The sequence below is a fragment of the Paraclostridium bifermentans genome (assembly GCF_964259345.1).
GTDB classification, from domain to species: domain Bacteria; phylum Bacillota; class Clostridia; order Peptostreptococcales; family Peptostreptococcaceae; genus Paraclostridium; species Paraclostridium bifermentans_B.
In genome coordinates, this window is sequence record NZ_CAXVJR010000001.1 from 500,513 (window position 1) to 558,183 (window position 57,671).

Genomic DNA, 57,671 nt, shown 5'->3' on the forward strand with positions numbered 1-57,671 from the left:
TGCTCTGACTTGCCTGTTATAGGCATACAATACCATACATATATAGAATCTATTCCTGACATATCATCAGTTGCTTTTATGCTTATATTTACTGTATCTCCTGGTTTTACTTCTTTTTTATCTATTTTTAAACTACTTATCTCTACCTCTGGTGGAGTTACATCTGTGTCAGTTCCACTAACATTAAAATTCCCACTGCTTAGATCTTCTCTTATATCCCCATAATTATTTGTATTGGAGTTTTTTATATATACCTCATTATCTAACTTATCACTAGCATAAATATAATTTATTTCCCATAGCCCTGCTTCTTTATTTTCATCTATATACATACTTCCTTCATATCTATCAGTTATACTATTATAGCTTAACTTTATATGCTCTGACTTGCCTGTTATAGGCATACAATACCATACATATATAGAATCTATTCCTGACATATCATCAGTTGCTTTTATGCTTATATTTACTGTATCTCCTGGTTTTACTTCTTTTTTATCTATTTTCAAACTACTTATTTCTACTGCCGGTGGAGTTATATCTGTAATTTTTTCAGATTTATCCTCTCTAGTTTCTTCTCTATTACTCTGCTCTTGATTTTCTTGTAATTCAACTTTTGTGTTTTCTTCTTTTACTTCTAACTTATTTTTAGTAACTTCTTCATTTGCATATGCTACTAAGCCTTGTGCATTAGAAATTATCATTACTGCCAATAACATTGTAACTGTTGGTTTTTTTAATTTTTTCATTTTTTCCCCCATTTATTTTTAATATCAAAGCTATATTACCATAAATAACCAGTAATATTTAGTCGAATTTTCTGAATAATTATTTATTTTTATAAATTTAAAACAAAAATAGGCCACTCAAAACTCGTTAAGCGAAGGGTGAAGATGCTTTTGGAGCAAAACTTACATTTTCACCCAGAGCGCCCCAACGAATTAAGGCAACCTATTATTATTTATAATATAGGACTCAAAACCTCAAAATTATTAACATCAACTAATCCCTTATCAGTAATCTTCCACTTAGGACTAGTCGAAAGAGCCAAGAAAGACAAATGCATAAACGGAGCATGAATCTTTCCACCAAGATCATTACTAACTATAGCTTCCAACCTATCAATTTTCTCACTAACCTCACTACCACTTAACTCATCACTAATAAGTCCACCAACATTTAACCTAATCTCATCAACAACTCTACCATTATTAACAACAGCAATCCCGCCATTCATATCAATAACCATATTAACAGCAACAACCATATCACTTAAATTAGTACCAACAACAATAATATTATGAGTATCATGAGCAATACTCTCAGCAAAAGCACCTCTCTTTAACCCAAAACCATTAACAAAAGCCTTACCAATATTACCATTTCTACCATATCTCTCTAAGCAAGCAATATATAAAACATCCTTATCAACATCAGCCTCAACAACTCCATTTCTAGTTCTCAGCCTAGCCTCTAAACACTCCGTCAAATTCTGATCAGGAATTGCCTTTATACATCTAACACTAACCTCTCTATCACTACAACTTATCTTCAAATCACTTTCACTAATTTTATCAACCCTAACGGAATTTTTCACACTATCAGGGTACTTATACTTAGGTAAATCTATCAGCAGCTCTCTATCAGAAGCCACAAGATTACCTTCTATAAATACAGCTTCAACCTCCATATTATCAAAGTCATTAATAATAGCTATATCAGCAACCTTTGCTGGAGCTAAAACTCCCCTATCTTCTAAATTAAAGTACGTTGCAGGATTTATTGTAGCCATCTGTATGGCTTCAACAGGATCAATACCTTCTTTTATAGTTCTTCTTATAATTTCATTCATATGACCTAATTCTTTCAAATCCTTAGCCACCATATCATCAGTAGCCAATATACATCTTCTAGAATCTAAACCTTCCTCAGTAACTGCCCTTATACACTCAGCCATATTTTTTTGAGTAGATCCTTCTCTCATAAAAACATAAACCCCTTGTCTTAACTTCTCTACACACTCTTCTTTAGTAGTAGTTTCATGACAAGAACACTTACCACCAGTACATATTATATGTGCTGCAAGTTCATTAGAAAATAATTCTGGGGCATTACCATCAACTATCTTTCCTATGCTTTTAGCATATGTAGTAGATGCTAATAAATCCGTTATTATTTCAGGAGTATTGTTATATACATGTTTTGCATTACTAAATCCTTGTAACTCGCCTATTCCTATTATATTTTTATAATTAAGTAAATCCTCCATATCCTTAGAATTCACATCTATACCAGCAGTTTCTAAGCTAGGACAATCTGGAGTTAATGCAGGAACTACAAATCTTACATAATTAGGTACATGACTTGCTTCATCTGCCATAGCCTTCATACCAACACTACCTAATGCATTTCCTATTTCATGTGGATCTGCAATTAGTGTTGTAGTTCCTGATGGTATTGATAGCCTTGAAAACTCTGTAACTGTTAGCATACTACTTTCAAAGTGCATATGTGAATCTATAAATCCAGGAGATAAATATTTACCACGAACATCTACAACTATTGTATTTTCACCTATTAACGTTTCACAATCCCCAACCATTAATATGTGCTTTCCTTTTATAGCTATATCTCCTTTATATATTTCTCTAGTTAATACATTTATTATATTTCCACCATACAAAACAAGATCTGCATGATGTTTATCACTCATAAGAGTGTCAATCAATTCTTTGTACTCCATTGCTTGTTTTATATATTTCAAAATTAATCCTCCCACACATCTATATTATCAACTATACCTATTATTGCAGCATTTATTGACGAATCACACTTTTTTGCTGCATTCCTAGCCGCTGTTCCTTCTGTATATATTACTATTTCTCCTATTCCTGCCCCTACTGTGTCTACTGCAATAATAGGTTTTCCATCTGCTTTCTTTCTAAAATCTAGTGGTTGAGTTATCATCAACTTACTTCCAACCAAACTATCATCTTTTTTAGTAGCAACTACAGTTCCTACAACTTTTCCGATTTGCATTAAAATCCCCCCATTTTAATCTTTCGTATATATTATTTTTATCTTATATTTTTTTATATGATCTTTTGCCATTGGAGTTATTATAGAATTTTCTGGTATGTTAATTACATTTGTATTTTTAGATATGATATCATTTAAAGTTATTATTTCTCTTTTTATCTCAATTTCCTTATCTTCGTTTACTATTTTTTTATCATCTTCAAAGTCATTTAAAAGTTTCATTATAGCTTCTATATTTGGATGATTTATAGGTACCATTATAAAAGAATTAGTATCATTTTCTTTGTTGATATTTTTAATACTTTCATCCTTTGTACTATTTATAAAAATTTTATTTAATATATTTTTAGTAAACTCTTTTTTATTTTCCATTTAATTAGTCTCTACTTAATATTACTCTTTCAACTTCAGAGTGTGGTCTTGGTATTACATGAACTGAGTGAAGTTCTCCTACATTTCTTGCAGCTTCTGCCCCTGCATCTACTGCCGCTTTTACAGCTCCTACATCTCCACTTACCATAACTGTTACTAATCCAAAACCTATTTTTTCATATCCCATTAAAGTTACATTAGCAGATTTCACCATAGCATCTGCTGCTTCTACAGCTCCTACTAATCCTTTAGTTTCTATCATTCCTAGCGCTTGACCCATATTATATACCTCCCAATATTTTTATTTTTCAATCTCCTCAAAATCTTCTTCTTTTATATCTTCATTTTTTCTTTTCAAATTTTTCTCAAATTCTTTTATAAGTACATCTATTTCTTCATGTGGTCTTGCTATTGTTTTGTATGATACAATATCTCCAACTCTTCTTCCAGCTTCAACTCCTGCATCTATTGCTGCATTTACTGCTGCTACTTCACCTGCTATATGTATATTTACACTTACAGCTTTGCCTACACCTATTACTTTATCGTATCCTACTAATGTAACATCTGCTGCTTTACAAGCTGCATCAAGTGCTGCAAGTGCCGTTGTAAGTCCTATAGCTTCTATCATTCCTAGGGCTTTTCTCATGTTTCATCCCCCCTTATTTAGATAATTCTTTTAAGCTAATCATTTTATTATTGCTTTTATCTTGAACTGTATTATTTATATTAGCTTTAGTAATTTTCGGTTTAAATTTATTTGAAGGTTTGCCATCTATATTATTTATTAAGTTATTAATTTTAGCATTTGCAATTTCATCATTTTCTGATTCATTGTGTAAATTATTTTTCAATTGATTTAAATTAACCTTTTTATTTTTTAGAAGTATATTTTTTAATATAGTTTCTTCGCTTTTACCTATATTCATAGAAATTTCTTTAATTTCTTTTTCTTTCTCTTTTTTCTTATATTTTTTCTTATCAGTTGCTAAGTCTGATATATTTTTCATAACACTTAGTGATAACTTATCTGCCATTTAAATCCCTCCTAAAGTATTTTGCTTACTTCGTCATGAGGTCTTGCTATTACATTTGTAGATATTATTTGTGCTATTTTACTTGCAGCTTCTTTTCCATTTTCAACTGCTGCATTAACTGCTGCAACATCACCTCTAACTATTGCACAAACTATCCCAGACCCTACTATATCTATGTCTACTAGTTCTACATCAGCAGATTTTAACATAGCATCTGCTGCCTCTATTGCTCCTATCAAACTCTTAACTTCTACTGTTCCAAGTGCTTTCAAAACTTTCACCCCTTTTAATATCTAAGAAGTTAGAAATAATCATTTATATTAATATCATCATATCCAGGTACTACACCTCTATCGAATAGTTCATTATTTAATGGCTTAGTAGCATCTATTCCCATTTTATCGCTACTTCCTTTATTAACATGAGATGCTTCTAGTGGACTGCCTAGCGCATTTTTAATAATTACTACATCTTCACTAGCTTGAACCCTTGAAGCTAGCGCAAACTCCACATCACTGTAGTCATATATATCTACATCGCTATCTACTATGACTACATGTTTTAAATCCTTACTACTTCCAAGTGATGTTAATATTGCACTCTTTCCATCACCTTCATTTTTCTTATTTATCTTAACAACTGCATGTAATCTACAACCCCCACCTACAGTTACATTTACATCTAAAACATCAACAACATTTTTAAGTGCAGTATATATCTCAACCTCTCTTATTAATCCATTTGCTAAATGCTCTTCTCTTGAAGGAAAAGCATGCTGAAATATTGGATTGCTTCTATGAGTTATAGTTTTTATATCTATAGTTGGATGTTTTGCTACTTCTCCGTAATAACCCATAAGCTCTCCAAAAGGACCTTCTGTAATCTTTTTATTAGGATTTAGCTTTCCTTCTATAACAATCTCTGCATAAGCTGGAACTAATATATCTACACTTTCACATTTAACAACTTTTAATGGTTCATTTTTCAAAGCACTATATACCTTATACTTATCAAGTCCATACTTAGAAGAACTTATTTGAGATGCCATCAAAAGCTCTGCATCATAACCTAAAACTACTGCACAATCTAAAGTTTTATTAGCTTCTTCATACTCTTTTATCAATTTATTAAGATGAGGAGAAGCCCCTGAAACCAATGCACTTATATTATCTCTTGAATTAACTTGAAACCTTCTAACAGCCATATGTATATCATCAGTTTTAGGATCTTTTATAATCAACATCCCAGAAGTTATAAAATTTGAGGAATCCTTCTCATGTGAAGTTGGAATAGGAAACATCTTATTTATATCTATAAATCTACTTACAATATTTTCTTTAACAGGACCAGTGCTAACCTCCTCATAATCCATAGGGTTTGCAATAGCCTCCATAAATTTATATATTCTATTATCTCTATTTAAATTCATCAAATCATAAAAAATCTCTCTCTTACCATAAACACCACCAGCCAAAGAAATTTTATGATTCTTAACATTATTAAATAATATAGGAACTTCATTTTTAAAATACTTTAAAACCCCACCTATCTCAAACATAGGGTCAACACACTTATTACAAACCTTCAAATGCCCATATTTATCTAGCTTGTCCATAGTATATCTAAACATTTGACTCTCCACTTACTCACCCCATCTCTTTAAAATGTCATGTTCTATATTAAACTGATCTAAACATCTTCCAACAATAGAAGTAACAATATCTCCTATATCCTGTGGATGATTATAAAAACCAGGAGACAAGGGCATAATAGTAACCCCTAAATTAGAAAGCTTTAACATATTCTCAAGGTGAATAGAACTAAGAGGAGTCTCTCTAGTAAGAAGAACTAACCTTCTTCTATCCTTAATACAAACATCAGCAGCACGAGTTAATAAACTATCACTATAACCATGACAAACAGCCGACAAAGTCTTCATAGAGCAAGGAACAACAACCATACCATCAACCTTAAAAGAACCACTAGCAACAGGTGCAGCCAAATCATAATTTTCATAATAAAAATCAGCCATAGACTTTAACTCATCCAAACTAACACCACACTCATGATTAACAACATACTCCCCCATATTACTAACCACCAAATGACTCTCAATACGTAGCTCCCTTAAAGCCTTCAAAACTCCAAGTGCATAAATAGCACCACTACCTCCAGAAATCCCAACAACAATTCTCAATTCACAAACACCTATCCTTCTCTTTCTTCTCCAATTGTATAGTTTTTATTGTTTGGTATGCTTCACTGGCGAGGGTCGAAGGTGGTGGGTGCAGCGACATTTACAAGCACTCCCTATCTCTCCTCTCTCCAATTGCATAGTTTTCATATCGTTTGGTATGCTTCACTGGCGAGGGGCAATGTGGGTGGTGCAGCGACATTTACAAGCATCTTTCCCGCTTGTATGGAGCAAGCCACCCACATTGCCCCGAGCCCCAAGAAGCACACCAAACAAAAAACTACTCTACCTTATTTTCTGTATCTCCGCCGCCTTCCCACGGATCAAGGCCTTTCTCCCAAGCATCAATATACTCATCAATAGTCATAACCTTAGTAAAAATACTCAAATCTCTTAACCCAGCCTCATGCATCTCATCATTCTTTGAATGAACACCATCACTAAGAGTAATAACCTTATAAGCATTATAAAGTGCATCACTAGCAGTACTTCTAACACAAACATTAGTCCAAACCCCAGTAACAACAACCGTATCAATACTTTCCTCTCTCAAATACAAATCTAAATCAGTATGAGCAAACCCACTATGTCTTCTCTTAGGAACAATATACTCCTCACCCTCAGGATAAAGCTCCTTTATAAAATCAGAACCCCAAGTCCCCTTAACAGCATGAACAGGTCTAACTCTAAAATCAGCATCATTCTTTCTATGAGCCTCTTGAATATGAATCAACTGAACATCATCAAGACCTCTAGCATTTCTCTCCCTAACCCAAGCAAAAAGCTTTTGCAAATCAGGAATAATCTTCTCTCCACCAGGACATCTAAGTGGAGCACTCTCTCCAACAAAATCATTTAACATATCTATAACTAAAATACCGTGTCTTTTCATAATAACTCTCCCCTCTTTTCTCCAAATAAAATATTAAATTTTAATTGGCTTACGGAGCCCCCGTCAAGCCACTAAAACTTAATATTCTTATCTAACTTACTTATTGTTTGGCGTTTTATGAATTTACCAAATCCTGGTTTAACCTTTATTCCCTTAATATTTTTCACATGCTCAACTATAAGCTCAGGATGATCTTTTCTATAACTTACCTTGTACTCACCACTAGTAAGTTCATCTGGATTATTAAATAAAACATCATAGCTATCTAAATTACCTAAAACTCCATCACAATCATCTTCATAAACTAAATGACCTCTAACAACAGTCTTATCTATCTTACCTTTTAACTTCATACCTTCAAGTGGAGTATACCCACACATAGTAACTAACTTATCTTTTTCTATAACCCACTCTTTATCTAAATCAATTATAGTAAAGTCAGCATCAGAACCTATATTTAAAGCACCTTTTTTAGGATATAACCCATAGTGCTTAGCAGCATTAGTACTTAATATATCTACTAACTTACTTAAACTTATTCTTCCTTTATTGTATCCTTCACTAACTACAACAGGTACCATAGTCTCAACCCCTGGTATACCTGGGAATGAAGTCCATATATTCATACCTTCTTTTAACTTTTCACTCTCTATTTCATAAGGAGCATGATCTGTAGCTATAAAATCTATACTTCCATCATTTATACCTTTCCAATGCTCTTCATTATCTTTTTTAGTTCTAAGTGGAGGTGCTATCTTTGCAAGTGGTCCATATTCAGTCATTGCATCTTGATAATTTAATGTTAAATAATGAGGACAAGATTCACTAGTTACATCTAAACCTCTCATCTTAGCATCCTTAACTAACTTAGCCCCAACACCTGTACTCATATGAACTATATGAAGTCTAGCATTGCTAGCTTCTGCAAAACTTATTCCAAGTTCTATAGCTACCTTTTCTGCTAACTCCATTCTAGCTTCAGCCCAAGCAGGACCATCAAGTCTTCCTTCTTCTCTAAATTTATTTACATAAAAATCACACATTGCAAAGTTTTCAGCATGTATTCCTATTGGAAGCCCAGTTTTAGATACTGCCTTGAAACATTCAAACATTTCAGGATCAGTAACTCTAGGATAAGTAGGTACTGATGGAGTCATATATACTTTAAAAGCAACTACTCCATAATCTGCTTGCTCCTGTACGTTATGCATCCAATTTTCTCTAACATCTTCGCCAGTTACTCCACCCCACATAGCATAATCTACTACTGCTTGAGGTCCACATATACCCAGCTTAGTTTCAAGTTGTTCTATACTTCTAACTGATGGAACTGAACAACAAGGCATATCTATTATAGTTGTAACTCCTCCAGTTGCAGCAGCTGCTGTTCCTGTTAAAAAGTTTTCTCTATGTGGAAATCCTTGATACATAAAGTGAGTATGAGAATCTATACATCCTGGCATAACTAAATTGTTATTAGCATCTATAACTTCTTTAGCATCTATCATATTTATGTCATTAACAAAACCTACAATTTTCTCTTCATTTACTAATATATTAGTAAGTACCATTTCATCCCCTTGAGGTATGTTGGCATTTTTTATAATTAAATCTATCATATATTCCTAAAATCCTCCCCATTTGTAATTTTAAAATTCTACTCCATATCCATTAAATGAGTTTCTAATACTTGCTCATTTCTAAAGTCTTCTAATTGAAGGTAATAATTAAATGTATCAAATACATAATCTAATTTTAATGGCCCTACTAACTGGCTTCCTGTAACTATTACACCGTATCTCTGAGCTTCTCTTTTTACAAATTCAAAAGCTCTGTGTATTGGAGTTTGATAGCAATCTAGTAAGTTCATTGAAACTACTACCCCTTCTTTTTCAGGGAATTTTATACCTACTGCTCTAACTGTACTAAATCCACCACTTGGCCCTCTTAATGCTTTAGCTATTTTTTTAGCTACATCTACATTTTCAGTTCCAAGGAATATATTATAAGCTGTAAGCCCATTAACTTCTGCACTAGATAATGTAGCTCCAGATTTTTCACTTAATAATCCATCAACACTTAAGTCTGGTTTTCTGTTATTGTATTCTTCTTGTCTAGCTTCATCATCTTTTATTTCTTTTAAAAGTTCACTAACTCCCTCGTATTGACCTTTCCTTATATATGCAAATGCCTTTCTTTCTTCAGTGCTAGCACTTTCACCAGCAAAGTATATAGGCACACCAGTTTCCTTATGTAATCTTTCACCTATTTCTTTAGATAAAGTTACACACTCTTCTATTGTTATATTTTTAAGTGGGAATATTGGAAGGGTATCTTGAGCCCCTATTCTTGGATGAGTTCCTTTATGTTCTCTCATATCGATAAGTTCTATAGACTTTTTAGCCATATTAACTAATGCATCTTTTACATTTTCTGGCTCTCCTATAAATGTTACAACTGTTCTATTGAAATCTTCTTCTGGTTCATAACTTATTAATTTTACATCTGAATTTCTAACTACATCTACAACTGCTTCTATTACATCTTTATCTTTTCCATTGCTAAAATTAGGTACTGCTAGTACATATTTTTTTCTTTCCATTTTATTATCTCCTTATCTTTTTTATAGTTCTTAATAAGTAGACAAACTATTAAAACAAGCAAATCTTCATTTATCCAAACTTATGATTCTGTTATAGAATTCGCAAAATAAACAATTTTTAACATACTTGTATTTTTAAATTTTGCGCTTGTTTAATAAAGGTTATTAAAAATTTAGTATAATTATTACTATTTTTTTGTAATTTTATAGTTTTTTTAAATTTGACTTGTACTATAGAATATTAGCCTTTTAATCAGAATATATGAATATATCAAAGGAGATTTTTAAATAAAATTATGAGGAGATGTTTTTATGAGTAAAAAGAATTCTTCTCAAAAGATAAACACTGAAGAAAACTTAGGATTACTTTATAAGATAGAAGATAGACCTAATCTTCAACTATCTATATTACTTGGATTTCAGCATATAGTTGCTGCCTTTGGAGGTATTGTTGCTGTTCCTTTAGTAGTAGGCCCTGCTATTGGACTTGATATTCAAACTACTGCTATGATGGTTAGTGCAGCAATATTTATAGCCGGAGTTGCTACTATAATCCAAGCTCGAGGTGTATCTAAGGTCGGTTCTAGACTACCTTGTATAATGGGAACTGACTTTACATTTGTTGGACCTTCTATAGCTGTGGGTAGTTCCATGGGCCTTGCAGGTATATTTGGTGCTACAATACTTGGATCGTTTATAGAAATGATTTTAAGTAAATTTATAAAACCTTTGATGAAATTTTTCCCTCCAGTTGTTACTGGGACTGTAGTTACCTTAATAGGTCTTACATTAGTTCCAGTTGCTATGGATTGGTGTGCAGGAGGAGTTGGATCTCCTTCTTATGGAAGTGTAACTAATATTTGTGTAGCCTTAGTTGTTATGTGTATAGTTATAGGCTTTAATATTTATGGTAAAGGTATATTTAGTAGCGCTTCTATATTAATAGGTATGTTTATAGGGTATATAATTTGTATTCCACTTGGACTTGTTGATTTTACACCTATAAAAGAAGCTAGTTTAATAGGTCTTCCTGGTATACCAATAGTTTTAGAACACGGTATTAAATTTAGCTTAGTCGGAGTTATCCCATTTATTATAGCTTATTTGGTAACTACTATAGAAACTGTAGGATGCTTAATAGCTATAGGAGAAGCTTCTGAAAAAGAAACTACTAGTGAAGAAATAAGTAGTGGTGTTTTAGCAGATGGTGTAGGAAGTTTTATAGCTGGTTTCTTTGGCGCTGGACCTAATACTTCATTTAGTCAAAATGTAGGTCTTATACCTATAACTAAGGTTGCTAGCCGTCATGTTGTTATAGTTTCTGGTATTTTGATGATGTTACTTGGAATTTTCCCTAAACTTGGAGCTTTAGTAGCATCTATTCCTAGTCCTGTTCTTGGTGGTGCTGGAGTAGTTATGTTTGGAGTTGTTGCTGCTAGTGGTATTAAGACTTTAAGTAGAGTTAAAATAAATAATAGAAATTTAATAATCATATCTGTTTCTATTGCTTTAGGACTTGGTATAACTACTCGTCCTGATTTGTTGGCAAATTTACCTGAAGGATTAAAGATGTTGTTTGGTTCTGGCATAAGTACCGGTACTATTGCTGCTTTAGTTTTAAACTTAATTTTAAAAGATAAATAAATTTAAAAGGCTGTCTTTATGACAGCCTTTTTATATTTATTTATCTTTATTTTCTTTAGATTCTTTTTTGTCTATTATTCTTTTTGATTGCAATTTTTTCTAATATTATCTTTTCTACACCCCATAATATTAGTGAAACTGCTCCTACTAAAATTCCTTGTTTTATGTTGTATGCAGAGATTAATACCCCTACTACTATACAAACAAAGCCATTTATAACACCGTTTATTTGGTCTATATATTTCATGTCATGGAATTTTTCATAGGCACAAAAGCCTAATCCATATATGATGAAAAATATTCCTATAACTGTTCTTATTAATTCAATTTGAGTCATATTAAATCTCCTCCATCCCTTTTACTATATTATATTCCTCATTTTGATTAAATTGATTACAAAAAGGTTAATTTTCCCAAACTTAATGATTTATTATAAATTATATTTTCAAAGTTAAATGAATATAACTTATTAAACAAGCTTTTATGGAGGTGTTTTTATGAGTTTTACTGTAATAGATTTATCTCAAGAAATATTTCAAGGTATGTCAGTTTTTCCAATGCATCAACCCACTTTTATAATGACTAATATGACACATGAAGAAAATATGAAAAAAACAGGAAGCAAAACTTTAGGGTTTTCTGCTAGAAATTTACTTATAAGTGAACATGGAGGTACACACTGTGACGCAGTATGGGAATATAAACCAAGTGGTGCTACTATAGAAAATATGCCACTTGAATATTTTTTTGGAAGTGCTATATGTATAGATTTAACAAATGTCCCATACACTCGATACATAGAAATATCAGACATAGAATCTGCACTTATAAAGCATAACCTAGAAATAAAAAAAGGTGATATTCTTTTAATGTACACTGGTCACTATGATAGAAATTTTGGTACTGATAAATGGCAAACTGAGTACTCTGGCCTAAGCTATGATGCTGCTACTTATCTTGCTGAATCTGGTGTTATAAACATAGGTGTAGATGCTCCTGCTATTGATCATCCTCATGATTTGGATTTTTCTGGTCATTTAGTTTGTGGTAAATTTGATATAACTAATACTGAAAATTTATGTAATTTAGATAAAGTTGTTGGAAGAAGATTTCTATACTTTGGTCTTCCTCTAAAAATAAGAGCGGGTTCTGGTTCTCCCATTAGAGCTATAGCTTTGCTTGAAAATTAAAAAACAAATAAGATATCATATATAAAACTTATGGTATCTTTTTTGTTTTTTGTTAATTTCTTAAATATCAAAATTTTCGACATTTAAATATTTTTTAAATTATTTTAAATTAATACTTAATTTTTTCAAGTTTAACTATAGTTTTACTTAATAATATTTACTTTTATCCAATTTAATGTTATAATAATTAAATATTCAATTTAACAAACCATAAATTAAAGGAGTGATTCGATGGAATTAAATTACATCAATGGAATCTATACTCTTAATCTAAACATCGTTGCTACTATAGCACTTGCTTGTTTTTTAATAATATTTGGTAAATTTATTAGAAAACACATCTCAGTATTAGATAGATTATGTATACCGGGACCTGTTATAGGTGGTATACTATTTGCACTTTTAGTATTTATACTTAAACATTACGAAATATTAAATATAGTATTAGACACTAGCTTACAATCTACATTTATGGTAGCATTTTTCTCTACTGTAGGTATAGATGCAAGTTTTTCTCTTATTAAAAAAGGAGGAAAATCAGTACTTATTTACTGGATATTCTGTATAATACTTATATTCGCACAAAATATAATAGGTATATTAGGTGCAATGTTAACAGGACTTGAGCCTTTACTTGGGCTTATGTGTGGTGCCATTTCGATGGGTGGTGGTCACGGTACAAGTGCAACTTTTGGTCCAACTTTAGAAGCAATGGGAGTTGTTGGTGCTAATACAATAGGACTTGCCGCTGCTACTTTAGGACTTATATCTGGTGGATTAGTTGGAGCTCCAACTTCAAGATATCTAATAGAAAAATATAAATTAAAGCCTAAAAATGAACCTGTAGTTGATTTCCATGAAGGAATTTCCGACAAAGAAGGTATACATAGTGAGGTTATAGATGTAGATGCATCATTACCAACAGCATCTTCAATAGATACCTCTCAATTTATAAAGCATTTATTTATAATAAGTACTTGTATGACTATAGGTTATATGGTCAGTGATTTTATAACACAAGTTACAGGATATGTTTTACCAGAATATGTTGGTGGAATATTAGTTGCCATGTTATTTAGAAATACTAATGATAAATTTAAGTTAGTTGATGTTGACTATTCATACTTTGAACTTTTAGGTAATGTTAGTTTAAAACTATTTTTAACAATGGCTCTTATGAGTATAAAACTTTGGGAACTTAAAACTTTAGGTCTTCCAATGTTAATTATTGTTTTAATGCAAGTTATATTTATAGTATTATTTACTATATTTGTTATGTTTAGATTATTAGGTAAAGATTATGATGCAGCTGTAATGGTTGGAGGATTTATAGGCCATGAACTTGGTGCTACTCCAAATGCGCTTGCAAATTTAAATTCAATATGTGGTAGATATGGGTATTCGCAAAGAGCATTTTTCACAATACCTATAGTATGTGCATTCTTAATTGACTTAGTTGCACTACCTACTATAATTATGTTTATAAATATGTTATCGTAATTTTAAAATATTATCTAGTATAGTTAAGCTTAGGACAAGCTATAAGTTTTGTTCTACTCTTTCTATATTAGATAATTTTTTTGTGCTTTTAAAAATTATATTTTTTATTTTAAATCATATAATATAAATATTATTTATAATACGATTTAAACTTATATGTTATAATTATACATATTTTAATCAACTTAGGAGGATTTTATGACAAAGAAAATATATTTAGCTAGCCCATTTTTTAATGATGCGGAAATAACTAGAATGAAAAGTGTTTTAAAAGTATTAAGAGATAGAGGATTTGATGTTTTTGCTCCTTTCGAACTTAAAAATGAAGAGTTTGAATTTGGTTCTATGAAGTGGAGAGATGTTACTTTTAAAGCTGATGTTGATCATATAGATTCTTGTGATGTAGTAGTTGCTATAAACTCTCAAGGTAACTATGATGATGCTGGTACTATGTGGGAAATAGGTTATTCTTATGCTACTAAAAAACCAATTGTTGTTTTTAATGATTCTGATAAAATACTTAATTTAATGGTAGCTAATAGTTTAACTGCTGTTATAAACAACTTAGATGAATTAAAAGCTTATGATTTTGATAAGTTAGAAAAAATAGAATATACAGGAAGTGTTATATAAATAATAAAAAAATACTACTTTAAAAGTAGTATTTTTTTATTATAATGCACTTGATTTTGCAGTTATTTCATATTTATCAAAGTTATCTGTTGTACAGAATATTTCTACCTTTCTCTTCTCTCCTGGCATTACATCTGTTTCATTTGTAAATGAGTTTTCTACAACAGTTCCATCTTTATCTATTAATTTGTAATCAAATTGAATATAATCTATTTTTTTATCACTTGTATTTTCAAATATACCTTCTATAGTAGTTGTGAACTCGCCTTTATTAACTTCCCAAGATATATTTTTAGCTAAATCTTGCATTTGGCTATCTTTTTTTACCGTTTCTTTTTGCACTTCGTCTATTGCGTTATCTACACTTGATACTCCTGCACTAAACATTGCTGCACAACCACCTATTACTACAACTATTCCTATTACAATTCCTAATATAACTTTTTTCATAACAAAACCTCCAATGAATAATTACTTGTTGATTTTATTATAAAATTTATAAGTTTATTATTGGTATGCTACTAGCATACACTTTTTTTACATAAATATATCTAATAATAATCCATATATCATAAATATAATAAAACTATATAAAAAGTATCCAAATAACTTTAAAGTTTTATCTTTACTCCTTACCAATGGTAATTTATATTTTATATCTAGAAAGTTTGTATAAAATAAATACATAGTTAGTAGTAACCCTACAACAATAATATTTTGAAGTAACTCTATAGGACTTTTAGCAACTATTAATCCTATTACCAAGAACAAATACCATATAATTGATAATATAATATTCATTTTTTTTCCTTGTCTAAACCCTGGAATATAATCATATAAATGTCTTCTTTTTTTATTTAAATTCTCTTCTACTTTTTCTACTTTTTTTATTAATTTATTTTCTTCAATCTTTGATTCTTCATCATAGTTTTCTATTATTAATTTTTCTAAATCATGCTTTAATTCTTTTACAGTTTGATATCTGTCTTTTGCAGATATTTTAGTACATTTTATTATTATATCCTTTAATACCCCTTGATTTTTTGCCTCTTTCATATGTTTTCCTGTACTTAGTACATTCATCATAACACCCATAGCATATATATCACTTCTACAATCTGTTTGATCAAACCCAAATTGTTCTGGAGATGCATATCCTTTAGTTCCTAAAAGGGTTGTATCCATCTTTTCTCCATCTTTATATATTCTTGAAATATCGAAGTCTATAAGTTTTAGTACATTATCATTACTTATAATTATATTTGCCGGCTTTATATCTCTGTGAATTATAGAAGGATTTAGATTGTGAACTTTTTCTAATATATCACATAAGTCTATCATATACTTTATTACTATTTCTTCATTTAAGTACTCATTTCTTTTTAATATTTCTTGCAAAGTATAACCATTTATAAACTCTTCAATAATTATTAATTTATCTTCATATTCAAATACTTCATATATTGTAGGCATATACTTACTTTTTACATTTATTAAACTTTTATAAACTTCTATTGTGTATTCTTTTAAGACACGCTTTATATAAAATTTTTCATCTATATTATTTTGTACTAAAAATATTTCACTTTTTCTACTTTTATGTATAGATTTTAGCTCTTCATACAAAGATAAAGTGTATTCCACATCCAAATTCAATTTTATTCCACCTCTTTTATTGATTTTACGACCATAGCATTATATCATATTAATATGTGAGGTGGAATGATTTATATGAATAAGGATAAAACTATTGAACTTATGAGTATTTTAAATGATATAGAAGATGAAAATTACTTGGATGAGTTTATAAAATCTGCTATTAATAATTTTTCTGATTTAGGACTGCCTAAATTTTTTGAAGATATATGCGGTACTAAAAATATAAAAAAGAGTGTTCTTATAAAAAATGCAGATATTGATAGAACTTACGGTTATCAAATCTTAAGTGGAGCTAAAAAGCCAAGTAGAGATAATATTCTCAAATTATGTATTTCTGCTAATTTAAATTTAGATGAAAGTAATAAAGCCTTAAAGCTTGGTAATGTTGGTGAGTTATACCCTAAAAATCCTAGAGATAGTATCATTATTTTTGGAATTAATAAAAACCTAGATTTGTTAAAAATTGATGATTTACTTTATAACCGAGGGTTTGATATACTTGGAGAGAGTAAGTGATAACTATATACATATAAGTTTTAACTTATTAAAACTTATATGTATATTCTTAACTTGCTTACTTTAATTAAACTTACATCTTTAAATTGAAATTTTTATAATACTTATACCATTCAATAACTACTTTTATTTATTTAAAAAGCAATAACCTTCGCCTATTCCTACATTTGTATATTCATTCTCTAAAAAATTATCTTTTATTTTAATTTTTATCAAACTATCATCTATACTAGATTTAGGTACCGCTAATATATATCCATTTCTATATCTATTCTTACCCTCAATATTTCCAAGGAAATCTTTTACCTCTGTGAAAGATACTATCTCTAATTTCTTATTATTGCAATATACTTCTACATCTTCTACTCTAAGTTTTGGAGAAAAATCTTCATCTATTGCTATTTCAACTTCACTTTTAAGCCCTTTATTTTCAACATAATTTACTCTATCAATAGACATAGGTATAAAATTCATATAATAACTACAATATTGTTTAAAGCTTCTAATACCATATACTTCGCATTTATCAATATGAATATCTAACTTAACATCTTTATCTAAATCCACATTATAAATCCAAGTTTCTAACATATCTTTTGAGTATCTATGATCAAATATGCCTATACTTTCTTCTTTATCACTTAACAGTATTTCAAAGTTACCATCTTCATCCCCGATTGAAATAATATTGCTATTAGTACAACTAATTATAGGATTTTTAACAGGTTTTTCATTTATATATCTAACAGTTCCATATATCTTTCTTAACTTAATATCAAATATATATTCCTCTTCGTCTAATATAACTTTTATAGCATCTGTTTTATCTAGCGGACTTTCTAAATCAAATTTAATGGAAAACTTACTATCCTCAACTAAAACTTCTCCACTAAATAATTTTATATTTTCATTTATAACCTTTATGTACTTATATTTCTTTTTTAAATCCATTCCTTCAATTTTTATAAAAGGAGTATTTTTCATATTCCATACTACTTGTTTCACAGTACTTTCTAACGTTGTTTCACATTGTGAATTATTATTTAAAATTAATTTAATCATATATACACTCCTAAAACATAATATAAATTTATAATATTTAAATACTATATAAATATATGTATACCTTTTAATTTTATAAACTTAATATATTTACAAAGGTTTTAATCTAATGAATATTTAATATAAATATTTATAATATTTATTAGTATATAAAATAAGTTATAAGAATGAAAATTTCATACCAGGGAGGAACTTTATGTGTGATTTAGTTATAAAAAATATCGAAGCAGACATGATTGATATAGCATTAAAACTTGTTGAAAAAGTATTTATGGAATTTAATGCTCCTGATTATGCCCAAGAAGGAATTGATGAATTTAAAAGTCAAATTATTGAAAGCAAGGATTTTAAGAGTAAATTTGATACAGGTGAGCAAATAATGATAGGAGCATTTAATAATGATAAAATTATTGGTATATTATCAATAAGTGTTAGAAATCATATTTCACTTCTTTTTGTAGATAAAAACTACCATAAAAATAAAGTTGCTACAAAACTACTTAATGAAATTATCATACAGTCAAGATTAAAAGGCATCTCTAAAATCAAGCTAAACTCATCGCCCTATGCATTACCTTTTTATTTGAAATTTGGATTTGTTAAAACCGATTCAGAAAAAATTAGAAACGGTATACAATACACTCCTATGGAGCTTAATTTATAAAATTTTTATGAGGTGATATTCTTGAATAAAATTATAGATGCAAAGTCTAAACTAAAAAATCCTGATATACTATCAATTCTAAGCGAAAGTATTTATATGCCTAATGATGAAAAACTAAACCATATAACAAATAAGTATATAATCAATAGTAGAGTTTTAGCCTATGCTTACAAAAACAATTCTCAATTTAACGGAATAATTATACTTGAACATCTAAAGAATAATGAATTTGAAATACTAAATATTGCAGTAAGCAAAGAACTTCAAAACAATGGAATTGGAAAGAACTTGATTGATTATATTATTAATAATTTAAATCCACACTCTTTAAGCGCAGAAACAGATGATGATGCAATAAATTTTTATCTCAAATGTGGTTTCAAAATTATAGATAGGCAAGAAAAATATCCAGGTATTATAAGGTATACTTGTACACATTTTTCAAACTTTTTAAAATAGGGTATACAGTAGTGCGAAGGGTTAATATATAAGTTTTAGCGACATTTAAAGCATCTTTGAGCGACTACGTCGGCGACATGAGCGCAGCGATTTTTTCAGCTTTTGGAGCAAAACTTATATATTAACCCGAAGCCCACAGTATACCCTATTTTTTAAATACTATTACAACTTTAAACAAATCTCCATCAATACAAACATCAAAGTTACCACCTTGAAGTTCAACAAAACTCTTTGCAATAGCAAGACCTAGTCCACTACCTTCAGTATTTCTAGACTTATCTCCTCTTACAAACCTTTCTACCAACTCATCAACATTAAAGTCAATTTCCTCCGCTGTCATATTTTTAAAACTTATTTTAACATTATCACTACCATCTTCTATATCAATATAAACTCTTGAAGAAGACATTGCGTACTTACTTATATTAATAAGTAAATTTTCAAATACTCTAAAAGTTCTTTGACTATCTAATTTTAATATAACCTTATCTTCTGGTAAATTTTTTCTAATAATTAAGTTTGACGACTTTAGCTTATCATCAACTTCAAGTAAAGTTTGTTTCATAAGAGAAACTACATCTACATCTATTATATTTAAACTAACATTTCCACTATTAGCCTTACTAACCTCAAATAAATCTTCTATTAAAACTCTTAATCTCTCAGACTTTCTATCTAGTGTATCTATATACATATGTCTTTTCTCTTCACTTAAGTTTTCATCTTTTAAAAGATCTACATAAGTTATTATAGAAGTTAATGGAGTTTTTAAATCGTGACTTACATTAGATATTAACTCAGTTTTCATCTTCTGGCTTTTTACTTCTTCGTCTACAGCTTTTTTGAATCCTGTTTGTATATTTACAATATCATCTTTTAATAAATTAAATACACCTAAATCTTTATCTGTATCTGTATTTAAATCTCCAGTTGAAATACTTTTAGTTATTTTAAGTAGCTCTTTATAGTCGTTATCTACTTTTGCATATTTTTTGTTAATAATTATATACAGTACTATTGTGTATATAGGTACAATAAATACTCCAAACATCCATATAGAACATAGAAGCCCTACTACAACCATATTTATTAATAATATAGTTATAACTTTTTTATTATTTTTTGTTCCTAATTTTATATCAGATGCCCAAATAAATAAATACTTTACTTTTTTGTATATATACCTAAATCCTCTACATATTAAAGATCTTTGTTTTATATAATCTATAGGATTCACTTTTATAATATGCTTTAATAAAACTACACATAAAAATTCAATACTAAATAAAACTGTCCAATATATAGTACTTATTAAATAGATTAATATATCTTTAACTATTTGGTTATTTTCTAATGTTTTTATATCTAATATTCTTTCTCTAATTATTTGCTCATTACCAAAGTAAAGTAACATAAATGCTGTACAAACAATAATTATTAATATTTCAAAAGGAATTTTAAATACTTTATTAATTATTTTTATTTCTTTTAATTCTTTATATGGAAGTATCATACTTCCTATTAAAACAAATCCTACCGCTATATTTATAAATAAAAACGAAGCTTGACCATAAGCATCTTGCTCTTCACTCATTTTTTGATAATATATACTATCTTTATATTTTAAGTCTTTTTCAACCCCATATACATATGTCATATTTTTAATTGGTTTAACTTCATAGCCTTCTAAGTTATTAAATATTCCACTATCGCTTGAGTCTAGTTTTATTTCAGCATCATATTTATTTGCACCATTTATCTTTTTTATAGTTAAATTCCCTTTATCATCATAGTCTAAAACTATGTAATAATCATAAGTCTCTTTTAAATCTTTTAATACAGCTGCTTCTGTTTTACCTATCAATAAATTAATCTGACCTTTTTGATTTTGTTTTATTTTATTAGTTTCTTTATCTATAGCATAATACTCTAAGTTTCTTAAATCACTTTTTAAATAATCACTATAACCTTCTATAGTTTGGTTAAATTCTTTTTTCTGATTTTCTATGTAGTCCTTGTTAGCTTCATTATATTTTGTAATACTATCATATTCAGGTGATTTTTCTAACATAAAAGTTTCTGGATATAATTTGCTATCACTATTTTCATTTTTTATATCATAATAAAGTCCATAATTTGCTTTTAATAAATCATTATTAAACTTGCCGTTATCATATATATTATATCCAAATTTTTCACTATCTTTTTCGATTCTAGGATATGATAGAACCATACCTATAGAAGCTATTAGTATTATTAAAACTGCTATTAAACTTATAATATTTTTATTGCTTTTCAATTTTGTAGCCAACGCCCCACACCACCTTCAAATATTTTGGGTTTTTCGGGTTCACTTCAATTTTTTCTCGTATATTTCTTACATGAACCATTATTGTATCTGTATTTACTGCTCTTTCTTTCCATACTTTTTCATATATTTCATCAGCTGAAAATACTCTTCCTGGATTTTTCATAAGTAAAGTAAGTATCTTAAATTCTATAGGAGTTGTTTTTATAATTTTTCCATCTACACTAACTTCTTTAGTATTTGTATCTAATTCTAACCCACCTATAGTATATAAGTTTTCATTGTTTACACTCTTTTCTACCATATTTAAAAACTTTTTATATCTTCTAAGTTGAGAATTTACTCTAGCTAAAAGTTCTAATGGCTTAAAGGGTTTTGTAACATAATCATCAGCACCTATATTTAAACCTGTTATTTTATCTATTTCTTCAGATTTTGCTGATAACATTATTACTGGAAAATCGTGATTTTCTCTTAACCTCATTGTAAATTCTATTCCATCCATCTTTGGCATCATTATATCTATAATTCCTAAATGTATGTTTTCTTTTTCTAGTATTTCAAGTCCTTCCACCCCATTATTTCCAATAAATACGTTATATCCTTGATTGTTTAAGTATGCTTTTATAGCATAAGCTATATCTTGTTCATCTTCTACAACTAAAACATTAAAATTCATAATTATTACCCCACTACATTATTTTTTCTCTAATATATAATAACATAAATAAAAACCTCCTTTTAAGTTTTTCTATACTTATATATTAGTCTTAATTTTTAAAGATATCTTGTATATAAATCTAAAGATTTTCTAAAGATTTTTAATATAAATTTTTACATTATAAAAAGAGACCATCCTTAAAGATAGTCTCTTTTAGTCTTTTGAGCTTATTAGCGTAAAAATACTTGGTACAAATATACACATAAGTAAATATGATATAAACATTTCGCTTGCCACTATAATTTTCAATCCCGAACCTAATATACTAACTTCATCATATCCAATTGTAAATATCATAACACTACTAAAATATAAATAATCAATCCTGTCTTCAACCCTATTTCCATCACTTAAAAACAAACCCTTCTCTTCATTTATTTCAATATTACTATAATAATTATTATAATCTTCAAACAAATTTGCATAATAAACAGTACTTGTAAATAAAACTATGGTTATTACTGTAAATACTATTGTACTTGATTTTAAAATACTATATTCTTTAGGCATTCTAAATACCCATATTATAGTAATAACAATCCATAGGGTGATTATTATTGATATAGCTAATATATATATCACACCAGTTAATATTCCCATATTACTCATAACCCATTGACCTATACTAAACCCTATTTTAGTAAATACATTTATATTTATATATAAAAATATATACTCTAAAATAAGTAGTATCATATTAGACTTTTTAAGATTGCTTTTCTTTTTTGCTATGTAAACAGTTTTTAAGAAGGTAATTGAATATATAGTAAGTATTATTAGTCCAATTATGTTTATTATATAATTTTTTACTAAACAAATTAATATACTACTAAGAAGTAGCATGCTAAGTTCAATGAATATATTCATATTAATTATCACATCCATACAATTTTATTATCAACTAATATTTTGCTCTTTTATTTGCAAATTATGTTAGTAATCAACCTCTAAGAATTTATTTTATTTTCAAAGCATAAAATTTTTTAAGTAGTCAAATTGCTTCATAAGGAAGGTGATATTTTGAATAAAAACAAAAGCTCTTCTGTGTTTAACTTTTATGGCACCCCTTCATTGAGTAAAGCATTACCACTTTCTCTTCAACACATCCTTGCAATGATAGTAGGTACTATAACTGTACCTATAATAATATCTGGTATTGTTGGATCTACTTTAGAAGAAAAAACTATATTGATACAGTCAGCTCTTATATTTTCTGGGTTATCCACCTTAATTCAACTTTATTCATTCAAAAAAATAGGTGCATGTTTACCTGTAATATTTGGCGTAGGTTTTGCATATGTCCCAACCTTAACGTCTATTGGTTCTGATTATGGTTTAGCAGCTATATTCGGTGCTCAATTAATAGGTGGTATTGTAATGATTTTAATAGGACTTTGTATTAAAAAGTTCAGAAATTTTTTTCCACCAGTCGTAGCTGGAACAGTGGTACTTGTTATTGGACTTTCACTTTATGATATAGCTATAAACTATATGGCAGGAGGAATCGGTTCTGATAGTTATGGTTCTATACTTAATTGGACAATAGCAATAATAACACTTTTAGTTTCACTATTTATAAGCAACTTTACTAAAGGATATTTAAAGCTATCATCTATATTTTGCGCTATATTAGTTGGTTATATATTATCTATATTTGTTGGAATAGTAGATTTTTCTAGTGTAAGTAGAGCGTCTTGGTTTTCTTTACCTAAACCTTTTGAATTTTGAATTGAATTTCATCCTTCTGCTATTATTTCAATGGTTATAATATGTGTGGTTAATTCAGTTCAAACTATAGGTGATTTATCTGCAACGTCAATGGCAGGACTAAATAGAGAAATTACGGATGATGAATTGTCTGGTGGTTTAATTGGTAATGGAGTATGTACCTTTATTAGTTCTATATTTGGTGCTTTTCCAACATCTTCATTTAGTCAAAATGTAGGTATAGTTGCTATTACCAAGGTCATTAGCAGATACGTTCTAAGATTAGCTGCTATATTTTTATTAATAGCTGGATTTGTCCCTAAATTTGGTGCTTTGATGACTACTATACCGCATTGTGTATTGGGTGGTGCTACTATAACTGTGTTTGGTATGATTACACTGACGGGTATAAAACTTATTATAAAAGATGAATTATCTACTAGAAATACCACTATAGTAGCTTTATCTTTATCTCTAGGTATGGGAATATATATGGTTCCTCAGTCTATTGAACTTTTACCAAGTTGGCTATCTATGATAATAGGTGATTCTCCTGTTATACTATCAGCTTTAATTTCTTTTACACTTAATCTATTACTACCTAAAAAATCCTTAGAAGATGAATCTAAAGATTTAAAAAACATGAATTAGTAAAAATGGCTATCTCAAATTTATATTGATATAGCCATTTTTACATATTTTAAATTTTAATTAATTTCTACAATTTAACTTGCATTCACTACAGTTTCCTAAGCATCTATCTATATTTTCTATGCAAGTGCTAAAGGCTACTTTACTGCTATTTCTAACCTTTATAACCGGTATCTTTTTTCTTCTAGCATCTCTTATAGCCATTTCTGCCATACTATGAGATATTGTCGAGGTAAATAATACTATAGCATCAGGATTTCCAATTCTTTTTTTAAGTCCTGAAGGCATTTTAGTATATATTTTAGTATTGTATCCTTTTTCACCTAGCATAGCTTTATAATCTTTTTCCATGCACTCGTGTCCACCTAAAATCAATACACACATAAATTCACCCTCTTTACTTGTTTATTAAATAGCTGTTTCTAATTTTCCTTTTAATTCTATTTCTTTATTTAAATTTAGTTTTTGTAGTTTCTTATAAATTATGAAACATATACCTACAATAACTATAGTTCCTATTGCTAAATTAACTACATTTGCTGTACTAAATCCTACAGTTATTAAAGTTCCTATTTGATATACATAAAAAGCTGCTACCCATGCAACAAAGAATTGATATGTAAATGATATTACCGTCATCTTTGTTCCATATTCTTTTTGCATAGTTGCAAGTGCTGCTATACATGGAGTATATAGGGCACTAAATACTAAGAATCCATATGCTGTTACAGCTGTAAACATTGTTGGAAGTACTGTATCTAAATCTCCATATACTATTTCCATAGTTGATACTACTATTTCTTTAGCTGAAAGCCCTGTTAATATTGATACTCCTGCTCTCCAATCTCCAAATCCAAGTGGTTTAAATATAGGAGCTACTAATCCTCCAAGACTTGCTAAGAAACTATCATTTATCTCTGATGTAAATCCATTAAAGTTAAAATATGATAATCCCCATATAACTATAGACATTGCAAACATTATAGTACAAACTTTTACTAAGAATCCTTTTGATCTGTTCCAAGTATTTTTTAATAATTGTCCAATTGTTGGCATAGAATATTTAGGTAATTCTATTATAAATGGTGCAGATTCATAAGAGTTTTGACTTCTTGTTATAAATAATGCTACTAATATAGAAACTACAACACCTATTGCATATAAAGACATTGTAACTATTTCTTCATTATTTGGGAAAAATATAGCTGCAAACATTGCATATATAGGTAACTTAGCACTACAAGTCATAAAAGGTGCTATAAGTGCAGTTATTTTTCTATCCTGCTCACTATCTAATGTTCTAGTTGCCATTATAGCCGGTGAAGAACATCCTATTCCCATAATCATAGGTATAAATGTTTTTCCTGATAATCCAACTTTAGCCATAATTTTATCCATTAAAAATGCTATTCTAGCCATATATCCACTATCTTCAAGCAATGTTATTCCTAAGAATAAAACAAATATTAATGGGAAAAATGGTAATACTCCTCCAAGTCCACCTAATATTCCATCTACTATTAACGAATTAAACCATGGACTTGAATTTGCTAAAAGTTCACTCGCAGGTCCTTGTAAGTAGGTTTCTATAAGTCCTCCTGTATATTCTTGTAACGGACCTCCAACCCAATTGAAAGTAAACTTAAATAACACATATATAAGACCTATAAAGATTGGATATGCTAAAATTGGATTTAGCACAACATTATCTATTTTATCACTTAAAGTCTTACTGTTTTCTTTTTTAAGATTTACACATTTATTCAAAGATTTTTCTAGTTCTTTATATGTATCTATTTCTTTTTCTGGATAAGCTTTATACAATACCGCTGAATTTGAGCTATCTATTATAGTTTTTTCTAGTTCTTTGCTATCAACTTTTTTCTTAGCAACCATAGTAATAACTTTAACACCTAGCTCTTTTTCTAGTTTTTCAATATTTATATCTATTCCTTTTGCCTTTGCCATATCTATCATGTTTAAAACTACTACGATAGGCTTATTGTATTTCATAAGTTGAGTTGTTAAATATAAGTTTCTTGATAAATTAGATGCATCTACTATATTTACTATTACATCTACATCTTCTTGTTCTAAATAATTTTTTGATATTTTTTCTTCATTCGAATATGTATCCATTGCATATATTCCTGGTAAGTCAACAATTTTTATATTTTTTCCAAGTTGACCTTCTCTTTTTTCTATAGTAACTCCAGGCCAGTTACCTACTCTTTGCTTTAGTCCTGTTAAAGCATTGAATATTGTAGTCTTTCCTACATTCGGATTACCTAGTAATGCCACTTTAATCATTATTACTTTCCCCCTAAATCAAATTACTTTATTTTTATAAATTTAGCTTCTTGTTTCCTAAGAGCTATGTCAAATCCTCTAAAATTAATTACCATTGGATCTCCCAATGGAGCTATTTTTTTTAAAGTTATTTTAGTTCCTTCTGTACAGCCTAGAGCTAACAATCTTCTTGTGAAATCATTATTTCCTTGTATATAATCTATCACTGCACTACTTCCGACTTGCATTTTGTGAACACTCATTTAAAAGTCCCCCTTAATTAATAATAAAATTTATGTATATATTTATCTCATTTGATATTAATTATCACTACAAAATAAATAATAACACACTTGATATTGATTATCAATAACTTTTAATATATTTTTTCAAAAAAAAGGAAATAATATTTATTATTCTAAATAATATTTCCTTTTTTATAGTTCTATTTTTTTATTTATTGTCTTATTTTCAATACTCTTATAAATACTTACTAGCTTCTTTAATACTCAATTTACTCAGTTCATTTTTACTTATAAATACCTTAACCCATTCTTTATTAGTTTTAGAATATTCTCTAAGCATCCATCCAATAGCTTTCCTTATAAAAAAATCATTATCTTCTTTATTATTTCTTATAACACGCTCTAGAGTATTTGTATCTACGTTTTCTTTATACTTTAATTGATATAATATTGCACTCCTTCTAATCCACAAGTTTTCATCTTTACTCCAGTCAATAATGTATTCATCAACTAGTTCAGGGTATAATTTGCAAATTTCACCTAATAAATGACTTGCTATAAGGTCTACACTATCCCACCAAGATTTATTTGTTATCAATTTTTTTATAAATAAAATATCATCTTTTGCCAATTTCTTTTTCTTTTTAATAAGATAATCTATTGCTACATATTGGTATTCTCTATAATTTTCGCTCCACAAGTTATTTACTAAAGTTTTATCAATTAGACTTTTTTTATCTATATCCTTAAAAAACTCTTTTTGAAGTTCTTTTCTTTTAGAACTTTTTATACCTAAAAAGTCAAATTTATCTTTCATATATTTTTTCATATATACTGCATTTTCTTCATTTCTATTTTCTTTAAATATATCTATTATATCCATATATATCACCTTTTCAAAATTATTATAATCACGATATATTAACTATATAACTATTAACTTTAAGTATCAACTTGTAATTTTCAATTTTTATTATTTTACTTACTTAATTAAAATTTCAATATTCATGCTATAATATAAATATAAAATTAATTTTTTAGAAAGGGCATTTATATGAATAAAGTAGCAAGTAGATCAGAATTATATACAGCTCTTAAAAATAGAGATTTAAAAATTATTATAACTGATAAAAGAATAATTAAAGGTTTAAAAGTTCTCGATAATGTAGTCATTAAAGATAGCGATAGAAATAGGTGTAAATATGCTCTTAGAAATAAAAGTGCCGACTCTGCATTTTTAGGATTCGTTGGATTTGCTCCTATGATATCTGATATGGGTAATATATCATTTTTTCAAGCTATGGGGGTAATTAGCACTACAGGCTTACATGAAACTTTAATTATATTTTCTGATTATAATATTAAATATAAGAATGATGAGATTATATTAACTAAGAATAAATCAGCTAATTAGTAGTTCATCTATAAAATATCCAAAGATATTTATATAAAACATATAAATATCTTTGAATAAATAAATTTTAGTTTTTTTATTTATATTTTATATATTTTCTTTTAACTTTGTCTTTTTAACCACAACTTGAGAAAATGTTATAGATGCAATTCCACATAAAAACATTAATCCTGGATAGTAAAGATATCTAAGTATCTCAACTGGTGATATTCCTGCGATTCCAGCTGCAGTCAATAACTGTGCTCCATAAGGTATTACTCCTTGCCAGCAAGATGAAAATATATCTAATATGCTTGCTGTTTTTCTTGGGTCTATATCATATTTATCAGCAATATCCTTAGCTAAAGGTCCCGCTGTAACTATTGCTATTGTATTATTTGCTGTGCATAAATCTATAACACTTACTAGTGCTGCAATTCCAAATTCTGCACCTTTTTTACTTTTTATTCTACTAGTTATAAAATATAGTATATAATCTATTCCACCATTAAACTTAATAAGTGATACTACTCCACCAACTACAATTACTAACAAACTAAGTTCGTACATTCCTGCCATACCTTCTGATATCGCCCCTATAAGTCCTAGTAAATCAAATGAGTTAGAAATTAATCCTATAGTACCAGCAAATAAAATACCACTTCCAAGTAATGCAAATACATTAACTCCAAGTAGTGCCCCAGTTAAAACTAGTATATATGGTAATACTTTTATTATCTCATATTCATACGTTTGACTAGCTGTGCTACTATAACCTAAAGTTACAATTGTTAAAAGTACTGCTGTTATTATAGCAGCTGGTAAAACTATTAAAAAGTTAACTTTGAACTTATCTTTTAGCTCGCACCCTTGCGTTCTAACTGCTGCTATAGTTGTATCTGATATCATAGATAAATTATCTCCAAACATAGCTCCACCTACAACTGCTCCTATTACTAATGCTACTGGTATTCCTGTCTTTTGAGCTATTCCTAATGCTATTGGTGATAATGCTGCTATAGTACCAACTGATGTTCCCATTGATATCGATATAAAACATCCTATAATAAATAATCCAGATACTAAAAGATTTGATGGAAGTATTGATAAACTTAAATTAACAGTTGAATCAACTCCTCCCATTGCTTTAGCTACACTTGAAAAAGCTCCTGCAAGTAAAAATATAATAACCATTAAAATAATATTTGTATCTCCTGCTCCTTTACAAAATACATTCATTTTAGTTTCTAAACTTTCTTTTTTATTAAACAATAAAGCCACACCGCCTGCTATTAAAAAGGCTACTAACGCTGGCATTTTATAAAAATCTCCAGTTATAACTCCACTTCCAACAAATAGTACTAAAAATATACCTAGTGGTAATAATGCTAATGGATTTCCTTTTTTAACTTCTTGTTTCATAGTATCAATCTCTCCCTTTTTTTAATTTTTTTAATGCTAACCTTAATTTTGGGTATTAAAAAAACTCCCATTCCTAAGAAATTAATCTTAGGAACGAGAGTTGACTTCGTGTTACCATCCTAATTTATTTGTATCTCACAATACAAATCTCATCAAGTACGCCAAAATTTTGGTTATACTCTATCACTGTAACGGGTGAACCCGTTGTAGCCTAAATCTTAATAGATCTCGGTACACAGCTCCAAGGCCATTTTCACTTTAATATCCTTTGCTTTTTCTCACCAACAAAAGCTCTCTGTAAAAGTATTCTTAAAGTTACTTTCCTCTTCATTGCATTTAATTTAACTTTTTTTGTTTATATTTAACATAGTATACTTTTATATTTGCTTTGTCAATATTTTCATTGAATTTTCTAAAAATTTTATATATTCATTTTCATTCCATTGTCTTTTAACCATTTAATCTTTTCTTTATAATCAGGTATGATCTTACCTACAGCGTTATAAAAGTCTTTAGAATGATTCCTATGTTCCATATGACACATTTCATGAACTACTACATAATCAATTATTTCTATAGGAGCCATAGAACATCTTAAATTAAATAGTATTTCATTTTTATATGTACAACTAGCCCATCTTGTTTTTTGATCTTTTATTTTAATAGCACGTACATTATCTTTAAAATATTTTGAATAATAATTCACTCTATCTTTAACTATTTTTAATGTTTCATCTGCAAACCAAAGTTTTAAATTTTGTTGAATATATTCTTTATTATTACTATTTACTTTTATTATAATATTTTCATCTTTTAATTTAACCTCTGCTCTTGTAACTGTTTTATCTACTACAACTTGAAGTTTATATTCTTTACCTAAATACATAAATATATCTCCAGTTTCATAGTTTCTTTCAAGTTTATTTTTGTTTTTAATTTCCAATTCCTCTACTTTTTTTAATATCCAATCACCTTTATCTTTTACTGCATTTATTATAAAATTTTTATCAACACCATTAGGTGATAATACATTAATAGTTCCATCTTGTTTTATTTCCAAACTTAAAGTTTTTCTTTTTCTGTATATTATATTAAAACTTATTTCTTTTTCTTTATGCATTATAGTTATTTTCATTAATATCCCTCTAATTTTGTTTTTATATAATTATATCGTAATATTGAGAAAAATTAAATTTCAATCTAAAAGGTTTATATAAAAAAGTAATGGGAATATATAGAATATATAACTTAGAAAGAGGTGTTTAATTATGTTTAGTAAATTTTTAATGTTACCATATGGGGTTACTGATTTAGAGCCTTATATAGATGCTCAAACTATAGAGGTTCACTATGGAAAGCATCTTCAAACTTATGTTGATAATTTAAATAATATTTTAAAAGACTATCCAAGTTTCACAGAAGGTAAAACTTTAGAAGATATACTTAGAAATCCAAATGAAATTCCCGAAGAAATAAGACAATCAGTAATAAATCAAGGTGGTGGAGTTTACAATCATAACTTATACTTTACAAACTTATCTCCTAATCCTTGTAAAATGCCAGGTGGTATATTACTAGAAAAAATAAATGAAACTTTTGGAAGTGTAGAAGAATTAAAAGATGAATTAAACAAAAAAGCTATCTCTATATTTGGATCAGGATATGCATCTTTAGTTATGGATAATAACAAAAACTTATTTATAAAAACAACTGCTAATCAAGATACTACTCTTAAAGATGGCTTAACTCCTATACTTACAATAGATGTTTGGGAACATGCTTATTACTTAAAATATCAAAATCGTAGAGCTGAATATGTAAAAAATATTTGGAATGTTATAGATTGGAGTAAAGTTGCTGATTTATACAATAAATAGTTATATATAGTTTACTTAAGCGTAAAAAGAGGATATCTCAAAACTTCTTGTTATTATTAACAATGAGTTTTAAGATATCCTTTTATTATTTTTAATTTATTTTTTCGATGTAGTGACAATTAACATCTATATGATTTAAGAATAGTAGCAACCTTTCGTAAAGAGGATATGATTTTTCTTTATACTTTTCTTCTAAGTTTTTACCTATCTTCTCAACATTATTTTTACCATCAATTTGTAAAAACACATAACTACCATATTCATCAAGTTCTATTTTTTTATACATAGGAATCTTAAATTTTAATTTTCTAAAAAACTGTTGTACTTTATGGTCTTGTTTTTCAAGTACTGTAACAATTCCATTTTCACTTACTTCATATTCTATATTGTCACTTAATTTAAAAACTATATTTAAAACATCTTCATTATTTTTCATTATTTTTTACCTTAGATGTTATTATTGGCCATGTAGTAAGTCCTACTAAAACTATTAATAATATTATAGCCATCATATTTCCTGCTGCAAACCCTTGTGGTCCTGATGATTTTATAACACCTGATACTTGTAGTATTATACCTATTAGCCCTATTATAGAACCTCCTGCTACAAGTCCTGATGATAAACTTATACCATTTGAAACCTTAACTTCTTTTTCTTTTTCACCTTTAGCTGTTTTTTCAACAAATACACGAATTAATGCTCCAACTAATATTATTGAAGTTGTTGCTATTGGTAAATAGAATCCTATTGCAACTGTCATTATTGGTAAATCTAAGAAGTATAATACTACTGCCATAAATATACCTACTATAACCATAACCCATGGTAATTGTCCTGACATTATACCTGAAGTTAATGTTGATATTAAGTTAGCTTGTGGTAATGCAAATGGAGGATTATCTCCTGTAACTACAAGTTGATCTGATAATAATATTGTTGTCCCAACAACTACTATTACCCCTACTATACCTGCTATAGTAAAGTATTTTTGCATTTCACTTTTACTTCCACCTATTATATAAGTTACTTTTTGTGATTGACTATATCCACCTGCTATAGATATAGCAACAACTATAAATGTACCAAATAATAATAATGATTTATTATCTGCTAAATCAGTCCATCCCATTATAACAAATACTAATGTTGCTATAACTAATGATGCTATCGTCATTCCTGATACTGGTAAGTTTGATGTACCTATTGTTCCTGTTAAACGACCTGCAACTATAACAAATAGAGCTGCTAATAAAAGCGATACAATTGCTCCTACAATCGCCATTACTATACTTCCTGAAATTAAAAATCCTGCTACAAATGCTATTATTGCTCCACCTAATAATATTATATTTTGAAGAGCTGAGTTTTCATTTGAATCTCCAGCTGCTGATTTTGCATTAAGAGTTTCTTTAACAGATGCTATTATAGTTGGTATAAGTTTAACTGCTCCTATTATACCTCCACAAAGCATCATTCCTGCTCCTATGTATTTAACATAATTACCAGCAATATCATTTACTCCCATTTGGTTTATAGCCATGTTAGGGTCATTCCATACCTTAGCCCCTTCACCTGCCATATCTGTGAAGTATCCTATTAAAGGCATTATACCAAAATGAGATAATATAGATCCAGCAAACATTGTAAGTGCAACTTCAAGTCCTACTATAAATCCTATACCTAAAAGAAGAGGATTTACCTCAACTTCAAATTTACATTTATAAAACTTCTCTCCAACAAAGCTTATAACATTGTTAGCTACATTAAAAAATGAAGCTGTTAATACAGTTATAATTCCACTTATACCAAATCCCATACTCATATATTTCATTGAGTCTCCTCCACCATCTGACGCAACAAGTGTCTCAGATATAGCCATAGACTCTGGATACATAAGTTTTCCATGTTCTTCGATAATTAAATAATTATAAACAAGTGATGCAACTCCTATACCAAATAGAACTCCACCAACTCCAACAATAAATCCTTCTAAAAATGTTACCTGACTACCAATTAGTAATATCGCTGGTAATACAAATATCATACCACTAGCAACTGACTCTCCACCACTTGCCATTCCTTGTACTATATTTTTTCCAAGAATACCTTTTCCTTTTGCGAATGCTGCAATAAACGCTGAACCTATTATAGATCCCGGAATACCAGCAGCAACTGTAAGACCAGCTTTCATACCTGAATATGCTGTCGATGCTGCAAAAACTACTGCTAATATTATACCTATTATTAACACCGCTAAGTTTGCACCACTCTTAGACTTGTCTGTTATGTAAGGAACATAATCTTTTCCTGATACTCCTCCATAAGCTCCTTTAGGTAATTTCTTACTGCTCATTAATTTCACCTTCCCTTTATTAAATTACATTCATTATAACACATTATTACGAAATCTAACTTTTTTCGCAATTTTAATTTTTTTTCAAACTTTCTTATTTAAATCAAATTTTAGTTATTTGATTATTTTTTAAATATCATTTCATTAAATGGTAAATTTTGTCGTATTTTCTCTAATTTCAACTTATTTTTTGAAATATAAAAATAGAGTTAGTCATTTCGACTAACTCTAAATTATTTTATATTTTTTCAATATATTTACAGTTTACTTCTATATGGTTTAAAAATAGAAGCAATCGTTCATATAATGGATGTGATTCTTCTCCATATTTTTCTTCTAGTATTTTACCTATTTCTTCTATAGAGTTACTTCCATCTATTTGTAAAAATATATAACTACCATACTTATCAAGTTCAACTTTTTTATACTTAGGTATTTTAAATTTTAACTTTCTAAAAAACTTTTGTATTTTATGATCTTGCTTTTCAAGTATAGTAACTATGCCATCTTCATTTACTTCAAATTCTATATTATCAGCTTTTTTAAATATTATATTTAAAATATCTTCATTAGTTTTCATTATTTTTTACCTTTGACGAAATGATAGGTAATGTTGTGAATATAACAAGGGCAACTAATAAGATTATAGCCATCATATTTCCTGCTGCAAATCCTTGTGGTCCTGCTGATTTAATTACACCTGTAACTTGTAATATTATACCTATTAGCCCTATTATAGAACCTCCTGCTACAAGTCCTGATGATAAACTTATACCATTTGCAACTTTGGCTTCTTTTTCTTTTTCACCTTTAGCTGTTTTTTCAATAAACACACGGATTAGTGCTCCAACTAGTATTATTGAAGTCGTTGCTATTGGTAAATAGAATCCTATTGCAACTGTCATTATTGGTAATCCTAAGAAATATAATACTATCGCCATAAATACTCCTACGATTATCATAACCCATGGTAACTGTCCTGACATTATACCAGAAGTTAATGTTGACATTAAGTTAGCTTGTGGTAATGCAAATGGAGGATTATCTCCTGTAATTACAAGTTGATTAGAAAGTAATAGTATCGTTCCAACAACAACTACAACTCCTACTATACCTGCTATTGCAAAATATTTTTGCATCTCATTTTTACTTCCACCCATTATATAAGTTACCTTTTGAGATTGGTTGTAACCTCCAGCTATAGCTATAGCAACAACTATAAATGTACCAAATAATAATAGTGATTTATTGTCCTCTGGACTTGTCCATCCCATTATAACAAATACTAATGTTACTATAACTAATGATGCTATTGTCATTCCTGATACTGGTAAATTTGATGTACCTATTGTTCCTGTTAAACGTCCTGCAACTATAACGAATAATGCTGCTAGGAATAATGATACTATAGCTCCTATTATTGCCATAGTTATGCTTCCTGATATAAAGAATGCAGATGCTGCAGCAATTATAACTCCACCTATTAATATTAGAGTTTGTATAGATGAGTTTTCTCCATCACCACTTGCTGCTGATTTTGCATTCATAGTTTCTTTAACAGATGCGATTATTGTAGGTATAAGTTTAACTGCTCCTATTATACCTCCACAAAGCATCATTCCTGCTCCTATATACTTAACATAGTTACCTGCTATTTCATTTACACCCATTTGGCTTATAGCCATAGTAGGATCATTCCATACTTTAGCTCCTTCTCCCGCCATCTCTGTGAAGTACGATATTAAAGGCATTATACCAAAGTTAGCTAATATAGATCCTGCAAACATTGTTAAAGATACTTCAAGTCCTACTATAAATCCAATACCTAAAAGAAGGGGATTTACTTCAACTTCAAATTTGTACTTATAAAACTTTTCTCCTACAAAACTTATTACATTGTTTGTAATATTTAAAAATGAACTTGTTAATACTGTAATAATTCCACTTATTCCAAATCCTATACCCATATACTTCATTGAGTCTCCACCTGCATCTGATGCTACAAGTGTTTCACATATAGCCATCGACTCTGGGTACATAAGTTTACCATGCTCTTCGATTATTAAATAATTATGAACTAATGCAGAAATACCTATTCCAAATAAAACTCCTGCAACTCCTACACCTAAACCTTCTAAAAATGTTACCTGACTACCAATTAGTAATATCGCTGGTAATACAAATATCATACCACTAGCAACTGATTCTCCACCACTTGCCATACCTTGTACTATATTTTTACCAAGAATACCTTTTTCTTTAGCTAATGCTGCTATGAATGCTGAACCTATTATTGATCCTGGTATCCCTGCTGCAACTGTAAGTCCTGCTTTCATACCTGAGTATGCAGTAGAGGCTGCAAATATAGTTGCTAAAATAATACCTATAATCAATACAATAACGTTTGCACCTGTTTTAGACTTATCAGTTATGTAAGGAACATAATCTTTTCCAGACACTCCTCCATAAGCTTCTTTAGGTAATTTTTTGTTCATATTATTCACCTTCCTTATTTTAGATAAATCGATTATACCACATATTTTTACAAAATTCCCTATTTTTTTTAAATTTTAAATTATGTTTTATCTCTAAATTTTATTATTATTCTATACTATACAAATTTTTCAACTTTTCTTTATTTTAATAATAGTATATTTTGTGTAATGTTATTTTTTACTTTTTTAGAACTTTTATTCATTTTTTAATATAAAAACAATATTGTCCCTTAAGACATAAAAAAAGGTTGTTTCAAAAATTGAAACAACCTTTTTTATATAAATCTAAATTTATAATATCATCGCACCTAGTATACCAAATATTAACAAAGGTATATTATAATGTATAAAAGTAGGAACACAAGTATCCCAGATATGATCATGTTGCTTATCTGCATTTAGTCCAGCAGTTGGTCCTAGTGTACTATCTGATGCTGGAGACCCTGCATCTCCAAGTGCACCTGCAACTCCTACTAATAATATTATAGCAGCTGGGCTAAAGCCTAAACTGATACCTAAAGGACAATATATTGCAGCTATTATAGGAAGTGTTCCAAATGAACTTCCTATTCCCATAGTAACTAATAAGCCAACTAATAACATAAGCGTAGCTCCTATTAACTTGCTATCTCCAACAATTCCTGTAACTGATGTAACTAAGCCTTCTACTGCTCCTGTTTCTCTTAGTACACTACCATATCCAGCTGCTACGAGCATTATAAATCCTATAAGCCCCATCATCTTTACTCCGCCATCTACTAAGTCATCTATTTCATTAAATTTAATTGCACCTGTTACAAATAATACTATTATAGCTAATAATCCCCCAAGAGGAAGTGATCCTGTAATTATTTGAACTACAAATGCAGTTATTGCTCCTAAAAGTGCACACCAATGTTTTCTAGTCATTTTTTCATCTATTTCTTCTTTTGAAACGCCTTCTATTTCTACATCTTTATAATTTCTTGGTTTTCTATATGTTATAAATACAGCTACCATCAATCCTAATAACATTCCTATTGCTGGTATCCACATAACACTAGTCACATCACTAGTAGTAGTGTTTATTCCATTAGCTATCATTTGATCTCTTATTATATTTTGGAATATTAGACCAAATCCAACCGGAATTGCAATATATGGAGTTTTAAGTCCAAATGTTAGAGCACATGCAACTGCTCTCCTATCAATTTTCAATTTATTCATAAGTCCTAAAAGTGATGGAATTAGTATTGGTATAAATGCTATATGTACTGGGATAAGATTTTGTGAAAAACATGATATGAATGCTATTAATAAGACTAGAGTTATTTTTTTTCCTTTAACTATATTAGATATTTTTTTTGCTAAAATTGATGCAAGTCCTGTTTTACTTACTGCTACAGCCAAAGCCCCAAGTAAAATATAACTTAATGCTGTTTCAGCATTTCCTCCCATTCCTGAAACTAAAATGCTCATAGTATCGCCTATTGGAATTCCTGAACATACCCCTGCAACTATTGCTGCTACAAGTATTGATAATAATACATTGAATTTAAATAAACAAAGAATTATCATCACAGCAATAGAAATTACTACTGGATTAAATAAAACCATAAATCATCCCCCTTTATTACTTTTCAAATACTATTTATATTCATAATATTTAGAAATTTAACCTTTATAATAATTATACATTAAATCTTATCAAATTTGTTAATTTTTATTAATACAAATACTATCTTTAAATTACATATCATTATATTTAAACTTGAATTTTGACATAAAAAAAGACTTCCATAAATTGGAAGTCTCATTAAAGACAATCTATAATTATAATATAGTTATGTTTTCTGCTTGAGGTCCTCTAGCACCTTCAACTATATTAAAACTTACTTTTTGACCTTCTTCTAAAGTTTTGAATCCGTCTCTTTGTATAGCTGAGAAATGAGCGAATACATCATCTCCACCTTCTACTGATATGAATCCAAATCCTTTTTCACTGTTAAACCATTTTACTATTCCATTAGTCATTGAAATGTTCTCCTAAATACCTACATGAAGCTTTTGCTCCATTTTATTTTATATTAGTAACTCTTAGTCACTACACTATTTATTATATCACTTATTTTAAATATGTATACCTTTTTTAAAAATATTTTTTATATTTTTGAATTTTTTTATTTACTAACTGTTATTTACTAATCCCTACGGTTTAATAATTTTATACTTATACTATCCGATATACATTGATCTTCTCCTATATTATCAAAAAATTCTTGTATATCTTCATATTCTGTATCCTCATCTATACTTAGCCTATATTCACTATCATCTTCAAATCCAAATACTATGGTATTACTTTCTTCACAATACCATAAAAGTTCTTCTGTTATGTGACACAACTCTGCAAAATCAACCTTTTTAGATTCACCTTGCTCATTGAAATCAAATCTTAAATCTGTTATATCTATCATTTCTGCCTCCTGTTGCTATTAACTTTTTGCGCTGTATTCTAATATATCAATAAATCATATATTATTCAATTATTTTAATGTTAAACAGTCACAAATTTTCACAATCAATTTACTACTATATACATAAAAAAACACATTGAACTAAATGTTAGTTCAATGTGTTTTTTATTTTTTATTTATTCATTGCGTCATACTCTGCTTTAGTTGCCGGAACTTTTAATTCTCCATTTTGAATTTTTTCCTCTTGTTGATTTACAAAATCAATTACATCTTTAGGAACATTTTTGCTAGTAGTTTCTGCTATTGCAACCCCTTTATCTTTTAATCCATATACTACTGTTTCTCCGCCTGCAAACTTTCCATCTACTAAGTTCTTAACAGTATTATATACACCAACATCAACTCTTTTTACAGCTGAAGTTATAACATTATCTGGAGCTAAATAGTTTTGATCTCTATCAACACCTATTGCATATTTATTTTGCTCTTTTGCAGATTCTATAGCTCCTGTTCCAACATCTCCACCTGCTGTGAATATAGTGTCAACTCCAGTTGAATACATTTGATTAGCTATAGCTTTTCCTTTAGCTTGATCTGTAAATGAGTTAGCATATTGAACTTGTATATCTGCATCTTTATTTGCAGCTTTAACACCTGCCATATATCCGTACTGGAATGTTTCTATAACTGGTATTTGCATACCTCCTATAAATCCAACTTTGTTAGTCTTAGTCATTTTTCCTGCTACTAATCCTGATAAATAAGATGCTTCTTGAGCATTAAATAATATAGATTCTACATTTTTAGGTAACCCTTCCCAAGAATCTTCTACTATTACAAATTTTTGATCTGGATACATTTTTGAAGCTTCCTTTACAGCTGGTGCAAGCTTCATCCCAACACCTATTATTAAATCTGTATCTTGATCTACTAAACTCTCTATATTTGCTGAATAATCCGACTCTTGTTTTGACTCTAAGTAACTTGCTTCTACTCCAAGATCTTTTTCTGCTTTTTGAAGTCCTTCCCATGCACTTTGATTAAATGATTGGTCATTAACTCCTGCTACATCTGTTACCATAGCTACTTTTAATTTACCATCATTTTCATCTGCCGAACTTGAACATCCTACTAATAAAGATGTCGATAATATTGTTGCTGTTGCTAAAGCTACTAATTTTTTAAATTTCATGTTGTTTCCTCCCTGTGTCAATCATTAAACTTATAAAAATTAACTTTCCCTTTAACCTATAAAATTGCAATAAAAAATCCTCTTATCAATCAAGATAAAAGGATACAACTATTTTCTAAATTATCAATTTATGTGCATAGGTATCTTTTTAGTCTCTCTGTACTAAGTTAAAGCAATTTCTATTTTTTACCATTATTACACTTTTATAATTTTTTGTCAATATTTTTATAATTATATTTTATTTATTTTTATTTTCTAAATTGTCAGTTTTATTTTGTTATAATTTGTCATGAAAATTTTTATTATTTTAAACAATGCATATATGATTGTGCATTCTCACTTTTCACTGTATAGCTTTCTCCTTTTGAACAAAATATAGAATTTGAAGTATACTCTTTATCGCTGTTTTTATCATATTTTTTATTTTCTAAAACTTCACTGCTATTATGACAAATATCATACCCATCAAATATTAAGGTTATATGTCCACTACCTTTACTATAACTAGTAATCTCTAAAGGATAATCCATAAATGTAGATACCGGCCCTCTTCCTTCTACAATACATTCTTTTTCATTTATAATAGGTTCCTGAAACTCTCCGTTCATTTTTTGTATATCTGATAGTACTCTTTCTATATAATCATTGCTTATTTTTATTTTAAACTTATAATATGGTTCTAGTAATATATTTTCAACTTGCTCTAATCCTTGTCTTAAAGCTCTGAGTGTTGCTTGTCTAAAATCACCTCCACTAGTATGCTTAGTATGTGATCGTCCTGTAAGAAGTGTTATGTTTATATCCGTTAGAGGGAATCCGCCTAATATACCCCTGTGTTCTTTTTCAAATATATGTGTTTTTACTAAATTTTGATTTCCTAAACTTAAATCATCTACATGAGCTTTACTATTAAAACTAATACCTAAGTTTCTACTTGATGGTTCTATAAGCAAATGTACTTCTGCATAATGACCTAATGGTTCAAAGTGTCCGTATCCTATTGTTTTTGATTTTATTGTTTCCTTATATAATATTTCACACTTACCAAAGTCTACATCCAAGTTAAATCTATTTTTTAATACATCTTTTAATACCTCTAATTGTATTTTCCCCATAACATGAATATGAATTTCTTTTAAATTTTCATCCCACAATACATTCAACGCTGGTTCTTCATCATTTAATATATTAAATATATTTAGAACTTCTTTTATATTTAATTTTTCATCAAATAAAACTTTAGATTTCAATGTTGGTACTAATTCAATAGTTTGACTTTTATTGTATTCTTTTTTTAGTCTTTCAACACTACTATTGTTATCAATTAAGTAGTCTGTAGCTTTAATTTTACTTAGTCCAGTAACTGCAAAAACTTGACCAGCTTCCACTTCATTTGTATTTTCAAATTTATTAGAATTATAAATTCTTATATTATTAATTTTTTCTGTGATAACTTCATCTTTTGTCATATATGTAATTTCATCTTTTATCTTTAACTTTCCTCTAAGAGCTTTTATATAAGTTACTTTGGTCTTATTTTCATCATACTTAACTTTGTAAACTTTGCCTAAAAATTTTTCATCTGACTTGTAATTCGTATATGTTAAGTGATCTAATTTTTCTAAAAAATCTGCAATTCCTATATCATAAAGTGAAGATCCTTTAAATATAGGATAGATTTTACAACTTCTAACTCCTTCTATTAAACTTTCTAACCATAAATTATTCTCATATTCATCATTTAAATATTTTTCAAATAATACATCATCTCTTTCAGCTAAAAACTCTACTAGTTCTTCTTTTAAGATACATTTATTCTTTTCTATAAAAAATTTTTCACTTATATCTACAGTATCCTTTGATAATTCTAGTTTTATGTTTTCCATTAACAAATCTATATTTGCACCAACTCTATCTATCTTGTTTATAAAGAAAAATATAGGGATATTATATTTTTTAAGAAGTCTAAATACTGTTTTTGTATGTGACTGTATCATTTCAACAGCACTAACAACTATAACAGCATAATCCAGTATGCTTATCATTCTTTCCATATCTGGAGAAAAATCTATATGTCCTGGTGTATCTATCAAAGTATAATTTGAGTTATTGTATATAAATTTACCTTGTTCTGAGAATACAGTTATTCCTCTTTGTTTTTCTATTTCATGATTGTCTAAAAAAGCATCCTTATTATCAACTCTGCCTCTATTTCTTATTGTGTTTGTATGGTATAGTATCTGCTCACAAAACGTTGTTTTCCCTGCATCTACATGAGCTAACACTCCTATAGTTTTGTTCATATATTCCTCCATATATAAAGTAATTTTTCTATATAATATTAATATGTGTAGTCTTGTTTATTATTTTTTAATACACTACAAAAGGGTTATTTAAAACAATATTATTTTTGTTTCTAAATAACCCTTTTTTTATAATTATCTTAATTTTAATGCACTACATTTGCCTCCACAGTCTAGACATATGCAATCTGGCTTGTTAGCTTCTGTTATTTGTATTGAAATTGATTTACAATTTTCGCATTTTAACTTATACACACTTCCATTTTTCAATAATGGTTCCATTAAAGTTTGATTATCTTTCCCCAAGTTAATCCCTCCTAATTACATTCCCCTTTAAATATAACATGTTTTTACATTTATATCTATCTATTTAATTCTTCTTGTTTTAATTCTCTCTGATATTCATTATCTGTTTTAATTTCTTCTTCTACTGGTGATTTTTGTATATATACCTTTACTTCTTCAGCATTCATTCTAGCTTTAAACCAATTTTCTATTGTTTCTAATTTATCATTTAAAGTTTCATCATTACTATATAATATAAGTACAGGTATTTCTTTATTTGCATCTTCTTCTCCACTTATATATCCTGCATAAACATCTTTTATCTTAGGATATATAACCTTAAGTTCACTAGCTATATCCGATACCTCTATTTTATTTTCATTTTTATCTTTTGAGTTTTTTGATATATTACTATTTGTTATAAAATCACTACTATTATTTTTTAATTCATTTATGTATTTTTCTATATCAGAAATACTACTTTCATCTTGCTGAATAATTAAGCGCTTATCACTAAAACCATAATTGCTAAGATTTTGTTGTAACTCATTTAATTCACTACTTGTTATCTTATTTCCAACAACAGCCAACGTTATAGTATCATTATTTTCATCTATAGTTTTACTCAGTACATATTGATTGTTTAATTCTTGCTTAATAAAAGAGTCTAAATTCGCTTGATTTATTGTATCTTTTATCATATTAACAGCAGAAAACATACTAGGTATTATAACTATTATAGATGTAATAATTATAAACTTTTTAACACTTTTTTGCTTTTCATCATCTAAATTTGTTCTAGTTGGTAGATTTAGGGCTTTAGTAACTATAAATGTTGATATAGTTATAAAAAAACAATTTATAAAAAATAAGTATCCAGCTCCTAAAAATATATGATACTGTTTAGTAGCTATACCGTATCCTGCAGTACAAAGAGGTGGCATAAGTGCAGTGGCTATAGCAACCCCTGGAATAACATTACTAGTTTTATTACGAGTTATACCAACCATACCTGCAATTCCACCTACAAATGCAATTATAACATCCCATATAGTAGGACTAGTTCTAGATAGTATTTCACTTCCTGCAGTTGTTATAGGTGTTATAGAAAAATAAAATGTTGATGTTACTATACTTATTCCTATTGATAATATTAATATTTTAAATGCTTCCCTTAATAGTTTTACATTATAAGTACCTACTCCATACCCTATCCCAATTATAGATCCCATAAGCGGAGATATAAGCATAGCTCCTATTATAACTGCAGTAGCATTCATATTAAGACCTACAGATGCTATAAGTATTGCACATATTAATATAATAAAATTCGCTCCATGAACATTCATACCTTCTAGTATATTTTCATGTATTTCTTCATGAGTAGCTTGGTTTCTAGTAAATTCATATATAAATCTATCTTTACTAAACTTCATAGTTTAAAGCCTCCTAAAATGTATATGTATAATTTTGTCATTTATTGACACATCTAATTTACTACACTATGAAAATTTATACAAGTAATAAAAGTAAGATATTCTAACTATTTTCTATTTATATTATTTGTAATTTTAATATTTTAATTATGTATTTTAAGTTTTTATTTATATACATAATAGTTATAATTTATAAATTTTATGACAATACTTACATTTGGAGGTAATTACATGGATGATTTTATGAATTTTTTAGATAGCAATTTATATCTTAATGGGTTTAAAATAGTTAGATTAACTACTACTAAGTTATTAATATTTAAATCATTTAGTAAATATTCTAAGTGTATTTATGTAGATGTATTTGATAATATTATTCAAGTAAAAATCGATAAAGTTTTTGATGTTTATGGTTTTTACAATGGAATAGAACGCTTAATAATTCCTAAAAATACATTTAACGATATGAAAAGTTCAATTAAATATATACAAAAAAATTGCAAATAAAAACCCCCTCTAACCTTAGAGGGGGGTTTTGTTTATAAAATATATTATAATTGCTTATTTAAACATGCTATTCCTAAAACACTAGGACCTGAATGACAAGCCACACAAGCTCCTATTTGGAATGTATATACATTTTTAGGTTTTAATTCTTCTTTAACTTTTTCAACAAATCTATCACGTTCTTTTAAATCGTCTCCATACCCAACATATACATCTTTGTCTGAAAAATCTTCACCTATTTCTGATTTTAGTTGTTCTATTAATGCTGGAACTATTTTCTTACTTCCTCTTACTTGAGTTTTTTGCTTAACTAAACCATCTTCTATCTTTAGAATAGGTTTTATATTAAGTAAAGTTCCTATTGCAGCCTTAGTTCCAGATATTCTTCCACCTTTATGTAAATAATCAAGAGAATCAACCGAGAAATAAACTTGCACCTTTTCTTTATATTTTTCAAGTTCACTTATTATATATTCTATTTCATGACCTTCACTCGCAAGACGTGCCGCTTCTCCAATTAAAAGTCCTCCTCCTATACAAAGGCTGTATGTATCAAATATATAAACATCTCCATCGACATCATTTCTAGCTATCATAGCTGATTGATATGTTCCTGATGCTGCTGATGAACCTGCTAAGTATAATACTTTTTTACCTTCATTTATGTACTTTTCAAAAGTTTCTTTAAATGTAGCATAAGTTATTTGTGATGTTGATGGTATATTTTCTGTACTTCTTAATAATTTATAAAACTCATCTCCATCTATATCTACACCAGCTTTATATTCTTTTCCTTCAAATATTATTGTTGTAGGAAGTATCTCTATATCATAATTTTCCATTATGTTATTTGGCACATCATTCATTGTATCACATAGTATCTTTATATTACTCATTTTATAAACTCCCTTTACAAAGTAACTTAATTTTATATTAGTTTTAATTATATCATGTTTTTATCTTAAAATTATATAAATTATTTAATATTTCCTTTATATTTTAATTTCATTCTAAAATCATTATATATGCATATCATTTTAATTTCAAACTTTATTAAAATTAATTATTTATGTGATTATTTTACAGTTATAAGTTATATTTTTTGTGGAAATCTATATTTAGAAAGGATGTGTTTATATGAGTTTCACATTTAAAAAAGGTGATTATGAAAAAGCTGTTGAACATGTAAAAATTTTACTTGATAGCAATATGGGTATATCAGATATATTAGCTAAAACAAATTTAAGTGAAGATCAGGTAAAAAACATAATAAAAAATAGACAAGCTGAGTTTAATGATAAAAAAAACAATTTACATTAATTAATTTAGTATATGGAGCTGTGTTTTAATATACAGCTCCATATATAAGATAATTATATATTATTCTATTTTATAATTAATTTTATAAACTTTTTCTTACCTACTTGTACTATCATCTCTTTATTAATCTCTAGTTCTTTTATATCTACTAACCTTTCATTATTAACTTTTATTCCACCTTGTGTTAAAAGCCTTCTAACCTCACTTTTGCTACTTACTAAATTATTTTTTACTAATTCATCAATTAAATTAAATTCTTCTTTTAAAACTTCTACGATTTTTATATCACTTGGTATTTGACCTTGTTGAAAAACTTCTTTAAATCTATTTTGAGCTTTTTTTGATTCTTCCTCTCCATGGTAAAGACTTACTATTTCTTTAGCTAAATCCATTTTAACATCTCTAGGATTTACTTTATTTTCTTCTAAATTTCTTTTTATATCATCTATTATATCAGGATGTATATCTGTAACTAATTCAAAGTACTTTATTATTAATTCATCAGGAATTGTCATAGCTTTTTCATACATCACATTTGCTTTTTCATCTATTCCAATGTAATTACCTAAACTTTTGCTCATCTTTTCTTTTCCATCTAATCCTTCAAGTAGCGGCATAAATATAGTTACTTGAGGATCTTGATTGAACTCTTTTTGAAGAGCTCTTCCCATTAAAACATTAAATCTTTGATCTGTTCCTCCCAATTCTATATCAGCTTCTATCTCAACAGAGTCAAATCCTTGCATTAAAGGATAAAAAAACTCATGTAATGATATAGGCGTTTGACTTTCATATCTTTTCTTAAAATCTTCTCTTTCAAGCATTCTCGCAACAGTTGTAGTTGCAGCTAGTTTTATAGCTTCTTCAAAACTTAACTTAGATAGCCAACTGCTATTAAAAACTATATCTGTTTTTTCTTTATCTAAAACCTTAAGTATCTGTTCTTCATATGTCTTAGCATTTTCTAAAACTTGTTCTGTACTAAGTGCTTTTCTAGCCTTAGATTTTCCAGTAGGATCTCCTATCTTACCCGTAAAGTCTCCTATAATAATTATTACTTTATGTCCTAAGTCTTGTAACTGTTTCATTTTTCTTAAAACTACAGTATGACCTAAATGTATATCTGGAGCACTAGGGTCTAATCCTAATTTAACAATTAAAGGTTTGTTTTCTTTTATTGATTTTTCTAATTTATTTTTAAGGTCTTCTAGTCCTATTATTTCATCTACACCTTTAGATATTATTTTTATTTGTTCTTGTATATTTTTCATAATTAAATCTCCTTAAAATTATAATATATTTCAATTCTTTAAGGATGGTATTTTAATTATTATATGGCGCCAATACAATAAAAAAACTCCCGTCCTTATATAAAAGGACGAGAGTATTACTCACGTGTTACCACCTTAATTTATCGTTACCTCACGATAACAACCTCTTCAAGTACGCCAATTATTTGGGATACTCTAGCACTATAACGTGTGCAAAATACGGCAACCGCCTACTGGGTGTTATCTTTCGGAGTGCAGCTTAGAGACGTATTCAAATTAACTTACCTTTACCCCTCTCACCAACCGGGAATTCTCTGTAAGACTGTATTAATTTTACTTCTTCTCATCAACGCTTTAAATTTATTCTATTAATTATAATAATATGCTTATTACCTTTATTTTGTCAATACTTTTTTATTTTATTCAAAATTTTTAATAATCATCATATTTATCTAGATTTTCTTTTTTCTTTTCTTTATTTCTCTCTATAATTTTTAATATAAGAAGTACTACACTCCCTATTATCAAAATCCCGTATATAACCAGGATTAAAATACCTATAGTAGCCATTATATTATTCAACATCGTCTATAACTACAGCAGTTCCATAAGCTAACATTTCAGCTGCTCCTTGCATAACCGCAGCTGAAGTTAGTCTAAATCCTATTATAGCATTAGCTCCTTTAGCTTCAGCCTCTTCTACCATTCTACCTATAGCTATCTTTCTAGCTTCTGACATCATTTCATCATATCCTGTTAATTCTCCACCTACTAGTTGTTTAAACCCTGCACCTATATCTTTTCCTATATGTTTTGCTCTTATAGTACTTCCTTTAACTAACCCAACAACCTTAGTTATTTTTTTACCTGGCACACTATCAATAGTTAAAACTAACATTTTTTACCTCCTGGTTAATATATTTAATTTTACTACCCTATTATATTATTATTATATTTATACTAATTCTATCACAATAAAACCTTTTCAAAAGTTACATAAGTTTACAATTCAATAAATAACAAATGACTATCTCAAATTGAGATAGTCATTTGTTATTTATTTTAATTAGCTTTTTCTTTTGAATTTACTTTTTCTATATTTTCTTTTTTAAGTTCTTTCACTAAGGATATAGCGGCTAAAATCATTATAAATATAAATGGAAATGCAGCAACTAAAGACGAAGTTTGAAGTGCATTTAATCCACCTGTAAGTAATAAAACTACAGCTAAAAATGATTGTAATAATCCTAGCATTATTTTCTTTTTATTAGTTGGGTTCAAATCTCCTTGAGATGTAAACATCCCTAAAACAAATGTCGCTGAGTTTGCTGATGTTATAAAGAATGTTATAAGTAAAACTATAGTTATTATGGATATAATAAATCCAAAATTATAGTTACTCATAACCGCAAAGAATGCTATAGATACATCAGAAGCTATATTTTGAATTTCTGCAAGTGGCATGCCTTCTCCCCATGCTAAGTTTATTCCCATATTTCCAAATATAGCAAAGAAGATAAATGAAGCTAATGCAGGCGCTCCCATAACTCCTACTATAAATTCTCTTATAGTTCTTCCTCTTGAAATTCTGGCTATAAAAGTTCCAACAAATGGAGCCCAAGCTATCCACCATGCCCAATAAAACACAGTCCATTTGTTAGTCCAAGTGTTATCAGAATATGCTCCTATTGCTAAACTATCAGACAATATATCTTGAGCATAATTACCTAGTGAATTTGTAAAACTATTTATTATTTCTAGTGTAGGTCCCACTAAAAATGCCGCAACTGTAACTATAAGCGCTAAAATCAAGTTTAAATCTGATACTGCTTTTATACCTTTATCTACTCCTGATACAGCTGTAGCTATAAATACAAATGTTGTTATAGCGATTATAATTATTTGGGTAACTGCATTATTCGGTATGTTAAATAAATAACTAAGACCACTATTTATTTGCATAGTTCCAAGTCCCAAAGATGTGGCAATTCCTGCAATAGTTGCAAATACTGCAAGCACATCTATTGCTATTCCCATCCATCCATCTATCCTTTTACCTAATACTGGTTCTAGTATAGAACTTATTAAGCCTGATTTACCTTTTCTAAATTGAAAATACGCAAGTGACAATCCTATTATGCTGTATCCTGCCCAAGGGTGAATTCCCCAATGAAGAAATGATGATTCGATTGCAAAATCAGCAGCTTGTATGCTTCCTGGAACAATATTACCTTTAGGTTCAACAAAATGTGATAATGGTTCTGCTACTCCCCAAAATATTAATCCTATACCCATACCTGCTCCAAATAACATGGCAAACCATGAAGATGTTGAGTACTCTGGTTTAGAATCATCTGGTCCTAGTTTTATATTTCCATATTTACTAAATGCTAATCCTATTGCAAATATTACAAACAGTAACATTGATATTAAATATAACCAACCAAAATCATTAGTTAAAAAACTTAAAGTTTTATCTGCCGCCTTTGAAAAAGTTTCACTAGATAGTACTGCCCACAAACACATGGGAAGTACTATAGCTAGCGAAATGTAAAAGACTCTATTATCTTCTTTTTTCGCTGTATTCTTCATATTTATCCTCCTAGTTTTTTATTTTTATTTATTAGATAAATACTAGTTTTTGAATACAGTCTGCTCGTCTATATCAGTAGCTAAAGCTTTTAAAGCTGTTCCTACCATTTTATATCTCATTTTAAATTGATCTTCTTTTGATTTTGAAGGATCTCCCATAGGGTATGGAATAGATACTGTTGGTACTATTCTATTTGATCCTACAGTTTTAGCAACAGGTATTAAGTTACACATTTGAACTATTGGGAAACCTGCTTTTTCAAATTCTTTTACCATCGTTGCACCGCAACGTGTACAAGTACCTCATGTAGAAACCATTATTATAGCATCTACATTAGCTTCTTTTAAGAATGGTATCATCTCATTTGCCATTTTTGCTGCTTCAGCTTGAGTTGTTCCTGTTCCAACTGTTGTATAGAAGTAATCATGCAACTTGCCTATAATACCTTCTTTTTCATAAGCTTTAAGTGCATCTATTGGAGTTATTACATCTGGATCATCATCGGCTACCGCTGGGTCAAATCCTGCATGTATAGTTTTATAAACTCCACATTTTAAATCGTCAGTATTTGAGATATCATATCTTCCCCATCTAGTTGCTGATGCTGATTGTATTCTATCTGGATTATCTACTGGAACTATCCCCCCTGTATTTACTAGTGCTATTGTAGCTTTACTCAGGTCTTTAACAGCTGGAGCTATAGGAACTCTATCTATTTTAGGTATTGGTAATTCTGTTTCGTATTTTTCTCCATTTAATTTTTTAACTATCATTTCAACAGCTCTATCAGCTGCCAATTTTTTATCATCAAGCCAAACTTGATGTCTACTTCCTCTTCCAAAATAACCTTCTGTTTGGGCATCTAATATAGCTTCATTTTTTAATATTTTATTAGCTATTTTAGCCATATCAGCTAGGTCATGTCTCATTTTACCTGCACTATTTCCACCCTTTAATATGTACATATCTTTTTTAAACATATCAACCCCAGGGTTTTCTATGTGCATAGATGTAACTACTGGCTTATTTAATTTTTCTTTTACAGCTTTACATATATGACCACAAGCAACTCCATATCTACCTGCTTGGAAAGCTGGTCCTGCTACGAATATATCAAACTCTTTATCTTTTAAAAATCCCATTATAGTTTCTATTGCCTCATCTGTATTAGATCCCATAAAGTTATCTCCACAAATTATAGTATGAGTAACAGTAGTGTCCTCTAATAGTTTTTCTAGTTGCATTGAAGGTCCTATAACTCCTTCTCTTATTTCTGGTTTAAAATCTGCTTTATCCTCTCCACCTATTTGTCCAAAGAACTGATTTAGGTATACTATAGCTTTTTTCATAATATATTCCCCCTTTTATTAGAATTCCTTCATAGTTTTAGTTGACCATCCTAATACTTGATCTCCACAGAACATAGCATTATTTTCCATTATTATAGATCCATCTTCTCTTACTGAAGGCCCTAATATTTCATCATTGCTCCATCCGCCTGATAAACCATCTCTTGCTAAAGACTTAAGTTCTCCTATAACTTTTTCCATTGGTGGTAACTCTATAAGTTCTGAAACATTACCACAAGATACTACTGCATCTAATTTTTCATCTAATGTAACTAGAGGTTGTGAATTACCATCTCTACCTGTACATTCATTAGTAATTCCAACAACTTTAACTCCAACATCTTCTAATGCAACTATACATCCTACAAAGTCTGCATCTGGATTACCATAACCTTCCTCCGCTACTATTGCTCCATCTGCTCCTAATGTTTTAGCTATTTGTGCTACATATATAGCTGATCTTTCTTTTTGCTCTAATGATACGTTCAAGTTAGATAGTATAACTCCTAAAAAGTTTAAACTTTTTCCATGTTCTTCATATAATCTTTTTATCACTGGTGCATTTTGCATATCATAAGTTGACCACTTAGATGAACATGGCATAAAACTTCCTGATACTACAGCTCCATCTAGTATTTCATTTGGATGCATTAGTGTTGGTACTAAGTGGTTTGTATTCCATCCATAAGTTAAATCATTATATCCATCTTCCTCCATTTGTGATTGTAATTGCATAACAAATACTACACTAGGAAGTTTATTAACATCTTCACTTCTTTTTGTAATTCCATCAAGTTCATAAGTTTCTATTTCCTCTGGTTGTAGCTCTTTTACACACTGTGCTATATGTTCTGCTAGTTTATGTCCAGCAACTCTTAATGCATCATTTTTCTTTTGTTGTTCATTTTTTTCAAAATCTTCATTAGTATCGGCAACTAATACTATATTTTTCAATTTAGAGAAGTAAGTATATTTTGCACCTTCTCCTCCCATATCTATTAATCCATCTTGAAAGCCACCCCAATGCTTTCCTACAACTAATAAACTACAATCTTTTAATGCATGTGTCTTACCACTTCCACAAGCTTCTAAATCTCCTGTATACCCTGGGAATAATGCTCTATTGCCTACCTTAATTCTTGGCTCTATAGCTTCTTTGACTGGGCATAATCTAACCATTTCTCCAGGCTTTACTATCTGTAAGTCTGCATCAGTTATTCTTTCGTCTTCCTTTACAAAATTTAAAAGTTCTTCTTTGTTTAAGCTTAAAACCCCATTTTCATAATTTGTCTTATCAGCAAATACTATGTCTTTCACATAAAAATTACCAATTTCTAGTTTCACAATTATTCCCCCTTATGATTGATTTGTTACTTTAATTTAATTGTAGTATTTTTTTAACAAAGTTAGTTTGTAAAATTTATAATATTATATTTAAGTTTTTATATTTTTTACAATTTAAACAAATATCTTAAAATTTCTGCTAAAATTATCTTAAAGACAGTATTGGAGGGGTTTTCATGGGGATAACTGTTAGGGAGGCTCTAAAATTAGATATTTTTAAAAATAGTAAGATTTTAGCAGGCTCTAAAGGTCTTGATAGAGTGATTAATAGAGTTTCAGTTTTTGATTGTCCTATTCAAGTAGATAGAGATAAAATTGTTTTAAAGGAAGGTGATTTTTTCGTAAGTAATTTTTTCCCATTCAAAGATGATGAAAACTATGCTTTATATGCTTTAGATTTTATAAACTCTTGTGGATGTGCTTGCTTTTGTGTAACTAATGAATATATTGATAGCTTTACTGAAAATCTTATAAAAGCTTGAAATGATATGAATTTTCCTATAGTTACTATAGACTACACAACTTCTTATGGAGATATAATGAATTCTATTATGAGTTTAATTCTAGAAAAGCAAAGAAATACTATAATAGAAATGAAAGTATCTTCACTTTTAAGTAATAATTTATCTTTAAGCGAAGTTCACTCAACGTTAAATTACATAAATTATTATTTTTTAAAATATACAACTGCAATTTATTGTCACTCTACAGATTCAGACTATAAATTTGATAAAAATTTAATAAACATTTTTTCACGTAATAAACAAAATGCATGTATTGATTATAAAGATGGACTATTAATTTTATTATCCTATAACGATATAAGTAAATATGAATTAGATAGTTTATTAAATTTTTATGTGTCACAGTTAAAATCTAGTGTAAATAATTACATTATAGGTATTAGCAATAATTTTATACCTATAACTAATTGTAAAAATGCTATAAATCAAGCTTTACAATCTTCACGTTATTATAATTTATCTAATAACACAGTTGTTAATTATAATTCCTTAGGTGTATATTCTGCACTTATGAGTTTTAAAGATTTTGATGAGTTCAAAGAGCTATATACAAGTATAATTGGTCCAATTTTAAATTACGATAAAGAAAATAATTCTTATCTTTTAGATACCCTTATAAGTTTTGTTGGTAATGATGGAGATTTCAAAAAAGTTTCTAAAGAATTATTTCAACATGAAAATACTATAAGATATAGAATTTTCAAAGTAAGATCTATACTAAATTTAGAAAAATCACATATAGAGTTTTACGAAAAAATATCTATAGGTGTTAAATTACATAAAATATATAATAGTTAAATAAAAAAAGAGGAGAATTTAAATTCTCCTCTTTTCTTTATTTTATTTAAAATTAGAATCCTACCGGTATTCCAACTGACATCCACACTATGAATAATAATGTCCATGCTATTAAGAAAGTCATTGAGTACGGTAACATTAATGATATAACAGTTCCAATTCCAGTATCTTTCTTGTACGCTTGCATAAATACTATAACCATTGCAAAATAACTCATAAGTGGTGAAATTATATTTGTTGAACTGTCTGCTATTCTATATGCAGTTTGAACCACATCAGCACCTATTCCAAGTTCTAAAAACATCGGTATAAATACTGGCGCCATTATAGCCCATTTAGCAGACGCAGATCCCATAAATAGATTTATAAATCCAGTTATTAATATAAATCCTACAAGTAAAGGAATAGCACCTATATTTATAGATTTTAAGAAATCAGCTCCACCTACAGCTATTATAGTTCCAAGATTAGTGTAGTTAAAATATGCTATAAATTGAGATGCAACAAATGCTAAGCATAAATATCCACCCATTGAACTCATTGCTTTTGTCATATGAGCTGCAACTTCTTTTTCATTTTTTACAGTCTTTGCTATTTTTCCATAAACTACAGATGGTACAAAGAATAATAAAGCTATTATTGGTATTAATCCATTCATTAAAGTAGAGCCATTAACAAGTGAATCTAAAAATGATGTTTGTTCTAAATTTCTTAAGAATGAGTTTGGAATTGCTACTAAAACTATTAACCCTATTACCATAAGCAATAAAGTTATATTTGCTGCTTTCATAGCTTTTGCTTCATCTTTGCTTATACTTTGTAAATCACTTGCTCTACTCATTCCATTTTCATTTTTAGCAAACTTTGGATCATATTTTCCTAACTTAGGCTCTATAACTTTTGTAGTTATTATCGTACCTAGTATAGTTATTAAAAATGTTGATACAAACATAAAGAAGTAGTTTGCAGTTGCACTTATATTAACTGTTGGATCTAATATATGTGCTGCTTCATTTGTTATACCTGCAAGCATAGGATCTATAGTTCCTATTAATAAGTTTGCACTAAATCCTCCAGAAACCCCTGCAAATGCAGCTGCTATACCAGCTAACGGATGTCTTCCATATGCCATAAAAACTAACGCACCAAGTGGTATTAGTATAACATAACCTGCATCTGATGCTATATTTGACATTATACCTAAAAATACTACTGTTGGAACTATTAATTTTGCTGGTGTTACACTAACAATCTTTTTAAGTAAAGTTCCAATGTAACCTGAACTTTCTGCAAGTCCTATACCTAACATTCCAACTAATACTACTCCTAATGGAGCAAATGATGTAAAGTTTGTTACTGCACTTTCTAGCATGTATTTAAACCCTGTGCCATTTAATAAACTTATTGCCGTTATAGTTTGTTCTTCAACTTCCATTGTCTGTCTATTTATAAATTCGCCTGTTACACTTAACCCCATCATTTCTGCTATTGCAGATATAATTGCTATTACAACACAAAGCATTGCGAATAAAGTAACTGGATGTGGTAACTTATTCCCTATGTACTCTATAGAGTCTAAAGATTTCATCAATAAACTCTTCTTTTTTACTACCGACTTCCCCATAATACTCCCCCTTTTATTCATTTTTAATAATAGTAGCACAATGCAATATTCAAAACAACATTATTTTTCAAATATTTTTCATATTTTGAATATTTATAATTATATATTCAATAATTATCATTTATATAACTATTTTTTTATAAATATCTAACATACTTCTTAATTTAGAGTAAAAAATAAGATGAAAATTTAATTTCATCTTATTTTTATTATTATATTTAGTTTGGGCTTGTTTCTATTTCTAATTTAGTTAAAAAATTTAATGCTTCTTCTCTGTTATTTCCACACATATCTTTACATGCTTTTAATTCATGACAAACCTTAGGTCTATTTTTATCTTTAAATATTTTACACATATTATTTTCATCTAATTGTATACATCTAACACCTGCTGGTTTTCCATTTTCCATGCCTGGTATATGTGATGTTATTGATGGAGCAATGCAACAAGCCCCACATTTTAGTCTACAGTCCATATATAAATTCTCCTTAATTAAACTTTTGAAATACTATATTACCATATAACAAATAAAAAAAGCCATCTTAATTTTTATTAAGATGACTTAAAAAACTATTATTTAATTTTTTCTATTATATTTGTTAATATTGTATCTAAATCTTGACTTATTTCTTCAACTCCATTATGAGTTATATTTACTATTTCTTTAGTCATAGGAAGCTCTCCTAATAAATCTAAATTCATATCCTTTAGGAATTTTTCAGTTTCTTCTCCATCAAAAAGTTTTATCTTTTTATCACAATCTGGGCATTGAATATAGCTCATATTTTCAACAACGCCTAATACTTTAACATTAAGCATTTTAGCCATATTAACAGCTTTTGCAACTATCATAGATATCATATCTTGTGGAACAGATACCATAACTACTCCATTTATAGGTATATTTTGCATAACCGTTAAAGGAACATCACCTGTTCCAGGAGGCATATCTATTAATAGATAGTCTAATTCTTCCCACATTACATCTTTATAAAATTGTTTAACAGTGTTGCTTATTATAGGCCCTTTCCATACTATAGCTTGATTTTCATCTCCTACCATAAAGTTTATAGACATAGTTTTTATGTTATCTTTAGTTACTATAGGGTATATGTCTTTTCCATTCGGAGATATTGCTCTTTCATTTTGAAGTCCCATAAGTCTTGGAATACTAGGTCCTGTTATATCTGCATCAAGTATACCTACTTTGTATCCCATTTTATTTAATTTTTTAGCTATAAGCGCAGTTACAGTTGACTTTCCAACTCCACCTTTCCCACTCATTACACCTATTATATTTTTTATTTTATTGTTAGGATTATTTTCTATATTACAAGCGGCTTGTTTATTACTACCACATTTTCCTTTTGATGGACATGAATTACAATTTCCCATTATTATTACCTCTCTTTTCTTTTGTCTACTTCTTTGATTATTGTTAAATATATATAAAGTAATACCTAATAAATATTTTTATTTAAAGTAAGTTTCCTTACTTATTTATCTATATACCCATTTTATCAAATTAAAATCATTTGAAAACCCTTTTCACACTTTTTTTATTTATTTATTAATAATATCTAATATAAATGAGTAAAATTCATTTATAGATTCACTATACTTTATACTTTTTTCACTTATCCAATCATCATGTCTTATAGAGCTTTGATTTGCACTACCAGGTTGAAATACATTAGCTATACACCCAATTCTTACTTTATTTTCACTAGATATACTCCAATT

At 28.6% G+C, this 57,671-nt stretch carries 61 protein-coding genes, 1 pseudogene and 2 other annotated features (1 of these 64 cut by a window edge); of the genes and pseudogenes, 14 read left to right on the top strand and 48 right to left on the bottom strand.

Going from position 1 to position 57,671, the window contains the following annotated elements; genetic code table 11:
- From ACEXNK_RS02555 to ftcD, 13 genes are all read right to left on the bottom strand, one after another.
- A partial coding sequence (locus tag ACEXNK_RS02555) for a hypothetical protein (RefSeq protein WP_373599791.1) occupies positions 1-749 on the bottom strand: 749 nt, incomplete at its 3' end.
- Positions 750-961: 212 nt separating this feature from the next.
- Complete coding sequence (ade, locus tag ACEXNK_RS02560; RefSeq protein WP_373599790.1) at positions 962-2,764, bottom strand: adenine deaminase; 1,803 nt, start codon at positions 2,762-2,764, stop codon at positions 962-964.
- Between the two features lie 2 nt (positions 2,765-2,766).
- Positions 2,767-3,039: a EutN/CcmL family microcompartment protein gene (locus ACEXNK_RS02565; RefSeq protein ID WP_373599789.1), complete on the bottom strand. Its 273-nt coding sequence runs from the start codon at positions 3,037-3,039 to the stop codon at positions 2,767-2,769.
- A 15-nt stretch (positions 3,040-3,054) separates the two neighbouring features.
- Positions 3,055-3,411 carry a hypothetical protein gene (locus ACEXNK_RS02570; RefSeq protein ID WP_373599788.1) on the bottom strand — a complete coding sequence of 119 codons (357 nt, stop codon included), beginning with the start codon at positions 3,409-3,411 and terminating at the stop codon, positions 3,055-3,057.
- Positions 3,412-3,415: 4 nt separating this feature from the next.
- Positions 3,416-3,691: a BMC domain-containing protein gene (locus ACEXNK_RS02575; RefSeq protein WP_021431053.1), complete on the bottom strand. Its 276-nt coding sequence runs from the start codon at positions 3,689-3,691 to the stop codon at positions 3,416-3,418.
- Positions 3,692-3,712: 21 nt separating this feature from the next.
- Positions 3,713-4,060: a BMC domain-containing protein gene (locus ACEXNK_RS02580; protein WP_373599787.1), complete on the bottom strand. Its 348-nt coding sequence runs from the start codon at positions 4,058-4,060 to the stop codon at positions 3,713-3,715.
- A 13-nt stretch (positions 4,061-4,073) separates the two neighbouring features.
- Complete coding sequence (locus ACEXNK_RS02585; protein WP_373599786.1) at positions 4,074-4,448, bottom strand: hypothetical protein; 375 nt, start codon at positions 4,446-4,448, stop codon at positions 4,074-4,076.
- An 11-nt stretch (positions 4,449-4,459) separates the two neighbouring features.
- Entirely contained in the window at positions 4,460-4,729 is a 270-nt protein-coding gene (locus ACEXNK_RS02590; RefSeq protein ID WP_445013614.1) for a BMC domain-containing protein, read from the bottom strand.
- Positions 4,730-4,749: 20 nt separating this feature from the next.
- Positions 4,750-6,078, bottom strand: coding sequence for a UbiD family decarboxylase (locus tag ACEXNK_RS02595; protein ID WP_373599784.1), 1,329 nt, complete (start codon positions 6,076-6,078; stop codon positions 4,750-4,752).
- A gap of 12 nt (positions 6,079-6,090) precedes the next feature.
- On the bottom strand, positions 6,091-6,645 hold the full coding sequence (locus ACEXNK_RS02600) for a UbiX family flavin prenyltransferase (RefSeq protein ID WP_373599783.1): 555 nt from the start codon (positions 6,643-6,645) through the stop codon (positions 6,091-6,093).
- Positions 6,646-6,922: 277 nt separating this feature from the next.
- The gene (locus ACEXNK_RS02605) at positions 6,923-7,534 is read right to left on the bottom strand and encodes a cysteine hydrolase family protein (protein ID WP_373599782.1); all 612 of its coding nucleotides are present in this window, start codon (positions 7,532-7,534) and stop codon (positions 6,923-6,925) included.
- Positions 7,535-7,605: 71 nt separating this feature from the next.
- Positions 7,606-9,153, bottom strand: coding sequence for a dihydroorotase (locus ACEXNK_RS02610; protein ID WP_373599781.1), 1,548 nt, complete (start codon positions 9,151-9,153; stop codon positions 7,606-7,608).
- A 38-nt stretch (positions 9,154-9,191) separates the two neighbouring features.
- A complete protein-coding gene (gene ftcD / locus ACEXNK_RS02615; protein ID WP_373599780.1) occupies positions 9,192-10,136 on the bottom strand; it encodes a glutamate formimidoyltransferase in 945 nt (314 codons plus the stop codon).
- Between the two features lie 312 nt (positions 10,137-10,448).
- Between ftcD and ACEXNK_RS02620 the strand changes: the two genes are divergently transcribed.
- Positions 10,449-11,780, top strand: coding sequence for a uracil-xanthine permease family protein (locus tag ACEXNK_RS02620; protein ID WP_373599779.1), 1,332 nt, complete (start codon positions 10,449-10,451; stop codon positions 11,778-11,780).
- A gap of 55 nt (positions 11,781-11,835) precedes the next feature.
- Here the strand turns inward: ACEXNK_RS02620 and ACEXNK_RS02625 are convergent, their stop codons facing one another.
- The gene (locus tag ACEXNK_RS02625) at positions 11,836-12,117 is read right to left on the bottom strand and encodes a hypothetical protein (protein WP_373599778.1); all 282 of its coding nucleotides are present in this window, start codon (positions 12,115-12,117) and stop codon (positions 11,836-11,838) included.
- A gap of 160 nt (positions 12,118-12,277) precedes the next feature.
- Here ACEXNK_RS02625 and ACEXNK_RS02630 point away from each other — a divergent pair, with 160 nt between their 5' ends.
- The 3 genes from ACEXNK_RS02630 (at position 12,278) to ACEXNK_RS02640 (ending at position 15,103) form a co-directional block, all read left to right on the top strand.
- Positions 12,278-12,970 carry a cyclase family protein gene (locus tag ACEXNK_RS02630; RefSeq protein WP_373599777.1) on the top strand — a complete coding sequence of 231 codons (693 nt, stop codon included), beginning with the start codon at positions 12,278-12,280 and terminating at the stop codon, positions 12,968-12,970.
- A 231-nt stretch (positions 12,971-13,201) separates the two neighbouring features.
- Positions 13,202-14,470 (top strand): sodium/glutamate symporter, encoded by a 1,269-nt coding sequence (gltS, locus tag ACEXNK_RS02635; protein ID WP_373599776.1) that lies wholly within the window; start codon positions 13,202-13,204, stop codon positions 14,468-14,470.
- Between the two features lie 198 nt (positions 14,471-14,668).
- Positions 14,669-15,103, top strand: coding sequence for a nucleoside 2-deoxyribosyltransferase (locus ACEXNK_RS02640; RefSeq protein ID WP_373599775.1), 435 nt, complete (start codon positions 14,669-14,671; stop codon positions 15,101-15,103).
- Positions 15,104-15,142: 39 nt separating this feature from the next.
- Here ACEXNK_RS02640 and ACEXNK_RS02645 read toward each other — a convergent pair whose 3' ends face one another.
- Positions 15,143-15,553, bottom strand: a complete 411-nt coding sequence (locus ACEXNK_RS02645; protein ID WP_373599774.1) for an FxLYD domain-containing protein — start codon at positions 15,551-15,553, stop codon at positions 15,143-15,145.
- Positions 15,554-15,640: 87 nt separating this feature from the next.
- Positions 15,641-16,759 (bottom strand): serine/threonine protein kinase, encoded by a 1,119-nt coding sequence (locus tag ACEXNK_RS02650; RefSeq protein ID WP_373599773.1) that lies wholly within the window; start codon positions 16,757-16,759, stop codon positions 15,641-15,643.
- Between the two features lie 75 nt (positions 16,760-16,834).
- Between ACEXNK_RS02650 and ACEXNK_RS02655 the strand changes: the two genes are divergently transcribed.
- Entirely contained in the window at positions 16,835-17,278 is a 444-nt protein-coding gene (locus tag ACEXNK_RS02655; RefSeq protein ID WP_373599772.1) for a hypothetical protein, read from the top strand.
- A gap of 126 nt (positions 17,279-17,404) precedes the next feature.
- Here the strand turns inward: ACEXNK_RS02655 and ACEXNK_RS02660 are convergent, their stop codons facing one another.
- Entirely contained in the window at positions 17,405-18,340 is a 936-nt protein-coding gene (locus tag ACEXNK_RS02660; RefSeq protein WP_373599771.1) for a hypothetical protein, read from the bottom strand.
- Between the two features lie 196 nt (positions 18,341-18,536).
- Between ACEXNK_RS02660 and ACEXNK_RS02665 the strand changes: the two genes are divergently transcribed.
- Positions 18,537-19,004 (top strand): GNAT family N-acetyltransferase, encoded by a 468-nt coding sequence (locus ACEXNK_RS02665; protein ID WP_373599770.1) that lies wholly within the window; start codon positions 18,537-18,539, stop codon positions 19,002-19,004.
- Between the two features lie 21 nt (positions 19,005-19,025).
- Positions 19,026-19,463, top strand: a complete 438-nt coding sequence (locus ACEXNK_RS02670) for a GNAT family N-acetyltransferase (RefSeq protein ID WP_373599769.1) — start codon at positions 19,026-19,028, stop codon at positions 19,461-19,463.
- Between the two features lie 145 nt (positions 19,464-19,608).
- Here the strand turns inward: ACEXNK_RS02670 and ACEXNK_RS02675 are convergent, their stop codons facing one another.
- The 3 genes from ACEXNK_RS02675 to ACEXNK_RS02685 form a co-directional block, all read right to left on the bottom strand.
- On the bottom strand, positions 19,609-21,774 hold the full coding sequence (locus tag ACEXNK_RS02675) for a sensor histidine kinase (RefSeq protein ID WP_373599768.1): 2,166 nt from the start codon (positions 21,772-21,774) through the stop codon (positions 19,609-19,611).
- Positions 21,749-22,450: a response regulator transcription factor gene (locus ACEXNK_RS02680; RefSeq protein ID WP_373599767.1), complete on the bottom strand. Its 702-nt coding sequence runs from the start codon at positions 22,448-22,450 to the stop codon at positions 21,749-21,751. The genes ACEXNK_RS02675 and ACEXNK_RS02680 overlap by 26 nt, the downstream gene beginning before the upstream one ends.
- A 195-nt stretch (positions 22,451-22,645) precedes the next feature.
- Positions 22,646-23,359 carry an ion channel gene (locus ACEXNK_RS02685; RefSeq protein ID WP_373599766.1) on the bottom strand — a complete coding sequence of 238 codons (714 nt, stop codon included), beginning with the start codon at positions 23,357-23,359 and terminating at the stop codon, positions 22,646-22,648.
- Positions 23,360-23,536: 177 nt separating this feature from the next.
- Here ACEXNK_RS02685 and ACEXNK_RS02690 point away from each other — a divergent pair.
- Positions 23,537-24,850, top strand: a pseudogene (locus tag ACEXNK_RS02690) (uracil-xanthine permease family protein).
- Positions 24,851-24,910: 60 nt separating this feature from the next.
- On the opposite strand, the gene ACEXNK_RS02695 reads toward ACEXNK_RS02690, so the two are convergent.
- The 4 genes from ACEXNK_RS02695 to ACEXNK_RS02710 form a co-directional block, all read right to left on the bottom strand.
- Positions 24,911-25,234 carry a DUF2325 domain-containing protein gene (locus ACEXNK_RS02695; protein WP_373599765.1) on the bottom strand — a complete coding sequence of 108 codons (324 nt, stop codon included), beginning with the start codon at positions 25,232-25,234 and terminating at the stop codon, positions 24,911-24,913.
- A gap of 24 nt (positions 25,235-25,258) precedes the next feature.
- Positions 25,259-27,160 (bottom strand): ferrous iron transport protein B, encoded by a 1,902-nt coding sequence (gene feoB, locus ACEXNK_RS02700; protein WP_373599764.1) that lies wholly within the window; start codon positions 27,158-27,160, stop codon positions 25,259-25,261.
- A gap of 23 nt (positions 27,161-27,183) precedes the next feature.
- Positions 27,184-27,402 (bottom strand): FeoA family protein, encoded by a 219-nt coding sequence (locus tag ACEXNK_RS02705; RefSeq protein ID WP_373599763.1) that lies wholly within the window; start codon positions 27,400-27,402, stop codon positions 27,184-27,186.
- Between the two features lie 217 nt (positions 27,403-27,619).
- Complete coding sequence (locus tag ACEXNK_RS02710; RefSeq protein ID WP_373599762.1) at positions 27,620-28,267, bottom strand: DNA alkylation repair protein; 648 nt, start codon at positions 28,265-28,267, stop codon at positions 27,620-27,622.
- A 171-nt stretch (positions 28,268-28,438) separates the two neighbouring features.
- On the opposite strand from ACEXNK_RS02710, the gene ACEXNK_RS02715 reads away from it, so the two are divergent.
- Positions 28,439-28,798, top strand: coding sequence for a hypothetical protein (locus ACEXNK_RS02715; protein WP_373599761.1), 360 nt, complete (start codon positions 28,439-28,441; stop codon positions 28,796-28,798).
- 87 nt (positions 28,799-28,885) lie between these two features.
- Here ACEXNK_RS02715 and ACEXNK_RS02720 read toward each other — a convergent pair whose 3' ends face one another.
- Positions 28,886-30,199, bottom strand: a complete 1,314-nt coding sequence (locus ACEXNK_RS02720; RefSeq protein ID WP_373599760.1) for a Na+/H+ antiporter NhaC family protein — start codon at positions 30,197-30,199, stop codon at positions 28,886-28,888.
- Positions 30,200-30,285: 86 nt separating this feature from the next.
- Positions 30,286-30,539, bottom strand: a binding site (T-box leader).
- Between the two features lie 81 nt (positions 30,540-30,620).
- The gene (locus ACEXNK_RS02725; RefSeq protein ID WP_373599759.1) at positions 30,621-31,334 is read right to left on the bottom strand and encodes a M48 family metallopeptidase; all 714 of its coding nucleotides are present in this window, start codon (positions 31,332-31,334) and stop codon (positions 30,621-30,623) included.
- 133 nt (positions 31,335-31,467) lie between these two features.
- Between ACEXNK_RS02725 and ACEXNK_RS02730 the strand changes: the two genes are divergently transcribed.
- Positions 31,468-32,076: a superoxide dismutase gene (locus ACEXNK_RS02730; protein WP_373599758.1), complete on the top strand. Its 609-nt coding sequence runs from the start codon at positions 31,468-31,470 to the stop codon at positions 32,074-32,076.
- Between the two features lie 91 nt (positions 32,077-32,167).
- Here the strand turns inward: ACEXNK_RS02730 and ACEXNK_RS02735 are convergent, their stop codons facing one another.
- The 11 genes from ACEXNK_RS02735 to ACEXNK_RS02785 form a co-directional block, all read right to left on the bottom strand.
- Positions 32,168-32,512, bottom strand: a complete 345-nt coding sequence (locus tag ACEXNK_RS02735; RefSeq protein WP_373599757.1) for a PqqD family peptide modification chaperone — start codon at positions 32,510-32,512, stop codon at positions 32,168-32,170.
- Positions 32,502-34,430, bottom strand: a complete 1,929-nt coding sequence (locus ACEXNK_RS02740) for an OPT family oligopeptide transporter (RefSeq protein WP_373599756.1) — start codon at positions 34,428-34,430, stop codon at positions 32,502-32,504. Before ACEXNK_RS02740 ends, ACEXNK_RS02735 begins: the two co-directional genes overlap by 11 nt.
- 238 nt (positions 34,431-34,668) lie before the next feature.
- Positions 34,669-35,010 (bottom strand): PqqD family protein, encoded by a 342-nt coding sequence (locus tag ACEXNK_RS02745; protein ID WP_373599755.1) that lies wholly within the window; start codon positions 35,008-35,010, stop codon positions 34,669-34,671.
- Complete coding sequence (locus ACEXNK_RS02750; RefSeq protein ID WP_373599754.1) at positions 35,000-36,925, bottom strand: OPT family oligopeptide transporter; 1,926 nt, start codon at positions 36,923-36,925, stop codon at positions 35,000-35,002. Before ACEXNK_RS02750 ends, ACEXNK_RS02745 begins: the two co-directional genes overlap by 11 nt.
- A gap of 291 nt (positions 36,926-37,216) precedes the next feature.
- Positions 37,217-38,521 carry a Na+/H+ antiporter family protein gene (locus ACEXNK_RS02755; protein ID WP_373599753.1) on the bottom strand — a complete coding sequence of 435 codons (1,305 nt, stop codon included), beginning with the start codon at positions 38,519-38,521 and terminating at the stop codon, positions 37,217-37,219.
- Between the two features lie 216 nt (positions 38,522-38,737).
- Entirely contained in the window at positions 38,738-38,938 is a 201-nt protein-coding gene (locus ACEXNK_RS02760; RefSeq protein WP_021431086.1) for a cold-shock protein, read from the bottom strand.
- A gap of 167 nt (positions 38,939-39,105) precedes the next feature.
- Positions 39,106-39,381 (bottom strand): hypothetical protein, encoded by a 276-nt coding sequence (locus ACEXNK_RS02765; protein ID WP_373599752.1) that lies wholly within the window; start codon positions 39,379-39,381, stop codon positions 39,106-39,108.
- A 172-nt stretch (positions 39,382-39,553) separates the two neighbouring features.
- Positions 39,554-40,573: a BMP family lipoprotein gene (locus ACEXNK_RS02770; protein WP_373599751.1), complete on the bottom strand. Its 1,020-nt coding sequence runs from the start codon at positions 40,571-40,573 to the stop codon at positions 39,554-39,556.
- Between the two features lie 302 nt (positions 40,574-40,875).
- On the bottom strand, positions 40,876-42,876 hold the full coding sequence (locus ACEXNK_RS02775) for a GTP-binding protein (protein ID WP_373599750.1): 2,001 nt from the start codon (positions 42,874-42,876) through the stop codon (positions 40,876-40,878).
- 135 nt (positions 42,877-43,011) lie between these two features.
- Positions 43,012-43,182 carry a hypothetical protein gene (locus ACEXNK_RS02780; RefSeq protein ID WP_373599749.1) on the bottom strand — a complete coding sequence of 57 codons (171 nt, stop codon included), beginning with the start codon at positions 43,180-43,182 and terminating at the stop codon, positions 43,012-43,014.
- 56 nt (positions 43,183-43,238) lie between these two features.
- A complete protein-coding gene (locus ACEXNK_RS02785) occupies positions 43,239-44,597 on the bottom strand; it encodes a DUF389 domain-containing protein (RefSeq protein ID WP_373599748.1) in 1,359 nt (452 codons plus the stop codon).
- 231 nt (positions 44,598-44,828) lie between these two features.
- Here ACEXNK_RS02785 and ACEXNK_RS02790 point away from each other — a divergent pair, with 231 nt between their 5' ends.
- Complete coding sequence (locus ACEXNK_RS02790) at positions 44,829-45,104, top strand: hypothetical protein (RefSeq protein ID WP_373599747.1); 276 nt, start codon at positions 44,829-44,831, stop codon at positions 45,102-45,104.
- A 44-nt stretch (positions 45,105-45,148) separates the two neighbouring features.
- Here the strand turns inward: ACEXNK_RS02790 and ACEXNK_RS02795 are convergent, their stop codons facing one another.
- On the bottom strand, positions 45,149-46,000 hold the full coding sequence (locus ACEXNK_RS02795) for a DegV family protein (protein ID WP_373599746.1): 852 nt from the start codon (positions 45,998-46,000) through the stop codon (positions 45,149-45,151).
- 241 nt (positions 46,001-46,241) lie between these two features.
- Here ACEXNK_RS02795 and ACEXNK_RS02800 point away from each other — a divergent pair, with 241 nt between their 5' ends.
- Entirely contained in the window at positions 46,242-46,424 is a 183-nt protein-coding gene (locus ACEXNK_RS02800) for a hypothetical protein (RefSeq protein WP_373599745.1), read from the top strand.
- 65 nt (positions 46,425-46,489) lie between these two features.
- Here the strand turns inward: ACEXNK_RS02800 and tyrS are convergent, their stop codons facing one another.
- The 6 genes from tyrS to ACEXNK_RS02830 form a co-directional block, all read right to left on the bottom strand.
- Positions 46,490-47,695, bottom strand: a complete 1,206-nt coding sequence (gene tyrS / locus ACEXNK_RS02805) for a tyrosine--tRNA ligase (RefSeq protein ID WP_373599744.1) — start codon at positions 47,693-47,695, stop codon at positions 46,490-46,492.
- Positions 47,696-47,795: 100 nt separating this feature from the next.
- Positions 47,796-48,054, bottom strand: a binding site (T-box leader).
- Positions 48,055-48,127: 73 nt separating this feature from the next.
- Positions 48,128-48,280, bottom strand: coding sequence for a hypothetical protein (locus ACEXNK_RS02810; RefSeq protein ID WP_373601541.1), 153 nt, complete (start codon positions 48,278-48,280; stop codon positions 48,128-48,130).
- Positions 48,270-48,593: a YbjQ family protein gene (locus ACEXNK_RS02815; protein ID WP_373599742.1), complete on the bottom strand. Its 324-nt coding sequence runs from the start codon at positions 48,591-48,593 to the stop codon at positions 48,270-48,272. The genes ACEXNK_RS02810 and ACEXNK_RS02815 overlap by 11 nt, the downstream gene beginning before the upstream one ends.
- A 164-nt stretch (positions 48,594-48,757) precedes the next feature.
- A complete protein-coding gene (locus ACEXNK_RS02820; protein WP_373599741.1) occupies positions 48,758-50,287 on the bottom strand; it encodes a glycine betaine uptake BCCT transporter in 1,530 nt (509 codons plus the stop codon).
- 42 nt (positions 50,288-50,329) lie between these two features.
- A complete protein-coding gene (grdH, locus tag ACEXNK_RS02825; protein WP_373599740.1) occupies positions 50,330-51,637 on the bottom strand; it encodes a betaine reductase selenoprotein B in 1,308 nt (435 codons plus the stop codon).
- Between the two features lie 18 nt (positions 51,638-51,655).
- Positions 51,656-52,981, bottom strand: a complete 1,326-nt coding sequence (locus ACEXNK_RS02830; RefSeq protein ID WP_373599739.1) for a glycine/sarcosine/betaine reductase component B subunit — start codon at positions 52,979-52,981, stop codon at positions 51,656-51,658.
- A gap of 176 nt (positions 52,982-53,157) precedes the next feature.
- Between ACEXNK_RS02830 and ACEXNK_RS02835 the strand changes: the two genes are divergently transcribed.
- Together ACEXNK_RS02835 and ACEXNK_RS02840 are read left to right on the top strand one after the other, a co-directional pair.
- Positions 53,158-53,463: a PucR family transcriptional regulator ligand-binding domain-containing protein gene (locus ACEXNK_RS02835; RefSeq protein ID WP_373599738.1), complete on the top strand. Its 306-nt coding sequence runs from the start codon at positions 53,158-53,160 to the stop codon at positions 53,461-53,463.
- 6 nt (positions 53,464-53,469) lie between these two features.
- A complete protein-coding gene (locus ACEXNK_RS02840) occupies positions 53,470-54,303 on the top strand; it encodes a helix-turn-helix domain-containing protein (RefSeq protein ID WP_373599737.1) in 834 nt (277 codons plus the stop codon).
- A gap of 52 nt (positions 54,304-54,355) precedes the next feature.
- On the opposite strand, the gene ACEXNK_RS02845 is transcribed toward ACEXNK_RS02840, so the two are convergent.
- From ACEXNK_RS02845 to ACEXNK_RS02860, 4 genes are all read right to left on the bottom strand, one after another.
- Positions 54,356-55,927 carry an AbgT family transporter gene (locus ACEXNK_RS02845; protein ID WP_373599736.1) on the bottom strand — a complete coding sequence of 524 codons (1,572 nt, stop codon included), beginning with the start codon at positions 55,925-55,927 and terminating at the stop codon, positions 54,356-54,358.
- A gap of 218 nt (positions 55,928-56,145) precedes the next feature.
- The gene (locus ACEXNK_RS02850; RefSeq protein WP_373599735.1) at positions 56,146-56,403 is read right to left on the bottom strand and encodes a YkgJ family cysteine cluster protein; all 258 of its coding nucleotides are present in this window, start codon (positions 56,401-56,403) and stop codon (positions 56,146-56,148) included.
- Between the two features lie 98 nt (positions 56,404-56,501).
- Entirely contained in the window at positions 56,502-57,323 is an 822-nt protein-coding gene (locus ACEXNK_RS02855) for an Mrp/NBP35 family ATP-binding protein (protein ID WP_373599734.1), read from the bottom strand.
- Between the two features lie 168 nt (positions 57,324-57,491).
- Positions 57,492-57,671, bottom strand: the 3' end of a protein-coding gene (locus tag ACEXNK_RS02860; protein WP_373599733.1) for a DUF3226 domain-containing protein. It continues 591 nt past the right edge of the window; 180 of the gene's 771 nt are visible here — the last part of the coding sequence; the start codon falls outside the window, past its right edge; its stop codon occupies positions 57,492-57,494.

Coding starts and splice junctions, on each gene's coding strand:
- ACEXNK_RS02565 (WP_373599789.1), bottom strand. CDS start 3,039: ATGCAAATCGGAAAAGTTGTAGGAACTGTAGTTGCTACTAAAAAAGAT.
- ACEXNK_RS02570 (WP_373599788.1), bottom strand. CDS start 3,411: ATGGAAAATAAAAAAGAGTTTACTAAAAATATATTAAATAAAATTTTT.
- ACEXNK_RS02575 (WP_021431053.1), bottom strand. CDS start 3,691: ATGGGTCAAGCGCTAGGAATGATAGAAACTAAAGGATTAGTAGGAGCT.
- ACEXNK_RS02580 (WP_373599787.1), bottom strand. CDS start 4,060: ATGAGAAAAGCCCTAGGAATGATAGAAGCTATAGGACTTACAACGGCA.
- ACEXNK_RS02585 (WP_373599786.1), bottom strand. CDS start 4,448: ATGGCAGATAAGTTATCACTAAGTGTTATGAAAAATATATCAGACTTA.
- ACEXNK_RS02595 (WP_373599784.1), bottom strand. CDS start 6,078: ATGTTTAGATATACTATGGACAAGCTAGATAAATATGGGCATTTGAAG.
- ACEXNK_RS02605 (WP_373599782.1), bottom strand. CDS start 7,534: ATGAAAAGACACGGTATTTTAGTTATAGATATGTTAAATGATTTTGTT.
- ACEXNK_RS02610 (WP_373599781.1), bottom strand. CDS start 9,153: ATGATAGATTTAATTATAAAAAATGCCAACATACCTCAAGGGGATGAA.
- ftcD (WP_373599780.1), bottom strand. CDS start 10,136: ATGGAAAGAAAAAAATATGTACTAGCAGTACCTAATTTTAGCAATGGA.
- ACEXNK_RS02620 (WP_373599779.1), top strand. CDS start 10,449: ATGAGTAAAAAGAATTCTTCTCAAAAGATAAACACTGAAGAAAACTTA.
- ACEXNK_RS02625 (WP_373599778.1), bottom strand. CDS start 12,117: ATGACTCAAATTGAATTAATAAGAACAGTTATAGGAATATTTTTCATC.
- ACEXNK_RS02630 (WP_373599777.1), top strand. CDS start 12,278: ATGAGTTTTACTGTAATAGATTTATCTCAAGAAATATTTCAAGGTATG.
- gltS (WP_373599776.1), top strand. CDS start 13,202: ATGGAATTAAATTACATCAATGGAATCTATACTCTTAATCTAAACATC.
- ACEXNK_RS02640 (WP_373599775.1), top strand. CDS start 14,669: ATGACAAAGAAAATATATTTAGCTAGCCCATTTTTTAATGATGCGGAA.
- ACEXNK_RS02645 (WP_373599774.1), bottom strand. CDS start 15,553: ATGAAAAAAGTTATATTAGGAATTGTAATAGGAATAGTTGTAGTAATA.
- ACEXNK_RS02655 (WP_373599772.1), top strand. CDS start 16,835: ATGAATAAGGATAAAACTATTGAACTTATGAGTATTTTAAATGATATA.
- ACEXNK_RS02660 (WP_373599771.1), bottom strand. CDS start 18,340: ATGATTAAATTAATTTTAAATAATAATTCACAATGTGAAACAACGTTA.
- ACEXNK_RS02665 (WP_373599770.1), top strand. CDS start 18,537: ATGTGTGATTTAGTTATAAAAAATATCGAAGCAGACATGATTGATATA.
- ACEXNK_RS02680 (WP_373599767.1), bottom strand. CDS start 22,450: ATGAATTTTAATGTTTTAGTTGTAGAAGATGAACAAGATATAGCTTAT.
- ACEXNK_RS02685 (WP_373599766.1), bottom strand. CDS start 23,359: ATGAATATATTCATTGAACTTAGCATGCTACTTCTTAGTAGTATATTA.
- ACEXNK_RS02695 (WP_373599765.1), bottom strand. CDS start 25,234: ATGTGTGTATTGATTTTAGGTGGACACGAGTGCATGGAAAAAGATTAT.
- feoB (WP_373599764.1), bottom strand. CDS start 27,160: ATGATTAAAGTGGCATTACTAGGTAATCCGAATGTAGGAAAGACTACA.
- ACEXNK_RS02705 (WP_373599763.1), bottom strand. CDS start 27,402: ATGAGTGTTCACAAAATGCAAGTCGGAAGTAGTGCAGTGATAGATTAT.
- ACEXNK_RS02710 (WP_373599762.1), bottom strand. CDS start 28,267: ATGGATATAATAGATATATTTAAAGAAAATAGAAATGAAGAAAATGCA.
- ACEXNK_RS02715 (WP_373599761.1), top strand. CDS start 28,439: ATGAATAAAGTAGCAAGTAGATCAGAATTATATACAGCTCTTAAAAAT.
- ACEXNK_RS02720 (WP_373599760.1), bottom strand. CDS start 30,199: ATGAAACAAGAAGTTAAAAAAGGAAATCCATTAGCATTATTACCACTA.
- ACEXNK_RS02725 (WP_373599759.1), bottom strand. CDS start 31,334: ATGAAAATAACTATAATGCATAAAGAAAAAGAAATAAGTTTTAATATA.
- ACEXNK_RS02730 (WP_373599758.1), top strand. CDS start 31,468: ATGTTTAGTAAATTTTTAATGTTACCATATGGGGTTACTGATTTAGAG.
- ACEXNK_RS02735 (WP_373599757.1), bottom strand. CDS start 32,512: ATGAAAAATAATGAAGATGTTTTAAATATAGTTTTTAAATTAAGTGAC.
- ACEXNK_RS02740 (WP_373599756.1), bottom strand. CDS start 34,430: ATGAGCAGTAAGAAATTACCTAAAGGAGCTTATGGAGGAGTATCAGGA.
- ACEXNK_RS02745 (WP_373599755.1), bottom strand. CDS start 35,010: ATGAAAACTAATGAAGATATTTTAAATATAATATTTAAAAAAGCTGAT.
- ACEXNK_RS02750 (WP_373599754.1), bottom strand. CDS start 36,925: ATGAACAAAAAATTACCTAAAGAAGCTTATGGAGGAGTGTCTGGAAAA.
- ACEXNK_RS02755 (WP_373599753.1), bottom strand. CDS start 38,521: ATGGTTTTATTTAATCCAGTAGTAATTTCTATTGCTGTGATGATAATT.
- ACEXNK_RS02760 (WP_021431086.1), bottom strand. CDS start 38,938: ATGACTAATGGAATAGTAAAATGGTTTAACAGTGAAAAAGGATTTGGA.
- ACEXNK_RS02765 (WP_373599752.1), bottom strand. CDS start 39,381: ATGATAGATATAACAGATTTAAGATTTGATTTCAATGAGCAAGGTGAA.
- ACEXNK_RS02770 (WP_373599751.1), bottom strand. CDS start 40,573: ATGAAATTTAAAAAATTAGTAGCTTTAGCAACAGCAACAATATTATCG.
- ACEXNK_RS02775 (WP_373599750.1), bottom strand. CDS start 42,876: ATGAACAAAACTATAGGAGTGTTAGCTCATGTAGATGCAGGGAAAACA.
- ACEXNK_RS02785 (WP_373599748.1), bottom strand. CDS start 44,597: ATGAAGTTTAGTAAAGATAGATTTATATATGAATTTACTAGAAACCAA.
- ACEXNK_RS02790 (WP_373599747.1), top strand. CDS start 44,829: ATGGATGATTTTATGAATTTTTTAGATAGCAATTTATATCTTAATGGG.
- ACEXNK_RS02795 (WP_373599746.1), bottom strand. CDS start 46,000: ATGAGTAATATAAAGATACTATGTGATACAATGAATGATGTGCCAAAT.
- ACEXNK_RS02800 (WP_373599745.1), top strand. CDS start 46,242: ATGAGTTTCACATTTAAAAAAGGTGATTATGAAAAAGCTGTTGAACAT.
- tyrS (WP_373599744.1), bottom strand. CDS start 47,695: ATGAAAAATATACAAGAACAAATAAAAATAATATCTAAAGGTGTAGAT.
- ACEXNK_RS02810 (WP_373601541.1), bottom strand. CDS start 48,280: ATGTTGAATAATATAATGGCTACTATAGGTATTTTAATCCTGGTTATA.
- ACEXNK_RS02815 (WP_373599742.1), bottom strand. CDS start 48,593: ATGTTAGTTTTAACTATTGATAGTGTGCCAGGTAAAAAAATAACTAAG.
- ACEXNK_RS02820 (WP_373599741.1), bottom strand. CDS start 50,287: ATGAAGAATACAGCGAAAAAAGAAGATAATAGAGTCTTTTACATTTCG.
- ACEXNK_RS02835 (WP_373599738.1), top strand. CDS start 53,158: ATGGGGATAACTGTTAGGGAGGCTCTAAAATTAGATATTTTTAAAAAT.
- ACEXNK_RS02840 (WP_373599737.1), top strand. CDS start 53,470: ATGAATTTTCCTATAGTTACTATAGACTACACAACTTCTTATGGAGAT.
- ACEXNK_RS02845 (WP_373599736.1), bottom strand. CDS start 55,927: ATGGGGAAGTCGGTAGTAAAAAAGAAGAGTTTATTGATGAAATCTTTA.
- ACEXNK_RS02850 (WP_373599735.1), bottom strand. CDS start 56,403: ATGGACTGTAGACTAAAATGTGGGGCTTGTTGCATTGCTCCATCAATA.
- ACEXNK_RS02855 (WP_373599734.1), bottom strand. CDS start 57,323: ATGGGAAATTGTAATTCATGTCCATCAAAAGGAAAATGTGGTAGTAAT.